This is a genomic window from Lentzea roselyniae, from assembly GCF_039537795.1.
Lineage (GTDB): Bacteria > Actinomycetota > Actinomycetes > Mycobacteriales > Pseudonocardiaceae > Lentzea > Lentzea atacamensis.
On record NZ_BAABBE010000021.1, the window covers coordinates 1 to 57,671 of the forward strand.

Genomic DNA, 57,671 nt, shown 5'->3' on the forward strand with positions numbered 1-57,671 from the left:
CGTGTCGCTCAGCGCCTGCTGGCCATGGCCGCCGGCATCTGGCACAACTGGGAGGCGGGCGTGACCAGCAAACGCTCACTGACCGCGTTCGATCACTGACACCAACTTCACGGAATCAACCATCTAGAGTCCGAGCTCTTCCTCGGTCATCGCGTCGATCTCCAGGTAGATCTCCGCGACCTGGGCCAGCCGTCCTGGCACCGGCTCGTCGGCCTGCATCCTGGCCGCCATCGCGCCCACGGTCAGCGTCGTGAACAGCGTCCGCACCGTCACGTCCGACGTGTCCAGCGCCTCCCGCAGGCGGCCGACGATCATCGTCGCCAGCACCGAGTCGCCGCCCAGCGCGAAGAACGCGTCGTCGAGCCCGACCCGTTCGACGCCGAGCACCTCGGCCCAGATCTTCGCCAGCACCTGCTCCAGCGCGGAAACCGGTGCGACGTAGGTGTCCGCCTCGGCCGCCCAGTGTGCGGCGACGGCCTTGCGGTCGACCTTTCCGTTGGCGGTCAACGGCATCGCGTCCAGCACGATGACACGCGTCGGAACCATGTGCGGCGGCAGCAGGGTGCGGACGAACTCGCGGACCTCCTCGCCGTCCACCTCGCCCGCGACGGCAGCGACGAGCTGCGTGCCCGCCACGCCCGCCACTCCTCGCCGGACACCGGGGAACTCGGCCAGCGCCGCCTCGACCTCACCCAGTTCGATGCGCATGCCGCGCACCTTCACCTGGTGGTCGCGGCGGCCCAGGAACTCCAGCGTGCCGTCCGGCCAGTACCGCGCCAGGTCGCCCGTGCGGTACCAGCGACGGTCCTCCCAGGTGACGAACCTGTCCGCGGTGCGCTCCGGGTCGGCGCGGTAGCCGTGGGCCACGCCGTCGCCACCGATCCACAGCTCGCCAGTGACCCAGTCCGGGCAGTCGCGGCCGCGCACGTCCACGACCCGGCAGGCGACGTTGCGCAGCGGCGTGCCGTAGGGCACCGAACGCCACGACGGCGCCACCTCCCGCACCTCGCACACCGTCGAGTGGATCGCCGTCTCTGTGGTACCGCCGAGGCCCGCGAACCGGCAGGAGGGCGACTGCTCGAACACCCGGCCGGGCAGGTCCTTGCCCACCCAGTCGCCGCCCAGCAGCACCGTGCGCAGACCGGAGAGCTCACCGGGCCGTGCGGTCACGAGCAGCATGTCGAGCAACGCCGGCACGCAGTTCACCAGCGTCACGCCGCGTGTGGCGGCCAGCTCCACCCACTGGCGGGCTTCCTTGCGGTCGTCCTCCTCGACCAGCACGACAGCGCCGCCGGCGGAAAGCAGGCCGAACACGTCGTAGACGGAGAGGTCGAACTCCAGCGCCGACACGGCGAGGCAGCGGTCGGACGGGCCGATGCCGAAGCGCTCGTTCAGGTCGTCGATGGTGTTCATCGCGGCTCGGTGCGGCACCTCGACGCCCTTCGGCTCACCGGTGGAGCCGGACGTGAAGAGCACGTACGCGATGTTCTCCTCGGGCACCGTCACCGGTGACGCCAGCGGCTCGGCCGTCGAGTCCCACGACGTCAGCACGTGGTCGACGCCCGCGGTGCGCTTGATCCGCTCGGCTCGCGCGGGAGGCTGGTCGACGCCGATCGGCACGTACCCGGCGCCCGCAGCCAGCACACCGATGGCGGTGGCGACCAGCTCCGGGCCCTTGCGCTGGCTCACGCCGACCAGGTCTCCCGGCCGGACTCCGTCAGCCACCAGCGATCCCGCGATGCGCAGCGCCCTGTCGGCCAGCTCGCCGTAGGTCAGCACACCGTCGCGGCCCCACAGCAACGCCGGCGCGTCCGGCGTCTCCCGTGCCAGCGCGAAGAACCCGTCGTGCAGCAGCTTGCCGCTGCGCGGGCCCTCGGTCGCGTTGGCCGCGGCACGGACCTGGAGCTGGGACTCGGGCAACGCGCCCCCAGCCGGACGCTCCCACACGTCGTCGCGTTGCCCGAGGTTCGTGACGAGGTCGCGGAACGCCGCGAACATCGCGTCGATCACGCCCTCGGGGAAGGCGTGCTCGCGCACGTCCCAGTTGATCAGCAGGCCTTCGTTGACCTCGGTGACCTGTGCGTCCAGCAGCACCTGCGGGCCCTGCGACACGATCCACACAGCCTCGCCGAAGCAGCGGCGGACGCGGGCGTCGAAGAGCTCGCCGAGGTTCAGCGCGCTGGTGAACACGATCGGTGCCAGCACCTGCTCGCCGTGGTGGCGGGACAGGTCGCGCAGCACCTCGACACCCGAGTAGGCCGCGTGCGCCGCGTCCTCGTGCATCCGCGCCTGCAACGCCCGTGCGTGTGTCACGAACGACGCTTCCTCGCTCAGGTCGACCTCCAGCAGCACGGAGCTGGTGAAGTCGCCGACGAGCTTGTCCACGTCGGGGTGATCGCTCTGCCGGTCGAACATCGGCAGGTTCATCAGGAACCGCGGCTGAGCGCTCCACGCCGACAGCGTCTCGGCGAACGCGGCCGCCACCACCATCGCCGGGGTGAGGCCGTGCTCGTGTGCGCGGGCGGCGAGGCGCTTGCGGTCCTCCGGTGCGAGCCAGTGGTGGCGCCGGGTCACGCGGGAGGCGTCCGCGCGCTCGGACTCGGGCACCAGCGGCAGGTCCGGCGCGGTCGGCAGCTCGGGAATCCGGTGCTGCCACCACTCCCGCGCGGCGTCCTGCTCGGCCTTGCGGCTCAGCTCGCGCTCGGCGAGGTAACGCGGGTAGCTGTAGTTGATCGGCGCGGGCACGTGGTCGGGCTCGTCGTAGAACCGCGCCAGGTCGGCGAGCAGCACGCGGTAGCTCAGCGCGTCCGCGGCCAGCATGTCGACGTCGACGTGCAACCGGGCCCTGCCACCGGGCAGACGGCTCAGCGCCACGTGGAAGACCTCACCGTTCGCGACGTCCAGGCGCGCGTGTGACGAGGCGTCCCGCAGCTCCTCGAGCCGTTGCGCCACCACGTCTTCGTCCAACGAACGGAGGTCGTGCACGGTCAACGGGTCCTGGCGGCGGTCGGGCAGGATGCGCTGCTTGCCGTTGTCACCGAACTCCGCGCGCAACATGCCGTGCCGGGCGACGAGCTTGCGCACCGCCGTCGTGAGCCGCACCGGCTCCAGGTCCGGCCCGTCGAACTCGACGTAGAGGTGCGCGGCGACCGAGCCGAGCGTGGCCTCCTCGTCGCGGCCGATCCAGTACGCGTGCTGCATCAACGCGAGCGGGAACGGCGCGCTCTCGTCGACCTCGACCGTCACCTCCGGCTCCGGCGCCACGCCCGCGGCGTCAGCGAGGATCTTCCGCCAGTCCGCGAGCGTCGGGTTCTTCGCCAGCAGCGCGAACGGCACCTTCACACCGCTGCGCCGCCACTTGTTCGCCACCTGCATGAGCTGGATGGAGTCGAGGCCCCACTCGATCAGGCTGTCGTTCTCCGACAGCCCGGCCGCCTCCGGCCCCAACAGGTCGGTGACCTCGCGCAGGAGTTCCCCCGCTGTCGGCTGCTGACTCACCACGTGCCCAGCTCCACTTCGAACTCGTCGATGTCTTCTGCGGAAACGTCCACAAAGGACGTGTCGATCGCCGTCGGCGCGCTGCCTGCCAGTTCCGCGCGGAACTTCCCGACCAGCCCCGGCTCGTCAGGGCCCGTCACCTCCACGCGCAACGTGTCGCCGACGGCGACGGCGTTCACCTCCAACGCCCAGTGCGGTTTCTTCGGCGGTACCCGCAGCGCCGGTGCCTCCGGTGCCACGGTCCACGGCGAGCCCGTGCCCTCGCGCAGGCGGCCGTGGTAGTTGACGACGACCGTGGGTTCGCGCAGGCCCGCGAACGGCCGGACCAGGCCGTAGCCGAGCCCGTGGTCGGGCAGCGCGTCCAGCTGCTCGGCGATGTCGCGCAACCTGATACCCGGCCGCAGCCGCACCGGGTGGATCGTCGTGAACCAGCCGACCGTCGCGGACAGGTCGCAGCCGGGCGAGATCTGCTCCTCCCGGCCGTGGCCCTCGACCGCCACCACGACGTCACCACTGCGTCCGCGCCAGGTCTCCAACGCCCGTGCGAGCGCCGCCAGCAGCAGCTCCCGGACGCCCGTGGAGTCGGGCAGCGGCACGGTGAACTCGGTGACGAGCTGTTCGCCACCCAGCGGCAGCACTGTGTCCGCGCCGTCGAGCACATCGCGCCACAGGCCGGTCTCGCCGCCGCGCTGCTGTTCGGCGAGCAGCTGCGACCAGCGCCGGAACGACGTGCCGGTGCGTGTGAGCTCCCGGCCCGCCCACGCCTCGGCGAGGTCGTCCATCAGGATCCGCCACGACACCCCGTCGACCACCAGGTGGTCGGCGACGATCAGCACGCGGTCCTCGAACCGCACGACCTGGATCATCCGGTCGGCGGTGAGGCGTTCGCGTGCCGCGGTCAGCTCGGTGTCCAGGTCGTTCGTGGCACGGCGGACGACCTCGGCCGCGTCGAACGAGTTCGCGGGCACCTCCAGGGTCGTGCCGTCCCACCGGGAACGCAGCACGTCGTGCCGGTCCAGCACGGCCTGCACGGTCCGCACCAGCCCGTCGTGCGTCAGGCCGTCCGGCGCGACCAGCAGCATCGCCTGTGCGAGACCGCCACGGGTCCAGCGCATGATCGGCGTCGGCTCGACCCGGCCCACCGGCTCGTCGGAGATCGCGAGTGCGGGCGCCGAGATCAGCGTGGCCAGCGCGGCCGGGGTGCGGTGCTCGAACACCTGCCTCGGGGTGATCACCACCCCTGCCTTGCGAGCCCGGCTGACGAGCTGAACGGACAGGATGCTGTCGCCACCGAGCGTGAAGAAGCTGTCCTGTGCGCCGACCTCCGGCAGTCCGAGCACCTCGGCGAACAGCGCGCACAGCACGGCTTCCCGCTCGTCGGCGGGTTTGGCGTTCCCGGCGAGCGCGGCGAAGTCCGGCGCGGGCAACGCGTTGCGGTCGAGCTTGCCGCTCGGCGTGAGCGGCAGCTCGGCCAGCGGCACCAGCGCGGCCGGGACCATGTGGTCGGGCAGCTCGCGGGCCAGTTCGGCACGGATGGCGTCCGGCGTCGCGTCACCGACGACGTAACCGACGAGCCGGTCGTCCCGCACGACCACGACGGCCTGCCGCACGCCGGCGACCTTCGCGGCCGCCACCTCGATCTCACCGAGCTCGACGCGGAAGCCGCGGATCTTGACCTGGTCGTCGGTGCGGCCCAGGTACTCCAGCGCGTTTCCGCGCCACTTGACCAGGTCGCCGGTGCGGTAGAGCCGTTCGCCGGTGCCGAACGGGCTGGCGACGAACCGCGAGGCGGTGAGGCCCGGCCGGTTCAGATAGCCCTCGGCGAGCTGGACGCCCGCGAGGTAGAGCTCTCCCGGCACGCCGGGCGGGACCAGGCGCAGGTGCCGGTCGAGCACGTAGACCTGCGTGTTCCAGACGGGCTGGCCGATCGGCACGGTGCCGTCGCCGACACCTTCCGCCGTGTCCCAGTACGTGACGTCGACGGCTGCTTCGGTTGGGCCGTAGAGGTTGTGCACGTGCGGCAACGCGCGACCGAGGTCGGACGGCAACGCCTCACCACTGCAGATGACCCGCTTCAACGACTCCGGCCGCGCACCGGACTCGACGAACGCGCGCAGCATCGACGGTACGAAGTGGACGGTCGTGATGTTCTCGCGGTCGATGAGCTCGGCGAGGTAGGCGGGGTCCTTGTGGCCTTCCGGCTTGGCCACCACGAGGGTGGCGCCGGTGATGAGCGGCCAGAAGAACTCCCACACCGAGACGTCGAACGACGAGGGCGTCTTCTGCAGAACGCGATCCTCAGCGGTCAGGCCGTACTCGTCCTGCATCCACAGCAACCGGTTCACGATGGCCCGGTGCGACACCACCACGCCCTTGGGACGCCCGGTTGAACCGGACGTGTAGATCACATACGCCGCGTCACCCGGCCTGGGTGCCACCACTTCAGCACTCGGGCCGTCCAGCAGCCCCGGCTCCAGCACCACCACGGGCTGGGCGTCCTCGACCATCATCGCGAGGCGATCGGCCGGGTACGACGGGTCGAGCGGCAGATAAGCCGCGCCCGCCCGTTGCACGGCGTACAGCGCGACGATCAGCTCCAGCGAACGGTCCAGCCGCACACCCACGATCGAACCGGGACGAACACCCCGTGCTGCCAGACGTCCAGCCAGTTCGGAAACGCGGGCGTCCAGCTCGGCATAGGTCAGCGACGACCCCTCGAACACCACCGCGGTCGCGTCCGGCGTACGGGCGACCTGCTGAGAGAACAGGTCCACCAGCGTCGTGTCCGGCACCTGGTGGTCGGTGGTGCGTCCGAGCAGCGCCTCCCGCTCACCGGACGTGAGCACGGACGCCCTCGACAGCGCCTGGTCGGGATGGGCGACGAGCTGGCCGAGCAGACGGGTGAACCGCGCCACCAGGTCATCCACAGTGGACCTGTCGAACCTGCCCTCGCTGTAGACCAGCCAGCCGTCGAGTCCTCCGTCGCCGGAGTGCTCGAACAGGTGGAACGACAGGTCGAGCCGCGCGGTGTAGAAGTCGACGTGCTCCTCGCGCAGCGACGCCGCACCGAAAGGGACGGGTCCGCCGGACGCCCGCTGGAACGCGAGCATCACCTGGAACAGCGGGTGCCTGCCGAACTGCCGCGCCGGGTTGAGCGCCTCCACGATACGTTCGAACGGCAGATCCTGGTGCGCGTACGCCTCCAGGTCCGTGCGCCGCACCCGGTCCAGCACCTGCCGGAACGTCGGGTCACCGCTGAGGTCGGTGCGCAGCACCAGGTTGTTCACGAAGAACCCGACGAGACCGTCGAGCGCGGCGTCCGTCCTGCCCGCGACCGGCACGCCGAGCGGGATGTCGTCGCCGGCGCCGACCAGGCCGAGCAGTGCCGCGACCGCCGCCTGCACGGCCATGAACACCGTGCCGCCGGACTGCCGGGCGAGGTTCGCCAGAGCGCGATGGGTCCGCGCGTCGATGCGGAACGCCACGGCGTCACCCGCGTACGTCGCCTCGGCGGGACGCGGCCGGTCCGCGGGAAGGTCGATCTCCTCCGGCAGTTCGGCGAGCTGCCGCGTCCAGTAGGCGAGTTGAGCGGCGGCGAGGCTCTTCGGGTCCGCGTCGTTGCCGAGCAGTTCCCGTTGCCACAGCGCGTAGTCCGCGTACTGCACGGGCAGCGGCGTCCACGTGGGCGTACGGCCGCGCGACCGCTCGTGGTAGGCCGTCGTCAAGTCCGCGACGAGGCGCTCGGCAGACCAGCCGTCGCTCGCGATGTGGTGTGTCAGCAGCGAAAGCACGTGCGCGTTGTCGCCGGCTCGGTACAGCGTGGCCTCGAACGGCGGTTCGCGGTCGAGCTCGAACGCCCGTGCGGCCGCTTCGCGAGGTGCACCCTCTCCGAACTTCAGCGACGGCAGGACGTCCAGCACCTGCTGGTACGGCTTGCCCTCGAACTCGGGGTAGATGGTGCGCAGCACCTCGTGCCGCCGTACGACGTCCGCGAGTGCGAGGTTGAGCGCGTCGGTGTCCAGCCGGCCGTCGATGCGCACCGCGAACGGCACGTTGTAGGTCGCGCTCGGCCCCTCCAGCCGGTACAGGAACCACAACCGCTGCTGTGCCGACGACAGGGGGATCCGCCGCGGCCTCGGCATCGGGGTGAGCGCGGGCCGCCTGCGGCCGTGGGAGTCCAGCAGTGCCGCGAGTCCCGCGACCGTCGGCGCCTCGAAGACCTCACCGATCGCGATCTCCGCGCCGAGGTCGGAACGCAGCCGGCCGACGAGCCGGGTGGCGAGCAGCGAGTGCCCGCCTAGCGCGAAGAAGTCGTCGTGCCTGCCGACCCGCTCGACGCCGAGCAGCTCGGCGAAGAGCGCGGCGACCGCCTGCTCACTCGGCGTGGCCGGCTCTTCGGACACGGCGGTGAGCTCGGGCTCCGGCAGTGCCCTGCGGTCGAGCTTTCCGCTGGGCGACAACGGGAGCTGGTCGATCTCGACGATCACCGACGGCACCAGGTGCTCGGGCATCGCGGCGGCGAGCTTGGGCCGGATCGCCGTCACGTCCGCACCCTCGCGCAGCACGACGTAGCCGACGAGCTGCTGGCGTTCGGTCCGCGTCACCACGCCCGCGCTCACGACCTCCGGCAACGCCGTCAGCGCCGCCTCGATCTCGCCCAGCTCGACGCGGAAGCCGCGGATCTTGACCTGGTCGTCGGTGCGGCCCAGGTACTCCAGGGCGTGCCCGGTCCACCTGACGAGGTCACCGGTGCGGTAGAGCCGTAGTCCCGCGCCGAACGGGCTGGCGACGAACCGTGAGGCGGTCAGGCCAGGCCGGTTGAGGTACCCCTCGGCCAGCTGCACGCCACCGAGGTACAGCTCGCCCGCGACACCGGGCGCGACCGGCTTGAGGAACCGGTCGAGCACGTAGGTCTGGGTGTTCCAGACCGGCAGGCCGATCGGCACGGTGCCGGTGCCGACCCCGGCGGAGGCCGGCCAGTAGGTGACGTCGACGGCTGCTTCCGTTGGGCCGTAGAGGTTGTGCACGTGGGGCAGTGCGCGTCCGAGGTCGGACGGCAGCGCCTCGCCGCTGCAGATCACGCGCTTGAGGGACTGGGGCCGGGCGCCGGACTCGACGAACGCGCGCAGCATCGAAGGTACGAAGTGGACGGTCGTGACGTTCTCGCGGTCGATGAGCTCCGCGAGATAGGCGGGATCCTTGTGGCCTTCCGGTTTCGCGACCACGAGGGTGGCGCCGGTGATGAGCGGCCAGAAGAACTCCCACACCGAGACGTCGAACGACGAAGGCGTCTTCTGCAGAACGCGATCCTCAGCGGTCAGGCCGTACTCGTCCTGCATCCACCGCAGCCGGTTCACGATCGCGCGGTGCGACACCACGACGCCCTTGGGACGGCCGGTGGACCCGGAGGTGTAGATCACGTAGGCCGCGTCACCCGGTGCGGGCGCTACTACCTCGGCGGCCGGACCGTCGAGCAGACCCGGCTCGAGCACCACGACGGGCTGGGCGTCTTCGATCATCATCGCCAGCCGGTCGGCCGGGTACGACGGATCCAGCGGCAGGTAAGCGGCACCGGCCCGCTGCGCGCCGAGGAGCGCGATGATCAGGTCCAGTGAGCGGTCCAGGTGCACACCGACGATCGAACCGGGCCGAACCCCCTGAGCGGCCAGGCGTCCGGCCAGCTCGGAGACCCGCGCGTCCAGTTCGGCGTACGTCAGCGAGGAGCCCTCGAAGACGACGGCGGTGGCGTCGGGGGTGCGGGCGGCCTGCTGCGAGAACAGCTCCACCAGCGTCGTGTCCGGCACCTCGACCTCGGCGCCGAGCAGCTGCGACCGTTCGTCCTCTGCGAGGAAGTCCAGGGCGCTCAACCTGGTCGACGGGTCCGCGAGCGCTGTCGTGAGCAGGTTCTCCAGGTGTGCCAGGAACCTGCCGACGGTCGCGTGGGTGAACAGCTCGGTGGAGAACGTGGCCTCGACGCGCATCTGCCCGCCGGTGACGAACGCCTCCAGCGCCAGGTCGAACTGGGTCGTGTCGTTGTGCACGGTCTCCCAGCCGGCCTGCACGCCCGGCAGGTCGAAGCCCTGCAGACCCTGTACCAGGAACAGCAGCATCACGTCGAACAGCACCGAGCGGCCGGGCACCCGCGGCGGCCGCAGGCGTTCGACGAGCAGGTCGAACGGCAGGTCCTGGTGCGCGTAGCCGTCGGTGCACACCTTCTGCACGCGCTGCACCAGCTCGGCGAACGACGGGTCGCCGGTCAGGTCGGCGCGCAGCACCAGCGTGTTGCCGAAGTTGCCGATCAGCTTCTCGACCTCGCCCGCGTCCCGGTTCATCGAGGCCGAGCCGATCGGCACGTCGGTCGCGCCGGTGTACCGGCCGAGCAGTGCCGCGTAGGCCGCGAACACCACCATGAACGGCGTGACGCCACGGGTCTGCGCGAACTCGCTGACCAGTTCGGTCACGCTCGGATCGAACGTGCGGAAGATCCGGTCGCCCCGGTCCGACCGCACGGCGGGCCTGGGCAGGTCCGTCGGCAGCGGCAGGTTCTCCGGCATCGGGTCCAGCGCGCGCCGCCAGTGTTCGATCTCGCGGTCGAGCTTGGAGCCGAGCGTCTTGCGCTGCCACACCGCGAAGTCCGCGTACTGGATGGGCAACGGGTCGAGCTCGGCCGGACGGCCCGTCGTGTCCTCGCGGTACAGCGCCGAGAGGTCGCGGGAGAGCGTGTTGAACGTGAAGCCGTCCCACGCGATGTGGTGCACGGTCAGCACCAGCACGTTGTCGTCCTCGCCGCGCCGCAGCAGCCGCAGCCGCAACGGGTGCTCGCGCCGCAGGTCGAAGACGTGCCCGGACTCCTCGCGGGCGATCCGCGCGACGGCGCCGTCCCGCTCGACGGGGTCGAGTCCGCGCAGATCGGAGTCCGGCATGGTCACCACGGCGAACTTGTCCACGACCTGGCGGGGTTCGCCGTCGGCGCCCTCGGTGTAGCGGGTGCGCAGGATTTCGTGGCGTTCCACCAGCCGCTGGAACGACCGGTGCAGCGCCGCCGTGTCGAGCGGGCCGCGCAGGTCGATCGCGAGACACACGTTGTAGGCGGGGCTGTTCGGCGCGATCTGCTGCAGGAACCACATCCGCGACTGCGCGTACGACAACGGGAGGTCGTCGTCGCTGTCACGCTTGGGGATCTGCGCCGTGTTCGCGAGACCGGCCTCGGCCAGCCTGCGGCGCATCAGCTCGCGCTTGCGGGCGGCAAGGTCACTCACCAGGGGTCTCCTTCGAGATCAGCGTCAACGCGGCGAACCACTCACGCGAAAGCTCGCGGATGCGGTCCTCGGTGAAGAGCGCGGCCGGCCACTGCCAGTCGGCCTCCAGGACCGACCCGCGCACCAGCACGTTGAGCACCAGGCAGTACGGGGCGGGTGCGGCGTCGTCGGCCCCGCCACCCATCGCGCCCACCTCGGGCGCACCGGTCCACGGCTCGCCTTCGCGTTCGCCGATGGTCAGCCTGCCGAGGTAGTTGAACTCCAGCTGAGGCTCCGGGAGCCGCGCCAGCTCGGCCGCCGTGTCCGGGTTGAGGTAGCGCAGCAGGCCGTGGCCGATGCCCTTGTCCGGCACCGCGAGCTGCTCGCTGACCTGCCGCAGTCCCTTGTGGACGTCCGAGGCGAGATCGCCGGGATCGACGCGCACCGGGTAGACGCTGGTGAACCAGCCGACCGTGCCGGACAGGTCGGCGCCGGGCACGACCTGTTCCTCACGCCCGTGGCCTTCCAGCGCCAGCAGCAGGGACGTGTCGGACGTGTCCCGCCAACGGGAGACCGCGTGCGCCAGGCCGGCCAGCAGGACGTCGTCGACGGTGACGCCGTGCCGCGCGGGCACCCTCGTCAGCAACGCTTCGGTGGTCTCCTCGTCGAGGAACGTGCGCGTGGCGCGAATCGTGGCGCGGGTGTCGACCGCCGGGTCGAGCCTGCGCGTGCCGAGCAACGGATCCGGGCCGGAGAGCATCTGGCGCCACAGCGGCAGTTCCGGCGTCCTCGCCCGTGCGGCCTCCTGAAGTCCGGTGGCCCACTCGCGGAACGACGTGCCGAGCGGTGGCAGCTCCTCGCCGTTCCACAGACCGGCGAGCTCGGGCACCAGCACACCCCACGAAGCGCCGTCGACGACGAGGTGGTGCAGCAGCACGAGCAGCCGGCCCTGACGGTCGCCGGTGTCGAACCACACGAACCGCGCCATGTCACCGGTCGCGGGGCGCAGCTCGGCCAGCTCCTCCTCCATCACCGCCGGCAGCAGCTGTGCGATGTCCTGGTAGGACGAGGAGGTCGCGTCGATCCGGCGCACGACAGGCTGCACCGAACCACGCGGCGGAACGGTGAAACCGCCGTCGAACCGCGCGCGCAGCACGTCGTGCCGGTCGAGCAGCGCCCCCACCAGCTCCACCAGCCGCGGCTCGGTCAGCTCAGCGGGCGTGCAGAGCAGGCGGGCCTGGCTGAGCCGGTCGTACGGGCCGTTGTCGCGCAGCCAGTGCAGCATCGGCGTCAGCGGCACCTCCCCGACGCCGTCCGACTGTCCGGAGTGGACGGCGTCGCGGACGACAGCCGCCAGCGCGGCCACGGTCCGCTGCTCGAACACGTCACGCGGGCTGAACGAGAGTCCGGCACCACGTGCCTTGCTCACCAGCCGCATCGACACGATGGAATCGCCGCCCAGGGCGAAGAAGCTGTCGTCGGCCCCGACCACGGGCAGGCCGAGGACCTCGGCGAAGAGCTCCGCGATCTGCTTCTCCCGCTCGGTGACGGGCGGCCGGGACGCCGCCGCCGTCCAGTCCGGCGCGGGCAGTGCCTTCACGTCGAGCTTGTCGTTGCGGGTCAACGGGAACGAGTCGACGCGCACGATCGCCGCCGGCACCATGTGCTCCGGCAGACGCGCGGCCACCTGCTCGCGCAGCCCGTCGGTGCCGCTCGCCACGACGTACGCCACGAGCTGCTTCACCCCCGGCACGTCCTCGCGGGCGATGACGACGGCGCGCTGGACGCGTTCGTCGCGCAGCAGCACCGCTTCGATCTCACCGGGTTCGATGCGGAACCCGCGGATCTTCACCTGGTCGTCGACGCGGCCGAGCAGTTCGATCAGGCCCTCGCCGTTCCACCGCGCCACGTCACCGGTGCGGTACATGCGGGTGCCGGGCGCGCCGAACGGGTCGGCGACGAACCGCTCGGCGGTCGTGCCAGGACGTTTGAGGTAGCCGCGGGCAAGGCCCTCGCCCGCGATGTACAGCTCGCCCTCGACGCCCGGCGGGCACGGCCGCAGGTCGCGGTCGAGGACGTAGGCGTGCGCGTTGCCGACCGGTGAGCCGATGCACGGGTTCTCGGTGCGGTCGAAGTCGCACGCCGCCGAGTCGACGGTGCATTCCGTCGGGCCGTAGAGGTTGTAGATCGCGAGGTCCGGCTCCGCGCGCAGCGACCGCCACAACGGCAGCGGAACCGCCTCGCCGCCGACACCGAGCACCTTCAGCGCACCGCGCCAGCCCGGTTCCGACGCGACCTGCGCGAGCAACGACGGCGACAGCTCGACGAACTCGATCTCGTGGTCCGCCAGGAACTTCCGCAGCAGGTCGGCGTCGCGCCGGGTGTCGGCGGGCACCAGGTGCAGCTCGTGCCCGGCGAACATCCACAGCATCGGCTGCCACGAGGCGTCGAACGCCATCGGCCACGCGTGTGCGACCCGCAGCGGGCGGCCGACGCGCGCCTGAGCGGGGTCGAAGAGATCGGTGCGGTGACTGATCAGCAGGTTCGCGATCGCCCGGTGCGGCACCACGACCGCCTTGGGCGTGCCGGTGGACCCGGAGGTGTAGATCACGTACGCGGGGTGCTCCGGCCGGGCGATCGGCTCCAGGTCGTCACCCGGCACGTCGGTGACGTCGGGCAGGCTGGTCAGCACGATCGCGGGTTCGGCGTCGCGCAGCATGAAGTCGACGCGCTCGGCCGGCCACTCCGGGTCGAGCGGCAGGTACGCGGCGCCCGCCTTGAACGCCGCCGCGAGCGCCACCAGCACGTCCGGACCCGGAGGCAGGAGCAGCGCGACGATCTTCTCCGGCCCGGCACCCGCCTCGATCAGCCTGCGGGCCACCCGGTTCGCGAGCTCGTTCCACTCGCGGAACGTCAGCCTGCGCTCGCCCGCGACGATCGCGACCGCGTCCGGCGTGCGGCGGGCCTGCTCGGCCAGCACCTCCGCGAGAGTGCCGCCGGTGTCGAGCACCTTGCCGGTGCCCCACTCGCGGAGAGCGGCGATCTCGTTGTCGCTCAACAGCTCCACGTGCCGCACGTCGATGTCCGGCTGGTCGGCGAACACCTCGGCGGCGCGCCGGAACCGCTCGGCGAGCGTGTGCGCCCACGCCTCGTCGAAAACACCCGGCCGGTACTCGAAGACGACCGTGAGCCGTTCCTCGGCGCCGACGGCGAGGGTGAGCGGGTAGTGCGTGGAGTCGTCGACCTCGACCTGGCTGATCGTGATGCCCGCGGCGCGTTCCTGTTCGGCCACGGCGTCGGTGTCGACCGGGTAGCTCTCGAACACCACCAGCGTGTCGAACAGGTCGCCCTGCCCGACGGCGCGCTGGACCTCGGTCAGGCCGATGTGCTGGTGCTCCATCAACGCGCCCTGCTCGTCCTGCACGGACCTCAGCACGTCGAGCACGGTGCCTCGGGTGCGCACGCGCACAGGCACGGTGTTGATGAACAGACCGATCATGCTGTCGACACCGGGCAGGTCGGCCGGCCGGCCGGACACCGTCGCGCCGAACACGACGTCCTTGCGGTTCGTCGCCTGCGCGAGCAGCAGTCCCCACAGGCCCTGGACGACGGTGTTGACGGTGAGGCTGTGCTCGCGGGCGCGGGCGTAGATCCGCGCGGTCAGGTCCTCCGGCAGCTCCAGCCGCACCTTGCCCGGCCGGACGGGAACCTTCGGTGCCGCCGGGGCGAGCAGCGTCGGGCCCTCGACGTCGCCGATCGCGTCGAGCCACGCGGTGACGGACGTGTCGCGGTCCTGCGCGGCGAGCCACGCCAGGTAGTCGCGGTACGGCCGCGGCGCGGGCGGCGTGGCGCCCCGGTACAGCTCGAGGAGCTCCCGCACCAGCAGCGGCAGCGACCAGCCGTCGAGCAGCACGTGGTGGTTGCTGATCACCAGGCGGAAGTCCCGCTCGGCCAGCTCGACGAGCGTCATCCGCAGCAACGGCGGCTCGTCGAGCGTGAACCTGGTGGTCCGGTCGCGCTCGAGGAACTCGGCGAGCTCGGTGGTCGTGAGCTCGTGCTCGGCCCACGGCAGCTCGACGTCGCGCAGGACGACCTGGACGGGCTCGTCCACGTCCTCGTGCACCAGCGCGACCCGGAGGTTGGCGTGCCGGTCCAGCAACGCCTGCGCCGCCTCGTGCAGCCGGCCGGCGTCGACGTCACCGCTGAGGCCGAGGACGAACTGCGCGGTGTAGACGTCGTCCGCCGACTCGTCGTACAGGGCGTGGAACAACATGCCCTGCTGCAACGGCGACAGCGGCAGCACGTCCTCGATGGGGTCGCTCACTTCTTCCGCCATTTCGCTGCGATCTTGTCCAGCTGCTTCTGCTGCAAAGACACCAGTGGCACGTCCGACGGGGTCAGCGCGGACACCTCACCCCCGCGCGTCTCGGCGACGAGCGCCTCCAGCGCCGTCCGCCAGGCCTGGGCGATCCGGTCCACTTCGGACCTGGTCCTGGCACCGGTCCACGACCAGGTCGCCTTGACGACCGGACCGTCCGCCCGGTCCTCGGTGACGACGTTGATCTCGAGCGGCCGGTGCTGGGTGCCGGGCTCCGGCAACCGCTCGCTCGCGGGCACCCAGAAGCCCTCCGCGGTCGCGAGGTCGAAGCGGCCGAGGTAGTTGAAGCCGATCACCGGGTCCGTCTCCCCGTGCAGGAGTCCGTGGCCGATGCCGTTGTTCGGCACCGCCCGCAGCTTTTCCTTGACCTGCTTGAGGGTGTCGCCCGGCGTGGCGGCTGGCGTCAGCGCGACCGGGTAGACCGTGGTGAACCAGCCGATGGTGCGGGAGAGGTCGGCGCCGGGCACGAGGTGCTCCTCGCGGCCGTGGCCTTCCAGCGCGACGGTCTCGGCCTTGCCCAGCGCGGTCGCGAGCGCGGCCAGCAGCACGTCCTGCACACCCGCGCGGAACGCACCGGGCACCTCACGCAGCATCGCGGCCGCCAGGTCGCCGTCGATCTCGTCGGTGCGCGACCCCGCGATCGGGCCAGGACGCACCGGCTCGGTGGCGGCGAAGGCCTGCTGCTGCCACCACTGCGCCTCGGTTTCGGACGGCGTGGGCAGGTTCCTGGCCCACCAGCGGAACGAGGTCGGCACCGGGTCGAGCTTGACCGGGTTGCCCTCGGTCCGGGAGGTGAAGGCCTGCTCCAGGTCACCTGCCAGGACTCGCCACGACACGCTGTCCACGGCGAGGTGGTGGATCACGAGCAGCAGCCGGCCCGGCGTTGTCGGTCCGAGGTCGAACCACACCGCTCGCAGGAGTGCGCCCGCCGCCGGGTCCAGCTCGGCTGAGACGCGCTCGAACTCCTGGTGCACCAACGGTTCCAGGGCGCCGTCCACCCGCACGTGGCTGAACACACCCTCGGGTGCGGAGGCGGGCACGGTGAGCACGCCGTCGGCGAACCGGGCGCGCAGCATGTCGTGGTGTGACAGCAAAGCGTTCACGGCATCGGCGAACGGTTCCGGCCCTTCGGCGGGAGGCACGCGCAACAACGCGGACTGAGCCATCTTCTCGTCGCCGGAGGTCGCCCACCAGCGGATGATCGGCGTCAGCGGTACCTCGCCCACACCGTTCGCGCGCTCCTCGTCGTGCGCGGCAGGCGGTTCGCCGACCACGCGGGCGAGCGCCGCGGCGTTCTGGAACTCGAAGACCTGGCGCGGCGAGATCCGCAGCCCGGCGGCGCGAGCCCTGCCCACGAACTGGATGGACAGGATGCTGTCGCCACCGAGAGAGAAGAAGTTGTCGTCCGGGCTGACCCGTTCGATCTTCAGCACGTCGGCCATGAGACCGCACAGCAGCTTCTCCGCCGCAGTCTCCGCCTCCCGGCCGGTGGTCGTCTCCGCGGGAGGTTCCGGCAGCGCCTTGCGGTTCACCTTGCCCGAGGGCATCAGCGGGAACTCGTCGAGGAACATGAACCGCTGCGGGACCATGTGGTCCGGCAGGCGGGTGCGCAGCCAGTCGTCCAGACCGTCCACTTCGGACCCGATGTAGTACCCCACGAGACGCTTGTCGCGCAGCAGCACCACCGCCCGGCGCACGCCCGCGTGCTGTTCGAGAACGGCCTCGATCTCCTCCAGCTCGACCCGCATGCCGCGGATCTTGATCTGGTTGTCGGCACGGCCGAGGAACTCCAGCGTGCCGTCCGGGCACCAGCGCGCGAGGTCACCGGTGCGGTACAGGCGGGAACCGGGCGGCCCGAACGGATCCGCGACGAACGCCGCGGCCGTGCGGCGCGGGTCGTTGATGTAACCGCGGCCCAGGTACACGCCACCCGCGTACAGCTCGCCGGGCACACCGACGGGCACCCGCCGCAGGTTCGTGTCGAGCACGTGCAGCTGCGTGTTGCCGTTCGGGCGGCCGATCGACACCGCACCACGCACGGCGCTCGGCTCGCGGTACACGACGTGGCTGACGCCGATCGTCGCCTCGGCCGGACCGTAACCGTGGTACATCACCGCGTCGCTGACCGCGCGGAACCGGGCGAACAGCTCCGGCGTGAGCACCTCGCCGCCGCACCAGACGTGGCGCAGCGACCGCCCGCGCCGCTGGAAGTCCGGCAGGGCGATCAGCAGGTCGAGGATCGACGACGGCAGGTAGGTGTAGGTGACGTCGTGCCGCTCGATGATCCCGAGCAGGTAGTCGATGTCACGCTCACCGCCGGGTTCGGCGATGACGAGCTTGGCGCCGGTGGTGAGCGGCAGGAACACCTCGTTGATGGAGATGTCGAACCCGAGCGGCGCCTTGAACAACCCGCCGTCACCCGGCCCGAAGCCGAGCAGTTCCCGCTGCCACAGCAGCCGGTGCGTGATGGCCCGGTGCCTGATCATCGCGCCCTTGGGCGTGCCGGTGGACCCGGACGTGTAGATCACGTACGCGAGGCTCTCCGGCTCGATCTCCACGCCGAGGTTCACCGGATCCTCTGCGTCGAGGTCGACGTGCAGCACGGGGATGCCCAGGCCGCGCACCGGTCCGTCGTGCTCCGGTCCGCTCAGCACGGCGGCGAGCTTCGCGCTGGCGGCCACCTCGGCGATCCGCTGCGCCGGCCACGAGGGCTCCAGCGGCACGAACGCGCCACCGGCCTTCTCGACGGCGAGCAACCCGACGACGAGCTCGAGCGACCGCTCCCAGTGCATGCCGACCGTGCGCTCCGGCCCGACCCCGGCTTCCTGGAGCCTGCGGGCGAGGTGGTTGGCCCTGGCGTTGAGCTCGGCGTAGGTCAGCGACCGCTCGTGGAACTCGACGGCCACGGCCTGCGGAGTGCGGGCCACCTGCTCCTCGACCAGCGCGGTGAGGGTGGTCACCCGCCGTTCCTCGGCCGTGTCGTTGAACCCGTCGAGCACCGCGCGTTCGGTGTCGTCGAGCAGGTCGACGGTGTTGATCCGCTGCTCCGGCTTGGCGACGAGGGTCGTCAGCACCTGGACCAGCCTGCGCGCCAACTGGTCCACAGTGGACTGGTCGAACCGGTCGGCCGAGTAGGTGATCAGGCAGTCGTCGTCCCCGAAGTGGAACGCCAGGTCGAACTTCGCCCCGGTGACCCCGGTGGCGATCGGCTCGACGACGAGGTCCGCGAGGGAGAGGTCGGCCGCGCCGTCGTCCCGGCGCGACACCATGACCTGGAAGAGCGGGTGCCTGCCCGGCGACCGCGGCGGGCTGAGCGCGTCGACGACCTGCTCGAACGGCAGGTCCTGGTGCGAGAACGCGTCGAGGTCGGCGTCGCGCACCCGTGCCAGCAGCTCGCGGAACGCCGGGTTGCCGGACAGGTCGGTGCGCAGCACGAGCGTGTTGACGAAGTAGCCGACGACGTCGTCGAGGGCGGCGTCGGTGCGGCCGGCGACCGGGGTGCCCAGCGGGATGTCGTCACCTGCGCCCATCGCCGCGAGCAGGACGGCGGTGGCGGCCTGGCCGATCATCAGCTCGGTGACGCCGAGCTTGCGGCCCAGCGCGCGCAGGCGGCCGGCGAGCCCTTCCGGGAACTCGACGGTGACGCTGCCCGCCTTGCGGGTCGTCTCGCGCGAACGTGGGCGGTCGGCCGGGAGTGCGATCTCCTCGGGCAGACCTTCCAGCTTCTTCGCCCAGTGGGCACGCTCGTGGTCGGTGGCGAGTTCCTGCTGCCACAGTGCGAAATCCGCGTACTGAACCGGGAGGGGCGCCCACTGCGGAGCTTCGCCTTCCCGTCGCGCCGCGTAGGCGGTGGCCAGGTCCCGGAACAGCGGACGGGCCGACCACTCGTCGGCCGCGGAGTGGTGCACGACCAGGGCGAGGACGTGTTCGGCGGGGCCGATGGTGAGCAGTTCGGCGCGGAACGGGATTTCCTCGTCGAGCCGGAACGGCCGGTTCACCGCCGCTGCGACGAACTCCTTCTCGTCGGCACCGGAGCGCCTGATCGCCTTGATGACAGGGGCTTCCCGCACGTGCTGGCCTTCGTCGGACAGCAACGTTCGCAGCGACTCGTGCCGAGCCGCGACGTCAGTGAGTGCGGCGTCCAGGGCGTCGGCGTCGAGCCATCCCGTCAGCCGCGCCGCGAACGGGAGGTTGTACGTGGCGTCCGGGCCCTCCAGCCGATGCAGGAACCACAGGCTGCGCTGCGAGGCGGACATCGGCACGACCGCGCGCCGTTCCCGTGCCACCAGCTCGGGCCGCGTGTTGCCACCGTCCAGCAACCGCGCCAGCCGGGCGACCGTGGGTGCGTCGAACACCGCACGGATCCGCAGGTCGGCGTTCAGCGTGCGGCGGATCCGGCTCACCAGCCTGGTCGCGAGCAGCGAGTGCCCGCCCAGCGCGAAGAAGTCGTCGTCCCTGCCGACCCGCTCGACGCCGAGCACGTCGGCGAAGAGCCCCGCCAGCACCTGCTCGCGCGGATCACGCGCCGCCTCACCGGCGGACTCCGCGACTTCAGGTGACGGCAGCGCACTGCGGTCGAGCTTCCCGTTCGGCGTCAACGGCATCTCGTCCAGCACGATGATCGCCGACGGCACCAGCTGCTCCGGCAGCCGGTCCAGCAACGCACGCCGCGCCGCGGCGGGATCGAGTCCGTCGCCGGTCACGTAACCGATGAGCTGCTGGCGTTCGGCGAACACCCGAGCCGCCGCCGCGCGAACCCCCGGCAGCGCCGTCAGGGCGGCCTCGACCTCACCCAGCTCGACGCGGAAGCCGCGAACCTTGACCTGGTCGTCCGACCGGCCGAGGTGCTCGAGGGCCACGCCGTTCCAGCGCACCACGTCGCCGGTGCGGTAAAGCCGTTGTCCCGCAACGAACGGGCTGGCGACGAACCGCGCCGCGGTGAGGCCTGGCCGGTCGAGGTAGCCGTCGGCCAGCTGGGCGCCGCCGACGTACAGCTCGCCCGGGACACCGGGCGGCACCGGTCGCAGGTACCGGTCGAGCACGTGGATCTGGGTGTTCCAGACCGGACGGCCGATGGGCACCGTGGCCGTCCCCGCTCCTCCGCTCGCGTCCCAGCGAGTCACCTGCACGGTGGTTTCGGTGGGGCCGTAGACGTTGTGGACGTGGGGCGCCGCGCCGGCCAGGTCGGACGGCAGCGCTTCACCCCCGCAGACGATCCGGCGCAGGGATGCCGGCGGCGCGCCGGCGTCCAGGAACACCCGCAACGCGGAGGGCACGAACTGTGCCGTCGTGACCCGTTCCCGCTCGATCAGCTCCGCGAGGTAGGAGGGATCCTTGTGCCCCTGCGGTTTCGCGACGACGAGGGTGGCGCCGCTGACGAGCGGCAGGAACAGCTCCCACACCGACGCGTCGAAGCTCGACGGGGTCTTCTGCAGCACCCGGTCGTCCGGGGTGATCCCGTACTCGGCGCGCATCCACAGCAGCTGGTTCACGATCGCGCAGTGCGACACCACGACACCCTTGGGGCGGCCGGTGGAGCCGGACGTGTAGATCACGTAGGCCGAGTCACCCGGCGCGGGCGTCACGATTTCGGCGGTGGGACCGTCGAGCAGGCCCGGTTCGAGCACCACGACCGGCCGGGCGTCTTCGATCATCATCGCGAGGCGGTCGGCCGGGTAGGACGGGTCGAGCGGCAGATAGGCCGCACCCGCGCGTTGTGCGCCGAGCAGTGCGACGATCAGTTCGAGCGAGCGGTCGAGGTGCACACCGACGATCGAGCCGGGACGGACGCCCCTGGCGGCGAGTTGTCCCGCCAGCTCGTCCGCCCGTGCGTCCAGTTCGGCGTAGGTCAGCGAGGAGTCCTCGAAGACGACGGCGGTGGCGTCCGGAGTACGGGCGGCCTGCTGCGAGAACAGCTCCACCAGGGTCGTGTCCGGCACGGGGTGCGCGGTCGAGTTCGGGACCGTGATCGTGGCGTGGAACTCCGCGGGAGACAACGGTTCCAGGTGAGCGACGAGCAGGTCGGGCGTGGCCGCGAACCGCTCCAGCACATCCAGCAGACGCGCGGCGACGCGGTCGGCGGCGGTGAAGCGGGCCGGGTCGTGGGCGAGGCGCAGCGACAGCGACTCGCCGGGGACGACCAGCAGGGCCAGCGGGTAGTGGGAGGCGTCGTGCGACTCGATCGCGGTCAGCAGCGAGTCCTCGAAGTCGGTACCGGGATAGCTCTCGAAGACCAAGAGCGTGTCGAACAGCGTCGACTGGCCCGCCGCACGCTGGATGTCGGCGAGGCCGAGGTGCTGGTGGTCGAGCAGGGCGGCCTGTTCGGCCTGCACGCGCGTGGCCAGTTCGGCGAGGGTTTCGCTGGGGGAGAGGCGAATGCGGGCCGGCACGGTGTTGATCAGCATGCCGACGATGGACTCGACGCCGGCCACGTCGGGGTGGCGGCCGGAGACCGTGGCGCCGAAGACGACGTCGTCACGGCCGGTCTGCTCGCCCAGCACGAGAGCCCACGCCGCCTGCACGACGGAGTTCACGGTGAGGCCGCGGTCACGCGCGGTGCGGGTGAGCGCTGCCGTCGTCGGGGCGGGCAGGGTGGCTTCGACGAAGGTGGGCAACCCGGAGGGTGCCTCGCGGGTGGCGACGAGCGTGGGGCCGTCCAGTCCCGCGAGCGCGTCCGCCCACGCGCGCGAGGCGGCCTGAGTGTCCTGTTTGGACAGCCAGCTCAGATGGTCGCGGAACGGCCGCACGGGCGGCAGCTCCCCGCCCGAGTACAGGGTCAGCAGCTCGCGCACGAGCACGGGCGCGGACCAGCCGTCCCACAGCAGGTGGTGCGCCGAGATGATCAGCACCGGGCCGGTTGCGGTGCGCGCCAGCGTGAAGCGCACCAGCGGTGGCCGGCCGAGGTCGAACGGCGCCGTGCGGTCCGCTTCCAGCAGACGCCGCAACGCCTCGGGGTCCGCGCAGTCGGCCTCGTGCCACGGCAGGTCGACCGATCGGTAGACGACCTGCACGAACTGGCCGGAGGACTGGGTGCGGAACGAGGCTCGTAAGGTCGTGTGGCGCCGCATCAGCCGGTCGGCGGCCGTGCGCAACCGGTCGGCGTCGACGTCGCCGGACAGGTGCAGCACGGTTTGCACGGTGTAGACGTCGACGCCCTCGCCGAGCAGGGCGTGGAACACCATGCCCTGCTGGAGAGGCGTCAGCGGTAGGACGTCCTCGACGTTCGACGCCACGCTTCAGCGCTCGCCGCGGACGAGGCTCAACGGACGCATGTCCGTCCAGTTCGCCTCGATGTACGCGAGGCAGGCCTCGCGGGTGTCCTCGCCGAACACGACTCGCCAGCCCTCGGGGACCTCGGCGAACGTCGGCCAGAGTGAGAACTGACCCTCATCGTTGACCAGTGCGTGGAAACGCCCGTTGTCGTCGTCGAAGGGGTTCGTCACAGCAAGCCTCCAGTTCGGGGGGTTAACTGAGGCTTACCTTAGTAAGGCGTGTCTAACAGTGTCCAGCCGCGAAGAACTCCAGTACTGCGGCGTTGACCACGTCTGGACGCTCCAGATAGCCGTAATGGCCGCACCGCTCCAGTTCCACATACCGGGCACCGGGAATCGCGTCCGCGACCTCGCGGGACAGGTGTGGCGGCAGGCGGAGATCGTCGGCGAAACCGACCACCAGGCACGGCACCCGGATGTCGGCGTAGGCAGCCAGCCGGCTCGATCCCGGCGCGAAGTCCAGGTCCAGCTGTGCCCGCAGCCCCGGCGTCCACAGGATCGGCGACATCTCGAAGACGTCGAGCCAGTCGGAGACCGCCGCGTCGTCGTTCAACGTGTGCGGGGAGAGGTTGCGCAGGGCGCGGTCGATCGCTTCCTGACGCGGCGGCAGCACGACGCCGGAGTCGAGCATCTCCTTCTCCGCCAGGCCCATCGCCGCGCGCATCACGTCCGACCGCCCGCGCGTGGCCATCAGCACGGCCTGCGAAACGAGGTCGGGCCGAGCCAGCGCCAGCTCCGTCACGACTTGAGCGCCCATCGAGGTGCCCACGAGCCGGCACCGGCCGAGACCCAGGTGCTCGATGAGCCCGGCCGTGTCGGCGACCAGGTCGTCGACGGTGAAACCGGGTTCGGCCGGCGAGATTCCGCGGTTGTCGAACGTGATCACGCGGTACCCGGCCTCGACGAGGGCGGGCACCTGGTGCAGGTGCCACACCCTGCCGGTCGCGCCCGCGCCCATGACGAGCACCACGGGTTCGCCGGAACCCGTGTCGTCGTAGGAGAGTTTCACGCCGGGGAGGTCTGCGAACACGCCTCACCTCGCAGGTTCGCCCGGCGCAGGCCGGGCATCGTCAGCGCGACCAGGACGACGCCCGCGACGCACACAAGACCGCCGGCCACGATTCCCATCGCCGGGCCGAGGTAGCGCGCGGCCAGGCCGGCCTCCGTGCCGCCGACCGCGGGCCCGCTGGTCGCCTGGGCGAGCCACAGGCTGCTCACCCTGCCCTGCAGGCGATCCGGCGTGTGGTGCTGCAACAGCGCGCGGCGCAGGATCTCGGACGTCGTGTCGGCCGCGCCCGCGACCACCAGGAACGCGAGGCCGAGCCACAGGTGGCCGGACAGGCCGAACGCGGTGATGGCGAGGCCCCACAGCAGCACGGCCGCGATCAGCGCGCGGCCGCTGTGCCGGAACGTGTTCACCCAGCCGCTGAACAGACCACCGATGAACGCGCCCACCGCGGGCGCGGTGTGCAGCAGTCCCACCGCTTCGGGACCGCCGCCGAACACCTCGGCCGCCATCTGCGGGAACAGCGCGTACGGCATCGCGAAGACCATCGCCCACAGGTCGATGATCAGCAGGCCGCGCACGATCTCGTTGCTGCGTACGAACTTCCACCCCTCCGCGATGGAGCGCAGCGGGTGTTCCTTCTCCTCGTCGACGCCTTCCGGCCGCAGCGCGGGCAGCTTCCGGAACAGCGCGACACCCACCAGATAGCCGAGCGCGTCGATCGCGAAGCACGCGGCCACTCCGGGCCCGGATGCGATCAGACCGGCGACCGACGGGCCGAGCATCGCGCCGAACTGGCTCGCCAGCGTCAGCAGCGCACCCGCCGCCGCGAGGTGCTCCGGTCTCACGGTGGACGGGATGGCGGCCATCAGCGCCGATCCGCCGACGCCCGCGACCGCGCCGACGATCACAGCGGCGACGTAGACGAACCACAACATCGGCGACGGGATCGACGCGTTGAGCGCGAGAGCGAAGAGCATCGCCGCGACGATCACGCGCGAACCGACGATGATCCTGCGCCGCTCGCCGCGGTCGGCGAGCACCCCGCCGGCCAGCAGGCCGACCAGCAGTGCGGCTCCGAACGCCAGTCCCACCAGGCCGACCTGTACGGACGAGCCGGTGATCTGGTAGACGTGCACGTTGATCGCGACGTTCGTCAGCGCTGTGGTCAGCACGGTCACCGTCTGCGCGGCGAACACCAGGCGGTATGCCGGGTCCTCGCGCAGTGGTGTGACGTCGACGACGAGTTCACCGAGGCGCACGGCACCATCCCTCCGATATGTCGGCTAGCCTAACCTAACTTTCTCGCCGTGACTTCAGGGAGTCGAGATGCTGGACGGCTGCGTGCCTTGGCCTGGTGAACTGGCCGAGAGGTACCGGGCGGAGGGGTACTGGGCCGAGCAGACGCTGGACGTGCTGTTGCGTGACGGCGCTCAAGGTCACCCGGACCGGACCGCGCTCGTCGCCGCTGACGGCACCCGTTTCACGTGGGCCGAGCTCGACGCGTGGGCGGACCGGATCGCCGCCGGGCTCGTCGCCGCCGGTCTGGTGCCCCAGGACCGCGTGCTGGTGCAGCTGCCGAACGTGCCGGAGTTCGTCGCGCTGTTCTTCGGTCTGATGCGCGCTCAGGTGCTGCCCGTGCTCGCGCTGCCCGCGCACCGCGAAAGCGAGATCGTGCCGCTCTGCGAGCTGAGCGGGGCGGTCGCGTACTTCGTCGCAGAGGACGACGGCGCGGGCTACGACTACCGCGAGCTCGCGAGGACCGTGACCAAGGCGGTGCCCTCGGTCCGTCAGGTGTTCGTGGCCGGCGACCCGGCCGAGTTCGCCCCGCTGCCCGCGGCCGACCCGGTCGAGCTGCCCGCGGCGGACCCGTTCGCGCCGGCGCTGTTCCTGCTGTCGGGCGGTACGACCGGTACGCCGAAGCTGATTCCCCGCACGCACACCGACTACCTCTACAACGCGCGCGCGAGTGCGGAGGTCTCCGGCTTCACCGCGGACACCGTGTACCTGGTGGCGTTGCCCGCGGCGCACAACTTCGCGCTCGCCTCACCCGGCCTGCTGGGCGCGATGTCCACCGGCGGCACCGTCGTGCTGGCGCCGGATCCCAGCGCGGACACCGCGTTCGAGCTGATCGAACGCGAACGCGTGACGGTGACCGCGGTCGTGCCGCCCATCGCGTTGCTGTGGATGGACGTCGTCGACTTCATGGACGCCGATCTGTCCACTTTGGAACTGCTCCAGGTCGGCGGTGCGAAGTTCAACCCCGAGCCGGCCGCGCGCGTGCGCGAGACGCTGGGCTGCGACTTGCAGCAGGTGTTCGGCATGGCCGAGGGCCTGCTCAACTTCACGCGGCTCGACGACACCGATGAGCTGAAGATCACCACCCAGGGCGCCCCGCTGTGCCCGGCCGACGAGCTGCTGATCGTCGACGAGGAGGGCGAACCGGTCGCACCCGGCGAGAGCGGCGAGCTGCTCACCCGTGGTCCGTACACGCTGCGTGGCTACTACCGCGCCGCCGAGCACAACGCGCGCGCGTTCACCGCGGACGGCTTCTACCGGTCCGGCGACGTGGTGCGGCAGCTGCCGTCCGGGCACCTGATCGTCGAGGGCAGGCGCAAGGACCAGATCAACCGCGGTGGCGAGAAGATCCCCGCCGAGGAGCTGGAGAACCACCTGCTCGCGCATCCCGCCGTGCACGACGCCGCCGTCGTCGGCATGCCGGACGAGGTGATGGGCGAACGCACGTGCGCGTTCATCGTGGTCAAGGGTGAGGCCCCCACCCTGCGCGAGGTGACGGCGTTCCTGCGGGAACGCGGTGTCGCCGCGTACAAGCTGCCGGACCGGCTCGAGGTGCTCGAGGAGTTCCCGCAGACGAAGGTCGGCAAGGTGTCCAAGGTCGCGCTGGTGCGGTTGCTCACCGGTGAGAACGGGTGAGCGTCAGGGCGCCTGCGGTGTCCCGCGGCGCGGGACTGGTGCTCGGCGTGGTCGCACTCGGGTTCGTCGCGCTGCTGTCGCTCGCGGTGGGCTCTCGGTCGATCCCGTTGTCGACGGTGCTGGACGTGCTGGCCTCCCGGGACGGCTCCGACTCGGCGTTCGTCGTGTGGGAGCTGCGGATCCCGCGCACGCTGATCGGCATAGCGGCCGGTGCGGCGCTCGGCGTGGCCGGCGCGCTGATGCAGGCGTTGACCCGCAACCCCTTGGCAGATCCCGGCCTGCTCGGTGTGAACGCGGGCGCTTCCGCCGCCGCCGCGTTGTCGATCAGCGTGCTGGGGCTGACGGATCTGCGGGCGTTCGTCTGGTTCGCGTTCGCGGGTGCCGCTCTGGCCGGCACGGTGCTGTACGTGATCGCGGGCAGGACGGGCGCGTCACCGGTGCGGCTCGCGCTGGCGGGTGCGGCGGTGTCGGCAGCGCTGACCGGGTTCACCCAGGCGGTGATCCTGCTGGACCAGAACGCGCTGGACCAGATGCGGTTCTGGACCGTGGGCGCGTTGGAACGCGCGGACCTGGGCACGCTGACGGACGTTGCGCCGTTCCTGGTGGTGGGGCTGGTTCTGGCGCTCCTGCTGGCGCGGCCGTTGAACGTGCTGTCGCTCGGTGAGGAGATGGGCCGGTCGCTGGGAGCGAATCTCGGCCGGACCCAGTTGCTGACGCTGATCGCGGTGACGTTGCTGGCCGGCGCGGCGACTGCGGCCGTGGGCCCGTTGGTGTTCGTCGGTCTCGTTGCGCCGCACATGGTCCGGGTGATCACCGGGCCTGACGAGCGGTGGGTGGTGGCGTACTGCGCGGTGTTCGCGCCGGCGCTGTTGCTGCTGGCCGACGTGCTCGGGCGGGTGATGGCGCGGGAGGAGATCGACGTGGGTGTGGTGACGGCGTTGCTGGGCGGGCCGGTGTTCCTGATCCTGTTGCGGCGCAACAAGGCGGTCCGCGCATGACGCTGCTCGCCTCGGCTCCCGTCGTCCAGAACCTGCACCCTCGCTCGCAGGCGCGACGGCGTTCACTCGTCGTCTCTCTCGGTGTCGTCGCGGCGATCGTGGTCGTCGGCGTGATCGCGCTCGGCACCGGTGCGATTCCGGTGGCGCCGCTCGACGTGGTGCGCACGTTGCTCGGCAACGGCAGCCGCATCACCAACTACGCGGTGCTCGACCTGCGGCTGCCCCGCGTGCTGATCGCGATCGCGGTCGGCGCGGCGCTCGGCATGAGCGGCGCGGTGTTCCAGAGCCTGTCGCGCAACCCGTTGGGCAGCCCGGACATCATCGGCTTCAACTACGGTGCCGCGACCGGCGGCCTGCTCGTCATCCTGGTCGTCGGCGGCAGTCCGGGCGCGGTGTCGGCGGGCGCGCTGATGGGTGGCCTGGCGACGGCGCTGCTCGTGTACCTGCTGGCGTGGCAGCGCGGTGTGCTCGGGATGCGGCTGGTGCTGACCGGGATCGGCGTCAGCGCGATCCTGCAGGCGGTCAACTTCTACCTGATCGTCAACGCGGGTGTCGCCGACGTGGCGCGCGCGACGGTGTGGCTCACCGGCAGCCTGAACAACCTCGGCTGGACCCAGCTGTGGCCCGTCGTGATCGCGCTCGTGGTGCTGGTGCCCGCGCTGCTGTTCGGCGTGCGGTGGCTGGAGATGCTGGAGATGGGCGACGAGGTGGCGCAGAGTCTCGGCGTTCCGGTCGAAGGCGCGCGCGTGTACCTGCTCATCACCGGCACGGCGGCGTGTGCGGTGGCGACGGCGGCGGCCGGGCCGATCGCGTTCGTGGCGCTGGTCGCGCCGCAACTGGCGAAGCGGCTCATCCGGTCGTCCGGCGCAGGATTGCTGCCCGCGGCCTGGATGGGCGCTTTCCTCGTGCTGGCAGCGGATTTCACCGCGCAACGGATCGGCGGCGCGTTGCCCGTCGGTGTCGCGACCGGTGCGTTGGGCGGTGTCTACCTCGCCTGGCTGCTGTGGCGAAAGTCGTGACACGGCATCGCCCCCGCTTTCAGGGCGGGGGCGATGCGCGTCAGGTCAGGCGGGCACCACGAACGGTGCGACCGAGCCCAGCTTCTCGCAGGTCTCCTCGAACTCGCGGTCCGGCGTCGAGTCGACCACGATGCCCGCTCCAGCGCGCAGCCACGCGTGGTCGCCCTCCTGGTACACCGCGCGCAGCACGAGTGCGGCGTCCAGCGAGCCGTTGGCGTCGATCGCGACGACCGCGCCCGAGTAGAGGCCGCGGCTGCCGTCCATGCGGGCGATCGCGTCCAGCGACTCGCGCTTCGGGATGCCCGACGCGGTCACCGCCGGGAACACCGCCTCCAGCGCGTCCCACGCCGACCGGCCCTCGCTGAGCTCGCCGTTGACGAGCGAGGCGAGGTGCTGCACGGAACCCCGCTCCTTGATCCCCATGAAGTCGCCGACGTGCACGGTCTCCGGCTTGCAGATGCGGCGCAGCTCCTCCTGCGCCGTGCGCACCGAAACCGCGTGCTCGAAGATCTCCTTCGGGTCGTTCTCGAGCTCGTAGCGCGCCGCCGCGTCGATCTCGGCGCCCCGGCCGAAGGCGCGGGTGCCCGCCAGCGGCTGCGTGACGACGTGGCCCGCGTCGTCGACCGACACGACGATCTCGGGGCTGAAGCCGGCGGCCTCGGCACCGTCCAGGCGCAGCACGAACGACCGCGCCGGGGTGTTGCCCCGGCGGCCGAGCTCGTAGGTGGACACGATGTCGACGGGGAAGGGGATGTGCACCGACCGCGACAGGATGACCTTCTGGTACTGGCCCTGCCGGATCTCCTTGACCGCCTGCGCGACCCGCTCGCGGTAGTTGGCGCTGTCCGCCGTGATGTCGACCGCGGAGGCCTGCCCGGTGTCCAGCTCGACGTCGGCGATCAGCAGGTCACGCACGCGCGCCCGCTCGGCGGTGTCGACACCGCGCACCACGGCCGCGCCTTCGTCCAGCGTCACCTCGACCCGCGGCACGATCAGCCGGACCACCTCGCCGTCGGGCGCCGCGGCACCGCGCAGGGCCAGACCCGGTACCAGCGAGGCGAAGCCGAAGTTGACCCGGCCGTACGCGCGCCAGCCGGTGACCGGCAGTTCCGCGAGCGCCTCGCGCAGCGCCTGACCCGGCGAGCCCGACCAGGACCGCTCGGTCACCTCACCGCCGGCCTCGACCCGCACCCGCTGAGCGTCCAGCGTCACCGTGGCCAGGGCGCCGCCGGCGAACGTCCAGGTGCCCGCGCGCTCGTAGACCACGTAGTCGTCGAATCCGGACCGCGCCAGCCGAGTTACCAGGTCCAGCGGATCAGCCGACCCTGTCGCGATCTCTTCACGGTCGTACTCGGTCACACCCAACTCCTCGTCTTCGGCGCCGGATCTCGGCATGGTCGGCCGGGGGCAGGCCCAAACCAAGGTGATCCTAACCTAAGTAAGGAGACCCTCTACAGGTCCGAATGACCGGACAGAGCCAGATAGATCACACCTCGGCGGACGTGAGATGGTCGGTTCGCCACCTGGCCATGCTGTGGGAAGGTCTGTGTTGAACGGCAGTGGGTACATGAGCTCGCCGTGGCGCTTTGTTCTGCTGCTGCTGGCGCTGGTCTTCATGCTGGTCGGCTTCGTGATGATCGCGGGTGCGATCGCCGACCGGGAGGCTGTCGTCTCCAGCGTCGTGACCGGCACGCCGGCGTTGGTGCTGGGCGGGTTCGGCGCGTGCCGCAGCTTGATCATGGGTGTGAGGTACTCGCCCGACGGAATCGAAGTGCGCCAGCTCGAATGCACCCGCCGCTTCTCGTGGGGTGACGTGGAAGCTGTCCACACCCGGCTCACTCCTGGCGACATCCTGGTCTTCCTCGGGCAGGCCGACATCGTTCTGCTGCTCAAGTCGGGCGACGAGGAGTGGCTCAGCCCGTTGGCGGTCTACAGCTTTTCCTCCACCGTTCCGAAGAGCGTCGAAGCGAAGGCTGACGCGTTGCGCGCCGCCCTCGACCTGTATCGCCCACGAGTAGACCGTCCGGGTGACGCAGGTAACACTGCGTAGTAGGCGTCGCGATGCACGGCCATGGCCGCACTCAAGCTCTGGCGACAACTGCCGAAGAACGCCCGTGGCGGCGTGATGATCATGGTCGTGTTCCTGCTGGTGTTGTCCGCGATCAACGCGTGCACCACGCGGGAGCCAACCGGTCTTGCGACCTCCGCGACGTCGACCACGACGACCACGACCAGCACGACGACGACCACGACCCCGCCGCCGGTGACCGTGGCGTCGATCGTGGACGGGCGCACTGTGGTCCTGTCGAACGGCACCAACGTGCAGATCGCCGGACTCTCCCAGCCCGGTGAGTGCTGGGCCGCGCCGGCGGTCGAGTTCGCGACGAAGACGTTGGTGGGCAAGCCGGTCACCGCTGTGGGCTCGCGACTGCTGCTGGTCGATGGCGCGGACTACGCGGTTCTCGCGGTGAGTCAGGGCGCTGCTCGGGCGGAAGCCGCGGCGGACGCGGCGATTCAGCAGGCGCAAGCGGTCGCCAGGCAGGCGACGCTCGGGTTCTGGGGTCCGTCGTGCGGTGGGCTCGATGTGAAGCCCGCGCCGCAACCTGTTGTGCCGCAACCGCAACCGCAACCGCAACCGCAACCACAGCCGGAGCCCGAGCCCGCACCGCCGGCGGCCGCGTACTACGCCAACTGCGCGGCGGCGAAGGCGGCCGGCGCGGCACCGCTCTACGCCGGACAGCCCGGTTACCGGCCGGCGCTCGACCGCGACAAGGACGGCGTCGCGTGCGAATAGAGCCCAGTCCTCGAGTTTGAGAAATTCCTGACCGGGCGGAAACCTTTCGCGCGACGGCGGCAACCACGGGGCAGCACCGCAGACGATCAGACCCCAGGAGTGCTGCAATGAGTGAGTCCGTGCGCCGCGGCCGTCGCGTCGCCCCGCAGACACGCAAGCGCGCCGGCAGGCGTGGGACGGTGATCGCCGCCGCCGCGCTGAGCGCCTCGGTGGTCGCCGGCGCCTGCGTCGGGCTGGTGCTGAACGACTCGGACGCGGTGGCCGTCGACGCCGGTGCCTACTACGAGTTCGTCTCCGCGCAGACCGGCAACGCGCTGGACGTGGCCGGATCGGAGAGCGCGGACGGCGTCCGGATCCAGCAGGAGCAGCGCACCGGCGACTCGGCGAGCCAGCAGTGGCGTGTGCGGCCGGTGGGTGACGGCTACCACCAGCTGGTCAACCACAACAGCTCCAAGGTGCTGGGTGTGCGGGACGCGTCGTCCGCCAACGTCGAACAGCAGTCGGACACCGGTGCACCCACGCAGCAGTGGAAGATCAGCGAGGCCGGCGACGGCGAGGTGAAGATCGTCTCGCGCAGCAGCGGGATGGTGCTCGGCGTGAACGAGGGCGCTGACGGCCAGGCGGTCGTGCAGACCGCCGACGGGGACGGCGCCGCCAAGCGGTGGAAGCTCGCCAAGGCCACCAAGCCCGCAGCGCCCAGGCCTCCCGCGGTGATCGCCGCTCAGCAGAAGCCCACCCAGACCTCCAGCGCGCCGGCCACGTCGTCTCCGGTTGCGGCGGGCTCCGGCCGGTACTCCTGGCGCAACGTGCAGATCGCCGGCGGCGGCTTCGTCACCGGCTTCGTCTTCAACCCCAGCCGCAAGGGTCTGCTGTACGCACGCACCGACATGGGCGGCGCCTACCGCTGGGACGGCGGAGCCGGGCAGTGGATCCCGCTGACCGACTGGGTCGCGGACTGGAACATGCTCGGCATCGAAAGCATCGCGACCGACCCGGTCGAGCCGGGACGTCTGTACCTCGCGACCGGCACCTACACCAACGAGTGGGCCGGCAACGGCGCGATCCTGCGTTCCACCGACCAGGGCGCCACGTTCCAGCGCACCGAGCTGCCGTTCAAGCTGGGCAGCAACGAGGACGGCCGCTCCATGGGCGAGCGGCTCGCGATCGACCCCGCGAACCACGGCACGGTGTACCTGGGCACCCGCAAGAACGGGTTGTGGCGCAGCACGGACTTCGGCGCGACGTGGAGCCAGGTTCCGAGCTTCCCCGTCAAGGACGGCGGCAGCAGCGGAGTCGGCCTGTCCTTCGTGACCTTCGGGCCCGCGGGCAGCAAGACGATCTACGTGGGTGTCGCCGACAAGACCACCTCGCTGTACCGCTCCACGGACGGCGGTGACACCTGGCAGGCCGTCGCGGGCCAGCCCACCGGGCACCTGCCGCACCACGGCGTGCTGTCCGGGGACGGCTCGCTGTACCTGACCTACACCGACGTTCCCGGCCCGAACGGCGTGAAGGCCGGTTCGGTGTGGAAGTACACCCCTGCCAGCGGCGCCTGGAAGGACATCTCACCCATGCCGGGCACCGGTTTCGGCTACGCCGGTCTCGCGGTGGACCCGCAGCGCCCCGCTACGGTGATGGTCACGACCCTCGACCGCTGGTGGCCGTCGGACGAGCTGTTCCGCTCCACCGACGGCGGCAACACCTGGAAGGCGCTCGGGGCCACGTCCGTGCGCGATGCCTCCGGGGCACCGTACGTCGGCACCGGCATCGGCCACTGGATGGGCGCGCTGGCGATCGACCCCTTCGACTCCGGCCACGCCCTGTACGGCACCGGTGCGGGACTGTGGGCGAGCAAGGACGTGACCGCGGCCGACAGCGGGCGGCCCACGCACTGGAGCATCCCCGTCAAGGGACTGGAGGAAACCGCGGTGCTCGGTCTCGTCACGCCACCCGGCGGCAAGCTGATCAGCGCGCTCGGTGACATCGGCGGCTTCCGCCACGACGACGTGACCAAGGTGCCGGCCGGTGCGTCGTCCGGGCCTCTGTTCCGGAACACGACCGGCATCGACTTCGCCCAGGCCAAGCCGAACGTCGTGGTGCGCGTCGGCTACAGCCACGAGGAGCGCGGCGCTTACTCCACCGACGGCGGTGTCACCTGGGCACCCTTCACCGGGTCTCCGGTGAACGCCGCGGGCGGCGGCACCGTGGCGATCTCGGCCGACGCCGGCACCGTCGTGTGGACCGCGTCGGGGCAGCTGCCCCATGTCTCCACCGACCTGGGCAAGACCTGGAAGGCGTCCTCCGGCCTGCCGTCGGGCACGACGGTGGTGGCCGACCGCGCCACCGCGGGCACCTTCTACGCGCTCAGCCGCGGCACCCTGTTCGCCAGCACCGACGGCGGCAAGACCTTCAACGCCCGTGCCACCGGTCTCGCCACCGGAAGCCTCAAGGCCGCACCGGGCAACGCGGGTGACCTGTGGATCACGTACGGCGGCGGGCTGCTGCGCTCCACGGACGGCGGCACGACCTTCACGAAGCTGAACGGCGTGCAGAGCGCCAGTGCCGTGGGATTCGGCAAGGCCGCTCCCGGCGCCCGCTACCACGCCCTCTACCTCATCGGCACGGTGAAGGACGTCACGGGGATCTTCCGCTCGATCGACGGTGGCGCCTCGTGGACCAGGATCAACGACGACCGCAACCAGTTCGGCGGGACCGTCGGCGGTGTGATCACCGGGGATCCCGAGCTGTTCGGACGGGTCTACGTGGGTACCAACGGCCGTGGGGTGCTGTACGGCGACCAGTCCTGAGCCACCGGCTGCAGGTAAGTTGCCGCCCCGGCGGGGCGCGGCGGTGAGAGGGCTATCGAGAAACATGCTCGTCGACGACAGATCGGCGGAGTTCCACCACTTCTTCGAGCGTCACCACGCCGAACTGGCCCGGTTCGCGTGGCTGCTGATCGGTGAGGCGGAGGCCGCCGACGACCTGGCCGCGGACGCCCTGGTCGCGCTGTGGCAACGCTGGGACCGGATGCGCCAGGCCGAACAGCCGCTGGCCTACGCCCGCGGCGTGGTCGCCAACCTGGCCAAGGAGAGGATCCGCAGCGCGACCCGCGAACGGCGCCGGACAGCGCTGTTCTGGTCACGCGCTCCGCAGCAGGTGCAGGGTCCGGACGTCGCCGCGGTGGTCGACGTCCGGGCCGCACTGGACCGGCTGCCGTTCCGGAAGCGGGCGTGCGTCGTCCTCCGGCACGCCTTCGACCTGTCCGAAAAGGAAACCGCACTGGCGCTGGGAATCTCGGTCGGCGCGGTGAAGAGCCAGACCTCGAAGGGGATGGCGGAGCTGGAACGCGTGCTCGGTGCGAGAGCGGCCGGGAACGCGATCGCGGGGAGGGCGAGCCGATGAACGAGCAGATCAGCAGGCAGCTGCGGGAGTCCGCCGAGGCTCATCGGCCGGACCGCGCCCGGATGCTGGCCCGCGTCGAGCGCGGCATGGCCACGACCACTCGCCCGTCGTCCGGCCGGGCGAGGTCCTGGTCCAAGGTGACGTTCGCCGGTGCGACCGCGGCCGGCATCCTGGCGGCCGCGGGTCTGGCCGTCGCCGTGGTCGGGACCTCACCGCCGCCCCAGGACACGATGCTGCCCGGCGTCTCGAACACGAGCTCCGCACCGGCCACCACGAGTTCCGTGGTTCGCCCGCCCGCGGCGAACCAGCCGGACCCGCCGGCAACGACGCGGGTGCCGGAGGTGCCGGACTCCACCGGCAGCAGGCCGACCGACGGACCGTTGTCGTCGAAGGGCACCGTTGATCCGAACAGCCACACCTTCTGGAGCCAGGACACGCTCGTCATCGGCACCACGCAGCGGCTGACCGCGCTCACCGTGCAGGTTCGCATCGCGCAGACGGGCGGTGTGCAGAGCAGTGGCCATTGGCAGACCATGCCCGCCGACGACTTCACGATCACAGTGGGAGAGGCCGACGGCGAGCTCGTCTACCGCTGGGACCTCAAGCCGGGGCGCACGGTGCCGGCCGGGCAACACGCCTTCGCCGTGCAGTTCAACCAGACCCGCGGTGCGCGTGACGCCAAGGACGATCGGTACGGCGTGATGGCGGGCAGCCACGCCGTGTGGGGAGGTTTCGAACGCGGCTGACCACGACCACCCTGCGGCGCTAGGATGAGACCGCGATGGGGGCTGATCATGGTTTCGGTGACCTGGTGCCGCGTGGCACCGGGCCGAGGGCGACGGTCTACGCGGGCATCCGCGCCGCTACCGGTGAAGCGGTGGCGCTCAAGGTGTTCCGCGCCAAGCTGCCCCGCCGCACCCGCGCCGAGGTCGAGCGCGAGCTCGCCCGTGTCGCGCGGCTGAACGTCCCGGCGGTGCTGGTCGCGGACGGGCTGGAGGACGTCGGCGACCGGACCGCGCTGCGGATGGAGCTGTGCACGCAGTCGCTGACCGATGTCGTGGAGCAGGAAGGGCCACTGCCGATCGCGGACGTCATCGCGCTCGGCAGCACGCTCGCCGAGGCGCTCGCGGTCGCGCACGAGGCGGGTGTCGTCCACGGTGGTGTCACGCCCGGCAACGTCCTGTTCCGGCCGTCGGGTGAGCCCGTGCTCGCGGACTTCGGCGTCACGCTGCGCCTGGTGTTCCCGCACGAGGGTGGCGACGGGGTCGACTTCCTCGCACCCGAGACCCTGGAGCACGGCACCGCGGACGAACGTTCCGACCTCTACGGCCTGGGTGCCGTTCTGCACCTGGCGTTGTCGGGGCTGTCACCGCATCCCGCGCGGCTCGGTGAACATCCGGACGACCGCAAGCTCCGCGTGCTCGGCTCGACCGTGCCGCGGCCGGACCGGGCCGACCTGCCCGACGAGCTGGCCGAGCTGGTGAGGGCGTTGCTCGCCAAGGATCCGGCGATCCGGCCCAGCAGCATGCGTGACGTGGCGACGTGGCTCGGGCGCCTCTCGGCGGCCGACCGGCCTGCCGCGCCACAACGCCCGCCGGTGCCGGGTGGCGCCCCCGTGTTCATCTCCGCGCCGGACACGACCACCAGGAAACATCCCGCGGTGCCGGTGCTCGCCGGCGCGGCCGGGTTGCTCGTCGTTGTGACGGTGGGTGTGCTGCTGATGCGCAGCGATCCCCAGGTGCGCGGTGAGGGGCCCGTGTCCGCGTCCCCGACTTCGGCGAAGACGGTCGTGCTGCAGCTCGCCGAGCCCGTCGACAACGTCAGCCACGTCGACCTGCGGTGGGAGAGCCCGGAACAGCTGGAGTTCGCGGTGGTGGTCGCAGGGGAGGGCGAGAAGCCCAAGGTCGTGCGCGTCCAGCAGAACCGGTCGCTGAAGGTCGAGGTGGACCCGACCCGCAAGTACTGCTTCCTGGTTCAGGGCACCGACGGCAACCACGTGTACGAGAGCAAGCCGAAGCCGGTGCGGAACGCCACCTGCAAGCGCTAGGCCCTCAACGTCCGCGGGTCGACCGCGGCACGCAGCCGTGCAACAAGACCCCGTGCCCGCAGACCGCGCCGGACCGCGTGCACGGCGGCCCAGGCGTCGTCACGGACCTGCTCGCCCGGCGTCGTGCCCGACCACATCGCGATGTCCACTGTGGACGCGAGCCTGCGCACGCCGTCCGCTGCGCCCGGCAGACCCGCGCCGGCCGCGGCTGCCGCCATCTCCAACGGGGTCATGCCCACCGTGAGCGGTACTCCGTGCTCGCGCAGCCGATCGCGCGCCTCGAGCCACGCGCCGTGCACGGCACCGGTTCCCGCCCTGCGCCGTCGCCTGCGGGCCCTGACCCACTTCGTCACCGGTACCCCGGCGAGCCACCCGAGCAGGAGCACCGCGACCGGAATCAGCGTGGCAGCGAAGGGGAATGACCGGTCCTGCGCATCCGCCTCGGCCTGCCGCGACGAGCCGGGAGCCACCGGCGGGTCCAGCGGGACCGGCGGCAGCTTCTCCCGCGCGTTCTGCGTCGCGGCGGTCAGGCCGTTGTTCTTGCCCCCACCGCCCTTCGCCGCACCGGCCGGGTCCAGCGGTACCCAGCCGACGCCGGCGACCGCCACCTCGGGCCACGCGAGTACGTCGTCGTTGTAGACGACGTACTCGCCGCCGGACTTCCGTTCCGGGGTGCGATAACCGACGACGAGCCTGGCCGGGATGCCGAGCATCCTCGCCAGCACCACGTACGCGCCGGCGAACTGTTCGCCCGTGCCTTCCTTGGTGTCCAGCAGGAACCGGCGCAGCTGCGGCCAGCTGTGCCCGCCGGCGCCGTCCACCCGCCGGTAGTTCTCCCGCAGGAACCGCTCGAGCTGCAGCGCCGACGTGAAGCTCGACCGGACGCCGTTGACGGCCCCGGTGGCGAGCTCGGCGACACCGGGTGGCGGTGTGCCGACGCCGTCCAGGCCACCCAGTCCGGGGTCGATCGCGAAACCGTCGAGCGATCCGCCGATCTCCGGCTCCCACCAGCTCAGCCCGTAGGCCGTGTCCGTCCTCAGTGGACTCTGAACGAGCAGGCTGCCCTCGGTTTCCTCCACCAGCGGGTCGGCTCCGCTCACGGCGGCAGGCCAGGTCTGGCTCGGCAGCCACCTGGTTCCCGCCTCGCGCAGGCTGATCACCGCGTCCCGGCGACGCACCGGGACGTCGAGGGCGGGAGGTGCGAGCTCGGTGCCGAGCCTGCGGTACCGGCTGCCGGCCGCCCAGGTGACGCCGTCGTAGGTGTCGAGCACGACGATCGGCCACCGGTCGGGCACGCACTCGTCGCACGCCGGCCGCACGCTGAACACCGGAGCGTCCGGATGGGCGCGCCGCTGGGCGACGTCGTCGAGCGGACTGGTCATCCGGGCGGACACCGGCGCGAGCTGCTCCTGCTTGAGCGAGTAGGCCGGGCCTGGCATCGGCACGAGCAGGCCGATCACGACCACGACCGCGGTGACGACCAGTGGAGCGGGCAGGAACGCTTGCGCGGACTGGTGTTCTTCCGACGGCCGGCTCACCGCGAACAGCCCTGCGGCGACGGCGACGTACGAGAGCGCCGCCACCACGGCGGCGGGTCCGGTGAGTGCGCCGAACAGCTGGCTCAGCGCTACGACGAGGAAGCTGGGCGCCAGTGCGAGCGCCGGTTTCTTCAGGCGCAGCAGGATTTCCACGCCGAAGACGGACGCCAGCAGCACGAGCAGCGGCACGAACAGCACCAGCTTCGCGTCGGGCCGGGCCGGCCAGGTCGACTGCAGGGTGAGCTGCCAGGACTCGGTGACGCCCTCGCCGAGCTGGGCGAGCGTCGTACCGGTGGGGAGCCCGAGGACGGTGGTCGGGAACAGCAGCACTTCCACGACGGCCAGCAGCCCGGCGAGCGTGACGACGAGCGGACGCCACGCGACGAGCGACTCGCACAGCAGTGCTGCGGCGCCGGTGACCACGGCGACCACCGCGATGACCGGGAGCAGTGCGCCGGCACCGAAAACAGGCGCGAAACACAGCCCGGCCACGGCGGCGGCGAGGACGGTGAGCGCGACGGGCAGTCGTTTCTTCACGTCCGCACCTCGTTCCACAGCCCCACAACTCCGGCGGCGTCGGCAGCGGTCAGCACGCGCGCACCCGGCACGTGGGCCGCGTACCCGTCCGGCGCGAGAGCGAGCAGGAAGATCGCGGAGTACCGGGAACGCTGCCCGGACAGCTCAGAGGAGTCCGCGGCCCCGGACGTCACCACGGCCAGGCTGCCGCCCTGATGCCGGACTGCCGGCAACAGGGCTCCCGTCCCGTCGCTCTGACGCATCAGGCAGAGCTGGTCGAGCAACTGCCGTGCCGCCAGCGGTCCACCCGCCGTGGCGAGGTCCGTGCCGCACGACGTCAGCAGCCTGGCGTGGTGGCCGGCGAGCGCGGCGGACCTCAGCAGCGAGGCCGCGACGTCCACCGCCTCCTCGAAAGCGAACGGCGGCATGGCGGACGCGCGGGTGTCGAGCACGGCGGTGAGCCGGGGCTGGTCCGGGTCGGCGGACTCCTTGACCATCAACCGGCCGGTGCGCGCGGTCGCCTTCCAGTGGATGTCGCGGACCTCGTCGCCCGGCTGGTACTCGCGCAGCTCGCGAAGGTCGAGTGAGCCGCGCAGGTGTTCGTTCGACCGGCCCTCGTGGTGGTGGCGGGGGAATCCGCCGGTCCGCGCCAACGCGGGATACGAGCGCGGGTGCACCCACAGCGTCACCGTGTCGCCGACGGTCACGCTGTTGTGCGCCAAGCCGAACGGGTCCGTGCGGCGCAACGTGAGCGGGCCGACCGGCATCCTGCCGCGCACCGGCGTCGGCAGGTGGTAGTCGTACGGCCGCGAGGTGCCCGGTGCCAGGCCGTGCACCTGAACCGTGCGGTGGAAGCCGCCGGCGGTGTCCCTGGCGAGGAAACCGCGCTGCCACCGCGCGGAAGTGTTGCGCACCTTGAGCTTTCCCAGCGCCTGCGAGCCCCTCTCGACCCGGTCCGGGTACACCTCGCGCGTCACCTCGACGCCCACGCGCCGGAACGTCACGGCCACCGCGGCCACCACCGCGACCAGTCCCGCGAGCGCCAGCAGCAGGAACAACGGGTAGCGCCCCCAGAACCCGGCCGCGCCCAACCCCAGCGACACCACCAGCACGACGGTGCCTCGCCCGGTCAGCCGCATGACCTAGTGACCCGCGCCGCTCATCATCGGCGCCGGGGTGGTCGCCAGCACCTCCGCCACGACATCCGCGGTGGACCGCTGCTTCAGCTCGGCCTCCGCGGTCAGCACGAGCCGGTGCGCGAGAGCGGGCACCGCGACGTACTTGATGTCGTCCGCGGTGACGAACGAGCGGCCCGCGGTGGCCGCCAGCGCCTGTGCCGCCCGCACCAGGGCGATGCTGCCGCGCGGGCTCGCACCGAACCGCACCGACGCGTGGATCCGCGTCGCGGCGCAGATGCGGGCCGCGTACTCGCAGATCGCCCCGTCGACGAACAGGCCGCGCACCTCGTTGATCGCCTCCACCAGCGCGGCGATCTCGACCACGGGCTGCAGGCGGTCGGCGTTCATGCCGGTGCAGTTGTTCATGATGATCGACACCTCGTCGGCGATCTCGGGGTAGCCGACCGACAGCCGCAGCAGGAACCGGTCGAGCTGCGCCTCCGGCAGCCGGTAGGTGCCCTCCATCTCGATCGGGTTCTGCGTCGCCACCACCAGGAACGGCGAGGGCACCTGGTGCGTCACGCCGTCGACGGTGACCTGGCGTTCCGACATCACCTCGAGCATCGCGGACTGCGTCTTCGGCGTGCCGCGGTTGATCTCGTCCGCCACGACGACGTTCGCGAAGACCGCGCCGGGGTGGAAGGTGAACTTCTCGTCCTTCTGGTGGTAGACGGTCACTCCGGTGATGTCGCCGGGCAGCAGGTCTGGGGTGAACTGGATCCGGCTCCAGCTACCGCCGATGCTGCGCGCTAGGCACCGCGCGAGCGTGGTCTTGCCCAGTCCCGGCACGTCCTCGACGAGCAGGTGTCCCTCGGCCAGCAGCGCGACGATCGCCAGCCGCACGACGTCCGGCTTGCCCCTGACCACCAGCTGGACGTTGTTGGAAATCGCGGAGAACACCGCGGCCGCACGCATCTGGTTCACTCGGTCCACTCCAGACGATTCGATTGCACCCCGTCCGCCGTGACCCAGACGGTGTCACCGGCGCCGTGGTAGTAGAAGGCGTTGAACTCCGCACGACCCTGCTCGTTGGTCGTGATGCCGTGACCGGGGTTGGAATAGCCGGCGCGCGTCGAATGCGGATCCACGCTGTACCTGGTCCCGGGCTCGAAACCGGTCATGACGATGTGCATGTAGTAGCAGTTCGGCTCCTTGCAGTCGGGTGCGCGCGGGCCCTTGGTCAGGCTGATGCTTTTGGTGCTCGGCGGCGGCACCTGGCGTGCCGTCGCCGGCGCGCCCCGGCCCGCGCTGTTCTGCGCGACCACGGTGACCGTGAACGGGTGGTCCTTGCCCGACCAGATGCCCTTGACGACGTAGGACAGCGTGCCGCCCGCCACCGAGGCCGAGCCGGAACGGCCGCCCTCGCTCTGCCACGAGATGTGGTAGGCGGTGACCGGTGCGCCGTTGGCCGGCGCGGCACCCCACGTCACGGTCGCGTCGACCTGCTTGGTCGTGATGGCGATGGCCAGGTTCTGCGGCATGCCGGGCGGCGTCACCGGGATCGGTGGCGGTGTCTGCTGCGGCGGGTTGGCACGCGCGGGCGGCGGCACAGGCCTGTTCGTGTTCGGCGGCGGCACCGGACGGTCGGCGGGCTTGTCTGCGGACGGCACGGTGGGCGGCACAGTGGGCACAGCGGGGGGCACCACGGGAGGCTGCACCGGCTGCTTCGGCTCCTCCGGCTTCGCGCCGATGACGGGCACCGGCTGGAGTGAACCGTCCTTGTCCACCACGACGACGTGCTTGCCCTCGCCGCCGTCGACGTACACGCGCGCGTCCTCGCCGCGGACGAGCTCGGGCCTGCCCTTCTCCTGGGGAATCGGCGTGGAGTGCTTCTCGCGCCCGCCGTTGTCGTACGTGCGCACGGACTTGCTCTTGTGGTCGAGCAGCACGACGGCCTCACCGCTGACCGCCGGAGCGTCGTACTCGCCGGCCGGAAGCGGCACGGTCGCGGCGGGCGGGCGCTGCTCGGCGAGCGCGCCCTTCTCGTCGACGCGGGCTTCCACGAGGTGCATGCGGTTCCCCGCCGGGTCGAGCAGGGCCACCTTGCCCGCGGCGTCCGCGGTGGCGATCCGGGCGTCCGCCGGCGCGTCGACACCGAGCTTGATCGCGGGACCGAGCCCCTTCGCCTCGACGACGCTCATCGTGTCGGCGGTGGTGTCCACGAACACGACCTTCCCGCCGCTGACGGTGAGGCCGCCCGCGTGACCGGCCGGCGCGGCGGCGGTGCAGCTGACGCTCGTCGCGTCGCGCACGACCGTGCAGATCGCCCCGGAGTCCGTGCGGTGCAACCACACCGTGCCGTCACCGGTCGCGACGGGTGGTCCGACCGGGCCTCCTGCGGACATGACCTTCGGCTCCAGGCCGAGCCGCACGATCTGGCCGCTCTGCCGGAAGACCGAGTAGGCCCCGCCCGCGGTTTCGATCGGCACCGACCGCTCGCCCTTGACGGGCGCCGGCACCGTCGCCTCCACGGAGAGCGTCGACTTGCCGAAGATCGTCACGTCGTCGTCGCCGACCACGTAGCCGTGGGTGCCGTCCTGCACGACCTGGCTGCCGGGGGTGACACCGGGAACGGACACCTGGGTGTCCGGCTTCTTGGTCGCACCGTCCACGCGGACCACGAGCCCTTGTTCCGGGTTCGCGATCCAGTGGCCCGACGGGATGAACTCGAGGCCGGGAACGTTTTTCGCGGCACCCGTCAACGCCAGCGTCACGGTCGCGACGGCGGCGATGACCAGGCCCAGCAACGGCCAGCGGGAGTGCTTGCGTTCACTCACACAGCGAAGGGTAACGACGCCGGTACAGAAAACATTCGGGATCGGTACATTTACCGGCGCCCGGCGGGGAGCGCGATCTCGAAGATCGCTCCGCCGGTCTCGGACCGGTAGATCCCGAGCGTGCCGCCGTGCGCGTGCACGATCCGTTGCACGAGGTAGAGGCCCAGCCCCGTTGATCCGCCGCTGCTGGTGAACCGCTGCAGCGCGCGTTGTGCAGCGACCGTGTCAAGCCCGGGTCCCTCGTCGGCGACCACCACCCTCCCGCTGGCCACGCTCACGTGCACGACCGGGTCGCTGCCGGGCAGGTGGCCGTGCTGGACGGCGTTGCCGATCAGGTTCTCGACCGCGCGCCCGATCAGGTCCGGGTCGGCGTCGACCCTGGTCGGCACGGCCGTGAAGGTGATGCGGGCGCCGTCGGCGGGAATGTCCTCGACAACGGCGGAGACGAGCTGGTCGAGCTGCACCGACTGGATGGCGAGCTGCTGCACGCCGGCCTCGAACTTCGCGTGCATCAGCTGGGTGCTCACGATCCCGCCCATCCGCTTGGCCAGCCGCATGATGCGCGGCAGCACCTTGCCCATGCTGCCCGGATTGCGCATCGCGGTGTCCGCGAGCGCCCGCAGCCCGGTGACCGGACGTTTCAGGTCGTGCGCGATGCCGTTGAGCATCTCCTCGTGCTGTTCGAGCGCGATCGCCGCCGGTCTGATCGCGAGTCCGGACAGGAAGTGGCCGGTGCCGCCGAGCGCGCCGATGAGGATCACGCTGCCCAGCGCCACGAGCAGCACCCGCCGGTCGTGCCGGTCCTTCTCCTGCTGCGCGTCGATGTGCGCGACGACTGCGCCGACGTACGGCCCGTCCGCGCTGATGAACGGTTGCGCGTAGACCCGGACGAGCTTGCCGTTCGTCGCATGCACATAAGCGCTCTGCGGCACACGCTCGCGCACCGCGTCGTTGGCGAGTTCGCTCAGCACAGCCAGATCGACGTCCACACAGGACATACCGCTCACATACGGGTCGAACCGCCCTTCGCCGGCGGGCAGCACCGCGAACTGCGGGCACTCGACCGTGATCGAGTCGCCGAAGAGCCCGCGCGTGTCGAGGTCGCCGCCCTTGAACTCGAGGTGCCGCACCACCAGCGGGGGAACCCGGCGCAGGTCGGCGTCGAGCGCCTGCTCGCCCTTCTGCTCGTCCAGGTCGAGCAGCAGCCACCCGACCAGCAGCACCCCGGTCGCGTTCAACGCCGTGAACAACCCGGTGAGCAACCACCTCAGACCGCGCAGGCGGGCCGCGGCACCGGTGGTCACCGCTGGGCCTCCAGCCGGAAACCGACGCCGCGCACGGTGTGGATCAGCTCCGGTTCGAGCAGCTTCTGGCGCAGCCGTTTCACGACCTTGTCGACGACGTTGGACATCGGGTCCGTGCTGGTGTCCCAGCAGTGCTCGATCAGCTCCGACCTGGTCACGGTCGTGCCCGCCCGTGCGATCAGGTGCTCGAGCACGGCGAACTCCTTGTGGCTGAGCGTGAGGAGCACCCCGCGCCGGCGCGTCTCCCGCCGCGCGCAGTCGACCTCGAGGTCCGCGTGGCGCAGCACGGACGGGCGAGCACGGCCGGCCCGGCGGCACATCGCCTGGACGCGAGCGGTCACCACGGCCATGTCACACGGCTTGACCACGTAGTCGTCACCACCGTGGTCGAATCCGGCGACCCGGTCGGTGACGCTGTCCAGCTGGGTCAGGAACAGCACGGGGGTGGCCCAGCCCTCCTTGCGCCTGCGGTGGACGTACGTGATCGAGTCGCCGTCGGGCAGCAGCCGGTCGAACACGACGCAGTCGTAGTCGTTGCTGTTCAGGAACCTGTCCGCGCCGGCGATCTCCGCGGCGGCGTCGACGTCGAAGCCCGCGGCCTCCAGCTCCACCACGAGAGCGATGCGTGTGTCCTCGTAGTCCTCGACGAGCAGCACGCGCGGAGGGCCCCCTCCCGCCGGTCGTGTCATCGAATCCCTCAGGTGGTCACGGAGATGGTTGACCTGCTGCACCCTAACGCCTTGCTCGTCCACGCCGGGTGATCCGCTAGCGTCGATCACTGTGCGCGTGCTGGTGACCGAAGATGACGAGGACACACGTTTCGCCGTGGAAACCTCGCTGCGTGGCGCGGGTTTCGCCGTCGACGTCGCCACCGACCTGCCGGAGGCTGACGAAGCGCTGTTCGTGAACACCTACGACTGCGTCATCTTCGACCGGATCCTGCCCTCCGGGGACGCGCTGCACTACGTGAAGCAACGCCGCCAGGACGGCTGCGGGGTGCCCGTGCTGTTCCTGACCGGCATCGACAACTCGGTCGAGGGTCTGCCCTACGGCGACGACTACCTGGTCAAACCGTTCGCGATGCCGGAGCTGATCGCACGGGTGCGCAGCCTGTGCCGCCTGACCAGTGTCGCGCCACCGCCGGTGCTGCGCCACCGCGACCTGGAACTGGACCTCGGCCGGCGCACCGCCGTCCGTGAGGGCCGGGCGCTGAACCTGACGGTCAAGGAGTTCGCGGTGCTGGCCCGCCTCGTGGCCGCGGGCGGGCAACCGGTGCGCCGCGACGACCTCATCGCGGCGGCGTGGGACGCCGAGGTGAGGCCTGCGTCGAACGTGCTCGACGTCGTGATCGCGGCGCTGCGGCAGAAACTCGGCACTCCTCCTCTCGTGCAGACCGTGCGTGGCGTCGGTTACCGCTGCGGCTGAGCTCAGACGGCCGTGAGCTCGCGCAACGCCGGTGTCACGTGGTGGGCGTGATCGCGCATCAGGCAGGCGGCGAACTGCCGATGAGTCCATTGTGGACGCGTTCGGAAGAGCGCGGTGGCCGCACGGACCGCGGTGGGCACACCTCCGGTGCGGCGGACCACCTCCTGCACGACGTCGTCGGTGGACGCCTCGGCGCCGGAACGGAACAGGGCGGCGGTCTGCGCCGCGGCCAATGGCGCCAGCGTCAGCGGCGTGATCGCGTCCAGGTGCAGCACGGGGGTGCGCGTGGTGATCAGGACCATGCAGCCGGCACTGCCGGGCAACAGCGGGCGGACCTGGTCGCTGCTCGCCGCGTCGTCCAGGACCAGCAGCACGCGCCGGCCGGCCAGCTCGGCACGCCAGGCCGCCGCTCGTTCGACGACGTCGTCCGGAATGTCGCGCACTCCAGCGGCCCGCAGCAGCCGCGCCAGCAGCAGGCCGGCGTCGAGCGGCGCACCGTCGGGGGAGCGGAGGTCGACGAACAGCTGGCCGTCCGGGAACTCCCCGGCGATCCGATGGGCGACGTGCACAGCGAGCGCGGTCTTGCCGACGCCCGGCGTCCCGTCGATCACGACCACCGGCACGGTGGTCGTGGCGGACCGGCCCAGCTCGGTCAGCCTCGCCACCTCGCGGGAGCGGCCGGTGAAGTCCGGCACGGCCCTGGGCAGGTCGCAGCGGACGCGCCGGGTTCCCGGTTCCACCAGTGCCTGCCGGTGAGCCTCGACGAGTGCCGGACCGGGGTCGACCCCCAGCTCGTCGGCGAGCACGCGCCGAGCGTCCTCGTACGTCGCCAGCGCCTCGCTGCGGCGGCCCGCCCGCACGAGGGTCAGCACCAGCCGTGCCCACGGTCCTTCGCGCAGCGGGTCCGCGGCGGTCAGCTCGCGCAGCAGCGCGATCGCCTCGCGGTGGCGCCGCACGGCGGTCAACGCGTCGGCCAGCGTCTCGCGGACCTCCCAGCGCAGCTCCTCGAGCTCCGCGACCACCGGTGCCACGACGTCGTCCGGCAGCTCGGCGAACGGCCTGCCGCGCCACAGCCGTGCCGCGGTTTCCAGGTGGCGCACCGCTTCCGCAGCGTCACCTCGTGCCATGGCGGATCGGCCGGCAGCGGTGTGCCGCCGGAAACACTCGGCATCCACCTCGCCCGGTGCCACGCACAACCGGTACGCGCCCGCCCGTGCCTCGATTCGCGGCCCGCTGTCCGGCAGGTCACGGCGGAGCTGCCAGACGTAGCTCTTGATGTTCGACAGCGCCGATCGCGGAGGGACCTGATCCGGCCAGATCACCTCGGTCAGCCGGTTGCAGTCCACCCACTCGCCCGCGTTCAGCAGCAGCGTGGCGAGCAGCGCGGCGGGTTTGCGCGCGACCCGCACGCCCGTCTCCAGTGGCCCCAGTACGCGGAACAGCATCTCCGTACCCCCAGTCGTTCCTGCCAGCACGGTTCGTACTGTCACAGGACGACTATGAGGATTTGATGACACCGTCAGGCCTTGCAGGTCGCTCCGCGGATCGGCTTGGGCGGGCTCTCCAGGACCCGCGCGCCGTCGGTGGCTTGGACGAGGAAGCAGTACCTGCCCACACCCTCCACCGGGACGCGCATCGACCGGCTGCGGGCCATGAGCACCTGCGGTTGCTTGTTCTCGGCCGCCACGACGACGGCGAACGTGAAGCCGTCCGGGGCCTGCCAGGCCAGGTCGACGTGCGTCCCGCCGTCGACAGGGTCGGTCAGCGTGAGCGTGGCGGGTGCGGACGAGCTCGTAGTCGTTGTGGTCGTGGGCGCCGCTGACGGCGGGTTGGCCTGCTGGTGGTGGACGAAGACCGGCACGGTGACGAGTGCGGTGGCGGTGGCGACGACCCCGATCACCGTCCGGGCGCGGAACCGGGTGCGCTTCGCGGGCTCTGCGGCTTCAGGTTCGGGCTCTGGTTCTGGTTCTGGTCCTGGCTGCGGCTCCTGCATTGCGGTCAGTTGCCTGACCACGACGTCGGCCGTCGACGGGCGGTCCGCGGGCTCCTCGGCGAGCAGCCGCCGCACCAGTTTCACCAGGTCCGCCGGGCAGTCCTGCCACTGCGCGTCCCCGCCCGGCGGGGAACCCGTCAGGGCCAGGTGCAGCACACCACCGATCCCGTACAGGTCGGCGGCTTCGTCCATCGTGCCGTCACGCCGGGTTTCCGGTGCGGTGTACTCGGTTCCGGCCGGCGGGAACGCGCGGCGCAACGCCGTGCCGAAGTCCGCCACCACCGGTGCGCCGGACGGGTGGAACAGCACGTTGTGCGGTGTCAGGCCACCGTGGACGACACCGGCGCGGTGTGCAGCGGCGACGGCCGTGGCGACCGCGTGGCCGATCGCCAGCGCGTCGGGCACGAGCAGTTTCCCGCTCGCCGCAACGAGTCCCGCGAGCGACACCGGGCACAGCTCCATCTGCAACGCCGGATTGCCGTCTCCCAGCCACACCACCTCGTCGACCGGCAGGATCGGTGCCTCGTCGAGCAACGGGGCCAGCGCTGCCTGCTCGCGTTCGAATGCGTCGAGCACCTGCTCTCCCAGCGGCGGATACGCCTTCAGCGCCAGGTACATTCCACCGTAGACGGTGGCCACGGGACCCGTGCCGATGACCTCGAAGTCGTCTCCGCCGGTCATCGCGTCATCCCCGCTGCGCGGGCGGCCTTGCGGGACGCAGCCGCGGCCTCGAGCGGCCGGCCGGCGTGGGTCAGCACCTCGACCAGGCGCAGCCAGGTGCGTTCCCGTTTCGGGTCCTCCGCGGTGAGCGCCTGCAGCAACGACACCGAGCCGGCGGTGTGGTCCATCGCCATCATGGCGTCCACGAGGTGGTCCAGCGCGGCCCACCGCAGTCGCGTCAGCCGATCCGCTTCCGCCCGGCTGTGGTAGGTGTTCAGCGACGCGAACGGCCTGCCTCGCCACAGGTCGGCCGCGGCGCGGAAGCAGCGGGCCGCAGTCTCCGGATCGGTGGGCAGCACGGCGCGTCCGTCGTGGACCAGCTGCTCGAACACCATGCTGTCCAGCTCGCCCTCGCCGACGTTGAGCCGGTACCTGCCGCGCAGGCTCTCGATCCGCGCCGACGTCTCGCCGAACAGCGGTGTGCGCCTGCACAGCTCGTGCACGTGCGGCCACAACTCGCCGGCGGGAGACGCCGAGATCCGGTCGGGCCACACGGCCTCGGCGAGGCTCTCGACGGTCGTCCAAGTGTTGGGGCGCAACAACAACGCGGTCAGGACGTGTTCCGGCGCCCCGGCCGGGATGTCGGCCCTGCTGTCGTCCACGTGGACGACTTCGAGCGGCCCCAGTACGCGGAACAGCATTTCCGTCACCTCCGTCACCTCTTGGGACCTGACGGTAGGAAGGGGGTGTCCAATCGCGGTTCATTTCCGTTGCCCTGCGGAGCACTGGTTCTGCACCGGCCGGTGTGACTGTCCTCGCCAGGCGTCTAGCGAAGCGAGGAGTCATGGAAGAGTCAGGAAACGGCGGCAACCTGAAGCGGGCGGCGCTGTACGGTGTCGCGGGGCTGATGACGGCCGCGATCGGTGCGTCGACTGTCAACGTGCTCGCGGCGGAGGACAAGAAGCCGGACCAGCGGCCGGCGGCGCAGTCGGCGCCGGCCACTCCCTCGAAGCCGGCGGAGCCCACCCCGCCGCCGCCCCCGGCACCGAAGCCGCTGCCCGTTCTGCAGACGGAGGCCGCGCCGCCCGCGCCGGAGCTGCCAGCACCGGTGGCTGCGCAGCCTGCCGCTCCGCCCGTTGCACAGCCGGTTGCGCAGCCCGTCGCGAAGCCCGTTGTGAAGGCCGTGGTGCCGGTCGTGAAGCGACAGGTCGTGGCCGCTGTCGAGGACGCGGAGCCGCCCGCGCCGGCCATCGCCCACGCCAGCGTGCAGGCGAGCGGTGCGGGCAAGGCGGAGGTCACCCTGCACGTGCCGGCCGCGAAGCCCGTCAAGAAGCCCTCACCGACCGACGAAGCGCTGAAGAAGGCGAAGTCCGAGGCGACGGAGGCGAAGAAGAAGGTCAAGCAGTCCGAGAAGGAGCTGGCTGAGGCGAAGAAGGACTACGACAAGAAGAAGGGCGAGATCAAGAAGATCCAGAAGCAGAAGAACGAGGAGAAGAAGACCAAGAAGCCCAAGCCGGTCGAGCCCGTGCTGACGGTGAAGACCTCACCGGACATGGAGAAGCGGCTGAAGGTGCACACCAGCAAGCAGAAGTCCGGCAAGAAGGTGACCATCTCCGTGTCGTCGTCGGCGCACAGCGGGTGAGCGGCATGCCGACGAAGCGACTGTCGTTCGACGAGTACGGATCCTCCACGGCGGAGGACGAGTTCACCGACGACACCGAGCCGTCCTACGACTCGTACTACGTCGTTCTGCCGGAGGAGGTCTGGCAGTCCGAAGTGGACTCCTCGTTCGATGACGACGAGGCCGACGATGACGAGTCCGACGAGTCCGACGAGGTCGTGGACGTGGACGTGGACGTGGACTACGACGACTACGACTACGAGCCGCCGCGACGTGAGCCGATGAGCAGCGCGAAGGCGGGCAACATCGCCGGCATCTCCGTTGCCCTGGTGACGGGAGCGATCCCGGCGGTGTTCGTCGACCTGCTGCCGGCCGCACTGGCGGGAGGCCTCGCGGCCGGCCTGTTCGGCGGGCTGATGGGGCGTTCTCTCGGAATCGAGCTGCAGCAGCGCAGGGTGCGCCGGAGGGAGATCGAGCGTGAATTCTAAGAGCATGCGCAGGGCAGCCCTGTACGCCGCTTCGGGTGGTCTGCTGACGCTGGCGGTGGGTGCCCTCGGTGCCCAGGAGGCGGAGGCCGCGTCGAAGTCGAAGCCTTCCGCGGCGCGCCAAGCCGCGCCGAAGGCCAAGCCGAAGCCCGCGCCCAAGCCGAAACCGAAGTCGAAGCCTGCGGCGAAGTCGAAGCCCGCAGCCAAGCCCAAGCCTGCAGCCAAGCCCAAGCCCGCGGCGAAGTCGAAGCCCGCGACCAAGCCCAAGCCCAAGCCTGCGGCCAAGCCCAAGGCTCCCGCCAACTCCAAGCCTGCGACCAGGCCCAAGCCTGCGGCGAAACCCAAGGCTCCGGCCAACTCCAGGCCCGCGGCGAAGCCCAAGCCCAAGGCTCCGGCCAACTCCAAGCCCACGGTGAAACCCAAGCCCCAGGCACAGAAGCCGAAGCCGGCGCCGAAGCCCAGGGTCGTGCCGAAGCCCAACGCGGCCAAGCCCAAGCCGGTGGCGAAGCCGCCGCTGAAGTCGACCCCCAAACCCAACGTCACGCCGAAGCCACCGCTGAAGCAGGCCCCGAAGCCCAGGGTCGTCCCGAAGCCGCCTCAGCTGGGGACGCCCGGCAAAGCCGGACCCAAGTCCGGGCCCTCGCCGAGGCTCACTGCGCCCAACAAGCCGAAATCGTTGCCGCCCAGGCAGAACCGGGCACGTCCGCCGATGCCCGACGATCTGGCCCGCACGGCGCCCGGCCGACAGGCCTACGCGGAGTCCCAACGCCCCAGCGGCCAAAAGCCCACGGTCAAACCCAAGCCTCCCAAACTCGTCCCCCAAACCGGCAAGCGAATCATCGCCGACCGGATCCCGGCCGGGGTCCGGCCGGCCAAGCCGAACCAGCCACGTACGTCGACCGCGAACGACCTCGCGCGCACCGCACCCGGACGTGCCGCTTACGCCGAGTCTCAGCGTGGTGGGGCGCCGGGAAGTGCGGCCAGGCGTGAGGCTCAGCAGCGGGCCGCGCAGGATCTTGCGCGCACTGCACCGGGCCGCGCCGCGTATGCGGAGTCCCAGCGTGGCGGCGCGCCGGGGACCGCAGCCAAGCGTGCGGCTCAACAGCGGGTCGAACCCCAGCGGCGCGGTGACCAGAAGCCCGCGCCCAGGCCGATGTCGCAGTCGTTGCGGCTGGCTGAGGCGGGTGCGGAGCGTCAGGCTCTGACCGAACGTCAGATGCGTGCGCAACGGCAGGCCGCTGAAGCCCTTGCCCGCACCGCACCGGGCCGTGCTGCGTATGCGGAGTCCCAGCGTGGTGGCGCGCCGGGGACAGGACTGAAGCGTCAGCTCGACGCCGCGCGGGAGAAGGCGAACCGGTTGGCGGTGGCGCCGGGGGCGGCGGCGACTGGTGGTGCCGCGCTCGTGCGACGTGGGCAGCTGGCCGCGGCGGCGCAGGCCGAGGTGCGGAGGTTGGAGCAGCAGCAGGCCGGGAACGCGCAAAGGCAGCGCGGCGTGCGGCCTGGTTTCACCGCCGCACCCAACCCCCTCGTGAAGCCCAACCCCCTGGTGAAGCCTGGCGGTGAACGGCGGGGCCTCGCTGCCGGAGCTGCTGCGAACCTGCGGATCACGCCGGCGTCGTACGGCCGGTCCAGCCAGTCGACTCCCGAGATCGGCTTCGACTGGTTGTGCGGCAACGCGTGCGACGTTCCCCTCCGCTGGCTGAAGGACCGCAGCCCTGGCGCGGTGGTGAAGGAGCCCAACAGCGACCTCGTGCGCATTCCGCCGGACAAGGGCAGTTTCGGTGGGTGGAAGGGGCACGCCAACTGGAAGGACGTGACCTTCATCGAGTCACCGCTGAACGCGAAGCGCCACGGCAGGGAACGGCAACCCTTCATGCGCACCACTGTCGGCGCGGACTTCGAGGCCACCGGGGGCGTGGACGCCGCCAAGGGCCTCCAGTTCGGCGCGAAGGGCTTCGCGGGGCTGCGGACGTCGGGGCCCGAGACGACCGGCCGGCTCGGGCCCGCCGAGCTCTCGGGGAGCGCCAACGTGCCGATCGGTGTCAGCGCGGAGGTGAGCGGGGGGATCGGTCCGAACGGCGGCTCGATCGACGCCGAGACGCGGGTCGGGGCCGCGGTGGAACTGCCCAAGCTCAGCAAGAAGGTGGGTCCGGCGGAGGTTTCCGTCCAGCCCGAGGTGTGGACCGGCATCGGCTTCGGTGGCGGGTTCGGCGTGGAGAAGGGCCAGGACGGCAAGTGGCACGTGAAGGGCAAGGGAGGTGCCGCGCTGGGTGGAGGTGTCGCGCTGGGCTTCGACGTCGCCCTCGACCCGACCGAACTGCTGGGCTAGGCCCGGGACGGCCGCACGGGACACCGTGCGGCCGTCAGCCCGGGTCGACACCGGTCAGCTCGCGGCTCTTCGACAACAGTGCCGCGGCGCTCGCCGGATCGGTCATGTGCGCCTGCGGCTTTTCGAGGTGAGGCTCGCCTCGCAGGCCGAACTGCCGCGGACCCCAGAGCTGCCCGCCGCGGACGCCGGGGTCCAGTGCGGCTCTTGCAGCGCGTCCAGGAAGGAGCTGCCTTCCGGGCGCTCGCGAGCGCGGCGGTCAGGGCGGCCTCGCGCTCGCCGCTGTCGTCGAGGATGAGCGCTTCCTTGCCCGCCGGGAAGTGCGCGAACAGCGTCGCCACCGCGGTATCCGCGGCCTCGGCGATCTCCGCCACCGTCACCTTGCCGTAGCCCCGCTCCAGGAAGAGCTTCAGCGCGGCCTCCGACAACGCCGCACGTGTGGCTGCCTTCTCGCGCTCGCGCCTGCCGGGCGTCGTGATCGACGATAGCCGTAACGCCTTCATGTTCGTAACGAGTACAAAACTGAAGTCATTGCGACTTTATGGGTGTGAGCGTCACGTTCCCCGCTCTCGGGACGACCCAGTTGATGTCACCCCTGGGGAGAAAGGTCGGCGTCAATGAGTCAGGCCGGTACGCACGTGCACGAGCGAAGCGACGACATGCCGCCGGTGGTGGCCGATGTCGACCGGATCGCGGCGCACGCCGATCCCGTCGTCCGCAACCTGCAGATCACCCACTGCTACCACCGGTTGTCGCGGGCGATGGCCGCTGTCACCGGTGGGGCCGCGAACTGGTGCACCTTTGCGGTGTGGGCGTCCAAGCAGGTGGGGCGGACCATCCGGCAGGAGGACCTGGCGCGCACGGTGGAGCGGCTGCTGAAGTCCTCGCCCGAGGTGGCCGCCGGGGTCGACCTGGTGGCGCGAGCCCTGCGGCGGACCGTTCCGCACGAGATGGTGCGCCGGGCCGTGGTGACGGTCGCGCGGCTCGACGATGTGAGTGCCGCGTCGGCGCGGGGCAACCTCAAGGTCTTCGAGGAGATCGCGCGTGAGTTCGCCCGTTTCCTCACCGAGTTCACCGGTCCAGGCGCCGAAGAGCGGACGATCGCGGAGTTCTGCGACTCGCTGCGGGCCGGTGAGCCGCCGGAGGGGCAGCGCTATCTGCGGCAGGCCTTCACCCGCTACCACCGCGCGATGACCACCGGCGACCCGAAGCAGCGGGCCGAACTGCTGCTCCTCGCGAACATCGAGGTCGGCCTGCACGAGCAGACGCGGTTGCAACCGGAGATCGCCGCCGCGCTGGAGGCACCGGTGGTCGACCCCCGCGAGCTCGAACGCCGTCTGCTCGACCTGCTCCTGCCGGGCAACCGGATGGTCAAATGGCTGCGCAGGACGCTGCTGACCGTGCTCGGCAGGAGGAGTGCTGTGCGCATCGCCAGCGAGCAGCTGGCCGACCGGGTGCGCGTGCTGGTGCGCCGGGCGGTCACCGAGCACCTGATGACCCTGGCGCTGCCGGGCGGTGAGCTGCTCGATCTGGGCGAGGACCTGCCCGCGACGTTCCCGCCGCTGCTCGCGGAGCTGTCCGACCCGGAACTGCTGGCGCTGCTCGAGATCGTCGACCCGACGGCGGACAGCGTGCTCGGCACGGCCGCGCGCGACTGGGCAGACCTGCCGGACCGCATGCACTACATCGCGGACATGTTCCGTTGCCACGCCCTGCGCGGCGACCTGCTCGACCCACCGTTCACCGCGGAGCAGGTCGAGGCCCTGACCGCGGGACGCAGGCCAGGCGGAGCGCTCTGAGCCGTGTGGAAGGCGTTGCGTGCCAAGTGGTACGCCGAAGTTCTGCTGCTCGTCGCGGGCTATCTCGCGTTCGGGCTCGCCAGGGCGGCGGTCGACAGGGGTGAGCCGGCCGCGACGATCAACTCGCTGCGGGTGCAGCGCCTGGAGCAGGTGCTGCACCTCGCGATCGAACGCCCGCTCAACCAGGCGATCGTCGCGCACCCGCCGGCGATCTGGCTGACCGGCTGCTTCTACCGCCTCAGCGTCCTCGCGGTGCCGGCCGTCCTGATCTGGCTCCACCTCGCTCGGCGAGATCGGTACGACGGCCTGCGGAACGTGCTGATCGTGATGATGCTTCTGGACGTGCTGCTGGTGTGGCTCTATCCGCAGGCACCACCGCGGTTCACCCTGCCCGGCATCGTGGACTACATGGCCACGTACGACATCCTCGGCGGTGCCGCGTCACGTGTTCCGCGTCCGGGCATGAACCTGTTGGCCGCCATGCCGAGCATGCACGTCGCGTGGACGACGTGGTGTGCCTGTGCCGTGTGGTCGGCACTGCGCCATCGCGCTCGATGGCTGGCCTGGCTGTACCCCGTTCTCACGTCGTTCGTCGTGCTGGTCACCGGCCACCACTACGTTCTGGACGTGGTGGCCGGTGTCGCACTCGTGGCGGTCGCGATCGGGCTCAGCCGGGCAGGATCTCGATGTGTCCGTCGGTTCCGTTCACGCGGATCCGTTGCCCGTCCTGAATCAGGCGCGTGGCGTTCGCCGCGCCCACAACAGCCGGCAGGCCGTACTCCCTCGCCACCACCGCACCGTGGGTCATCTGACCACCGACCTCCGTCACCAGGCCCGTGATCGCGACGAACAGGGGTGACCAGCTGGGGTCCGTGTACGCCGTGACCAGGATGTCGCCCGGTTCGAGATCGGCCTGCGCCAGGTCCAGGACGACGCGGGCCCGCCCCTCGACGATCCCGGCGGACACCGGGAGGCCGACCAGTGCACCGGCCGGCGAGTCGCGCCGGTACGTGCCGGCGATGGCCTCGCCGTCCGACGTGAGCACTCGGGGTGGCGTCAGCGTCTCGTACGACCTGAAGGCCTCCTTGCGCTGACGGATCAGCTCGTCGTCAACCTTGTTGGCCTGCACGACTTCCTGAAGTTCCTGGAACCTCAGGAAGAAGATGTCCTCCTTCTCGCCGAGCACACCCGCGCGCACCAGACGCTCGGCCTCTTCGAGCAGGGCCTGCTTGTAGACGAAGTAGCGGCTGACCATGCCGTACTTCGGGTACTCGCGGTAGCCGACGAACGTGCGGAGGCGGTCGATCATCCGCTTGGTCTCGCCCGCCTTCTGCTCGCCGTCCGGCAGGGAACGCAGGCGCTCCAGCAGTTCCTGCTCCTTCTTCCACGCCTCCTGCCGCCCCTGCTCGAAGCGGCGTTCGCCCTCACCCTGCTCGAAGTTCCTGACGTTGGTGAGGATCAGGGGCAGGAGCGTGGCGGGGTGTTCGCTCCAGCGCGGCCTCGTGATGTCGATCTCGCCCACGCAGCGCATGCCGTACCTGTCGAGGTAGGCCTGGATCGCGTCACGTGCTTCCCGGCCGCCGGGAACCTCGACCAGGTCGTCCAAAAAGGACTCATCTTTGGTGTCGTGCAGGAAGGCGACGACTTCCGGGTGCGGGCGGATCGCGTCCGCGACGTCGAGCAGCGCCAAGCCCATCTCCGACGTGACGTTGTGCGGCGCGGACTGGGAGAGCGTGTCGGCCGCGTTCTTCTCGCCCAGCCAGTCGTGCAGCTTTTCGTTGAGCCACCACGTGGCCTGCATCCCCGCCGTGATCACCTGGTGGCTGCGCGGGTCGAACAGGATCCGCCGCAGCTCCTGGAAGTCCGCCAGGATGAAGTCGAGCAGCTCCGTTCCGGACTTGGCCCGGATGTCGCGCCGGGCTGCGGCGACGGACTCCTCGCTGTGCGCGATCAGTTCGGTGACGACGGCCGGATCGGTTTCGATCGTGGCCGGCACGACGCCGGGGATCTCCTGGCTGGGAACGCCTTCCGGGAGCGACGGGACGAAGCCGTCGCGATCGAGGACGGTCTGCAGGGCGTCACCCATCAGCGGATCGGACTTTCCCGCGATCTCGAGAAGACCGGCGCGGCTCGCCGGTGCGGCGAGCATCTGCGTGACGTCGACGAACAGGCGGCCGCCGGCCTCGGCCATGGGACGGGGAGTCGTCAGCTGCCACACGGAAAGGCCGAGCGGCTTCATCGCGTCGGTCATCATCTGCTGGTGGCCGACGGAAACGTAGACCCGATCGGTCTCGTCGTCGGCCTCCGGGACGGGGAACAACGTCGTGATCGGGCGGCTCTGGACGATGTGGAAGTCGTCGCCGGCCAGGCACCACTCGATGTCCTGAGGGCGGCCGAAACGCGCCTCGATCCGCCGGCCCAGCTTCTCCAGTCGCACGACCTGGTCGTCCGTCAGCGCCGATTGCTCGGTGGCGATCGCTTTGCTCGTGATCTCGCCGTCGCGAACCCGGTAGATGTCCGGGTTCACCTGACCGGAGACCAGTGCCTCGCCGAGACCGAAGACGGCCTCCACACAGGTGACCTTCCGGTTCGACGTGACGGGGTCTGCGGTGAACAGCACGCCGGCCGCGTGCGGGAACACCATCTGCTGCACGACCACGGCCATGCTCACCTCGCGCTGACCGTAACCGTTGCGCAGGCGGTAGGTCACGGCCCGCTCGGTGAACAGTGAGGCCCAGCACCGGCTGACGTGCCGCAGCACCTCCGCCGGGCCCACGACGTTCAGGTACGTGTCCTGCTGCCCCGCGAACGATGCCCCCGGCAGGTCCTCCGCCGTCGCACTCGACCGGACGGCACAGGCGGTGCGCTCGCCGAGCAGGGCGAGTGCACCGGTGATCTCCGCGGCCAGGTCGTCGGGGATGACGATCTCTTCGACGGCCTGCCGGATCTCGGCGCTGCGCGTGCGGATCGCCTCCCGGTCGTCCGGGCCCAGGTGCGCCAGCTGATCCAGCTGTGCGCCGATCGACGGCGCCTCTCCCACGATTCGCCGGAAGGCGTCCGTCGTCACGCAAAAGCCCGGCGGCACACGGATTTCGCCGATCCGCGAAAGCTCTCCCAGGTGCGCGCCCTTGCCGCCCACGACTGCGAGCTGCGACTGGTCGATCTCCTGGAGATCGAGCACATGGCTGCTCATCCGTTCACTTCCCCCGATCGCGAACAATGTCGCTGGTTGTGGCTACGGCCGCAGAGTGTGCGGCACGACAGGGGCCTTGCCGCAAGGCCCCCTCTGCGCTATACGTTGAAAGTGGCGAGGAGCGGGCTGAGCCCCCTCGCACGTTGACATCCTTCCTCTCCGGTGTCCTTCTCCGTGATCCACTTCTTCGGCTCAGGCCTTCGGCGTACCCGTCTCCTGGCACTGACTGACCGGTGACTTCTGGTGTCAGCGAGATGTCAGCGGCCGTCGA

At 71.0% G+C, this 57,671-nt stretch carries 33 protein-coding genes and 2 pseudogenes; 16 read left to right on the forward strand and 19 right to left on the reverse strand.

The features are described 5' to 3' along the window. Nucleotides 1-99, forward strand: a pseudogene (locus ABFX45_RS31150) (IS982 family transposase); the annotation flags it as partial. 24 nt (nt 100-123) lie between these two features. On the opposite strand, the gene ABFX45_RS31155 reads toward ABFX45_RS31150, so the two are convergent. The 7 genes from ABFX45_RS31155 to entS are packed head-to-tail and all read right to left on the reverse strand — an operon-like array spanning nt 124 to nt 24,653. Then, nucleotides 124-3,501, reverse strand: a complete 3,378-nt coding sequence (locus ABFX45_RS31155; protein WP_428834206.1) for an amino acid adenylation domain-containing protein — start codon at nt 3,499-3,501, stop codon at nt 124-126. Then, a complete protein-coding gene (locus ABFX45_RS31160; RefSeq protein WP_346133798.1) occupies nt 3,495-10,757 on the reverse strand; it encodes an amino acid adenylation domain-containing protein in 7,263 nt (2,420 codons plus the stop codon). The genes ABFX45_RS31155 and ABFX45_RS31160 overlap by 7 nt, the downstream gene beginning before the upstream one ends. Further along, complete coding sequence (locus ABFX45_RS31165; RefSeq protein ID WP_346133800.1) at nt 10,750-15,060, reverse strand: amino acid adenylation domain-containing protein; 4,311 nt, start codon at nt 15,058-15,060, stop codon at nt 10,750-10,752. Before ABFX45_RS31165 ends, ABFX45_RS31160 begins: the two co-directional genes overlap by 8 nt. Further along, complete coding sequence (locus tag ABFX45_RS31170; protein ID WP_346133802.1) at nt 15,057-22,346, reverse strand: amino acid adenylation domain-containing protein; 7,290 nt, start codon at nt 22,344-22,346, stop codon at nt 15,057-15,059. Before ABFX45_RS31170 ends, ABFX45_RS31165 begins: the two co-directional genes overlap by 4 nt. Nucleotides 22,347-22,349: 3 nt before the next feature. Further along, nucleotides 22,350-22,556, reverse strand: a complete 207-nt coding sequence (locus ABFX45_RS31175; RefSeq protein WP_109639892.1) for an MbtH family protein — start codon at nt 22,554-22,556, stop codon at nt 22,350-22,352. A 52-nt stretch (nt 22,557-22,608) separates the two neighbouring features. After that, entirely contained in the window at nt 22,609-23,415 is an 807-nt protein-coding gene (locus ABFX45_RS31180; protein ID WP_346133805.1) for an alpha/beta fold hydrolase, read from the reverse strand. Continuing rightward, complete coding sequence (gene entS / locus ABFX45_RS31185) at nt 23,391-24,653, reverse strand: enterobactin transporter EntS (RefSeq protein WP_346133807.1); 1,263 nt, start codon at nt 24,651-24,653, stop codon at nt 23,391-23,393. The genes ABFX45_RS31180 and entS overlap by 25 nt, the downstream gene beginning before the upstream one ends. 67 nt (nt 24,654-24,720) lie before the next feature. On the opposite strand from entS, the gene ABFX45_RS31190 reads away from it, so the two are divergent. Genes ABFX45_RS31190 through ABFX45_RS31200 form a run of 3 tightly spaced genes read left to right on the forward strand, consistent with a single transcriptional unit; the run spans nt 24,721 to nt 28,342 of the window. After that, nucleotides 24,721-26,325, forward strand: coding sequence for a (2,3-dihydroxybenzoyl)adenylate synthase (locus tag ABFX45_RS31190; RefSeq protein ID WP_346133809.1), 1,605 nt, complete (start codon nt 24,721-24,723; stop codon nt 26,323-26,325). Continuing rightward, complete coding sequence (locus ABFX45_RS31195) at nt 26,322-27,323, forward strand: FecCD family ABC transporter permease (protein ID WP_109639895.1); 1,002 nt, start codon at nt 26,322-26,324, stop codon at nt 27,321-27,323. Before ABFX45_RS31190 ends, ABFX45_RS31195 begins: the two co-directional genes overlap by 4 nt. Further along, nucleotides 27,320-28,342 (forward strand): FecCD family ABC transporter permease, encoded by a 1,023-nt coding sequence (locus ABFX45_RS31200; RefSeq protein WP_109639896.1) that lies wholly within the window; start codon nt 27,320-27,322, stop codon nt 28,340-28,342. The genes ABFX45_RS31195 and ABFX45_RS31200 overlap by 4 nt, the downstream gene beginning before the upstream one ends. Before the next feature lie 45 nt (nt 28,343-28,387). On the opposite strand, the gene ABFX45_RS31205 is transcribed toward ABFX45_RS31200, so the two are convergent. Continuing rightward, the gene (locus ABFX45_RS31205; protein WP_233440050.1) at nt 28,388-29,701 is read right to left on the reverse strand and encodes a salicylate synthase; all 1,314 of its coding nucleotides are present in this window, start codon (nt 29,699-29,701) and stop codon (nt 28,388-28,390) included. A 208-nt stretch (nt 29,702-29,909) separates the two neighbouring features. Between ABFX45_RS31205 and ABFX45_RS31210 the strand changes: the two genes are divergently transcribed. From ABFX45_RS31210 to ABFX45_RS31235, 6 genes are all read left to right on the forward strand, one after another. After that, complete coding sequence (locus ABFX45_RS31210) at nt 29,910-30,392, forward strand: hypothetical protein (protein ID WP_346133812.1); 483 nt, start codon at nt 29,910-29,912, stop codon at nt 30,390-30,392. A gap of 21 nt (nt 30,393-30,413) precedes the next feature. After that, the gene (locus tag ABFX45_RS31215) at nt 30,414-31,136 is read left to right on the forward strand and encodes an excalibur calcium-binding domain-containing protein (RefSeq protein ID WP_346133814.1); all 723 of its coding nucleotides are present in this window, start codon (nt 30,414-30,416) and stop codon (nt 31,134-31,136) included. A gap of 107 nt (nt 31,137-31,243) precedes the next feature. Further along, nucleotides 31,244-33,943 carry an RICIN domain-containing protein gene (locus ABFX45_RS31220; protein ID WP_346133816.1) on the forward strand — a complete coding sequence of 900 codons (2,700 nt, stop codon included), beginning with the start codon at nt 31,244-31,246 and terminating at the stop codon, nt 33,941-33,943. A gap of 64 nt (nt 33,944-34,007) precedes the next feature. Continuing rightward, a complete protein-coding gene (locus tag ABFX45_RS31225) occupies nt 34,008-34,538 on the forward strand; it encodes a SigE family RNA polymerase sigma factor (protein WP_109639899.1) in 531 nt (176 codons plus the stop codon). After that, complete coding sequence (locus ABFX45_RS31230; RefSeq protein WP_346133818.1) at nt 34,535-35,284, forward strand: hypothetical protein; 750 nt, start codon at nt 34,535-34,537, stop codon at nt 35,282-35,284. The genes ABFX45_RS31225 and ABFX45_RS31230 overlap by 4 nt, the downstream gene beginning before the upstream one ends. A 35-nt stretch (nt 35,285-35,319) precedes the next feature. After that, nucleotides 35,320-36,585 carry a serine/threonine-protein kinase gene (locus tag ABFX45_RS31235; protein ID WP_346133820.1) on the forward strand — a complete coding sequence of 422 codons (1,266 nt, stop codon included), beginning with the start codon at nt 35,320-35,322 and terminating at the stop codon, nt 36,583-36,585. On the opposite strand, the gene ABFX45_RS31240 is transcribed toward ABFX45_RS31235, so the two are convergent. Genes ABFX45_RS31240 through ABFX45_RS31265 form a run of 6 tightly spaced genes read right to left on the reverse strand, consistent with a single transcriptional unit; the run spans nt 36,582 to nt 44,587 of the window. Continuing rightward, nucleotides 36,582-38,660 carry a transglutaminase TgpA family protein gene (locus tag ABFX45_RS31240; protein ID WP_346133822.1) on the reverse strand — a complete coding sequence of 693 codons (2,079 nt, stop codon included), beginning with the start codon at nt 38,658-38,660 and terminating at the stop codon, nt 36,582-36,584. The genes ABFX45_RS31235 and ABFX45_RS31240 overlap by 4 nt on opposite strands. Continuing rightward, the gene (locus ABFX45_RS31245) at nt 38,657-39,778 is read right to left on the reverse strand and encodes a DUF58 domain-containing protein (protein ID WP_346133824.1); all 1,122 of its coding nucleotides are present in this window, start codon (nt 39,776-39,778) and stop codon (nt 38,657-38,659) included. Before ABFX45_RS31245 ends, ABFX45_RS31240 begins: the two co-directional genes overlap by 4 nt. Nucleotides 39,779-39,781: 3 nt before the next feature. Continuing rightward, on the reverse strand, nt 39,782-40,732 hold the full coding sequence (locus ABFX45_RS31250) for an AAA family ATPase (RefSeq protein ID WP_109640084.1): 951 nt from the start codon (nt 40,730-40,732) through the stop codon (nt 39,782-39,784). A gap of 5 nt (nt 40,733-40,737) precedes the next feature. Further along, nucleotides 40,738-42,594, reverse strand: a complete 1,857-nt coding sequence (locus tag ABFX45_RS31255; RefSeq protein WP_346133826.1) for a fibronectin type III domain-containing protein — start codon at nt 42,592-42,594, stop codon at nt 40,738-40,740. 50 nt (nt 42,595-42,644) lie between these two features. Next, nucleotides 42,645-43,898, reverse strand: coding sequence for a sensor histidine kinase (locus tag ABFX45_RS31260; RefSeq protein ID WP_346133828.1), 1,254 nt, complete (start codon nt 43,896-43,898; stop codon nt 42,645-42,647). Continuing rightward, nucleotides 43,895-44,587, reverse strand: coding sequence for a response regulator transcription factor (locus ABFX45_RS31265; protein WP_346133830.1), 693 nt, complete (start codon nt 44,585-44,587; stop codon nt 43,895-43,897). Before ABFX45_RS31265 ends, ABFX45_RS31260 begins: the two co-directional genes overlap by 4 nt. A gap of 91 nt (nt 44,588-44,678) precedes the next feature. Between ABFX45_RS31265 and ABFX45_RS31270 the strand changes: the two genes are divergently transcribed. Beyond that, nucleotides 44,679-45,323: a winged helix-turn-helix domain-containing protein gene (locus ABFX45_RS31270; protein ID WP_346133832.1), complete on the forward strand. Its 645-nt coding sequence runs from the start codon at nt 44,679-44,681 to the stop codon at nt 45,321-45,323. Nucleotides 45,324-45,325: 2 nt separating this feature from the next. Here ABFX45_RS31270 and ABFX45_RS31275 read toward each other — a convergent pair whose 3' ends face one another. The 3 genes from ABFX45_RS31275 to ABFX45_RS31285 are packed head-to-tail and all read right to left on the reverse strand — an operon-like array spanning nt 45,326 to nt 48,677. Continuing rightward, complete coding sequence (locus ABFX45_RS31275; protein WP_346133834.1) at nt 45,326-46,813, reverse strand: AfsR/SARP family transcriptional regulator; 1,488 nt, start codon at nt 46,811-46,813, stop codon at nt 45,326-45,328. 29 nt (nt 46,814-46,842) lie between these two features. Further along, a complete protein-coding gene (locus ABFX45_RS31280; protein ID WP_346133836.1) occupies nt 46,843-47,997 on the reverse strand; it encodes a protein kinase domain-containing protein in 1,155 nt (384 codons plus the stop codon). Further along, on the reverse strand, nt 47,994-48,677 hold the full coding sequence (locus tag ABFX45_RS31285; RefSeq protein WP_346133953.1) for an AfsR/SARP family transcriptional regulator: 684 nt from the start codon (nt 48,675-48,677) through the stop codon (nt 47,994-47,996). The genes ABFX45_RS31280 and ABFX45_RS31285 overlap by 4 nt, the downstream gene beginning before the upstream one ends. A 143-nt stretch (nt 48,678-48,820) precedes the next feature. Here ABFX45_RS31285 and ABFX45_RS31290 point away from each other — a divergent pair, with 143 nt between their 5' ends. Genes ABFX45_RS31290 through ABFX45_RS31300 form a run of 3 tightly spaced genes read left to right on the forward strand, consistent with a single transcriptional unit; the run spans nt 48,821 to nt 52,411 of the window. Continuing rightward, nucleotides 48,821-49,618, forward strand: a complete 798-nt coding sequence (locus ABFX45_RS31290) for a hypothetical protein (protein WP_346133838.1) — start codon at nt 48,821-48,823, stop codon at nt 49,616-49,618. 5 nt (nt 49,619-49,623) lie between these two features. Then, nucleotides 49,624-50,085: a hypothetical protein gene (locus ABFX45_RS31295; RefSeq protein ID WP_346133840.1), complete on the forward strand. Its 462-nt coding sequence runs from the start codon at nt 49,624-49,626 to the stop codon at nt 50,083-50,085. Beyond that, nucleotides 50,075-52,411: a hypothetical protein gene (locus ABFX45_RS31300; protein ID WP_346133842.1), complete on the forward strand. Its 2,337-nt coding sequence runs from the start codon at nt 50,075-50,077 to the stop codon at nt 52,409-52,411. Before ABFX45_RS31295 ends, ABFX45_RS31300 begins: the two co-directional genes overlap by 11 nt. On the opposite strand, the gene ABFX45_RS46575 is transcribed toward ABFX45_RS31300, so the two are convergent. Beyond that, nucleotides 52,408-52,911 (reverse strand): helix-turn-helix domain-containing protein, encoded by a 504-nt coding sequence (locus ABFX45_RS46575; RefSeq protein WP_428834207.1) that lies wholly within the window; start codon nt 52,909-52,911, stop codon nt 52,408-52,410. The two genes, ABFX45_RS31300 and ABFX45_RS46575, sit on opposite strands and share 4 nt — an antisense overlap. A 114-nt stretch (nt 52,912-53,025) precedes the next feature. Here ABFX45_RS46575 and ABFX45_RS31310 point away from each other — a divergent pair, with 114 nt between their 5' ends. Both ABFX45_RS31310 and ABFX45_RS31315 read left to right on the forward strand, forming a co-directional pair. After that, entirely contained in the window at nt 53,026-54,207 is a 1,182-nt protein-coding gene (locus tag ABFX45_RS31310) for a hypothetical protein (RefSeq protein ID WP_346133844.1), read from the forward strand. Between the two features lie 150 nt (nt 54,208-54,357). Beyond that, nucleotides 54,358-54,813, forward strand: a pseudogene (locus tag ABFX45_RS31315) (phosphatase PAP2 family protein); the annotation flags it as partial. 61 nt (nt 54,814-54,874) lie between these two features. On the opposite strand, the gene rph reads toward ABFX45_RS31315, so the two are convergent. Continuing rightward, a complete protein-coding gene (rph, locus tag ABFX45_RS31320) occupies nt 54,875-57,400 on the reverse strand; it encodes a rifamycin-inactivating phosphotransferase (protein ID WP_346133846.1) in 2,526 nt (841 codons plus the stop codon). Between the last annotated feature and the right edge of the window lie 271 nt (nt 57,401-57,671).

Excerpts from the sequence above, each read along its gene's own strand:
- ABFX45_RS31250 (WP_109640084.1), bottom strand. The coding sequence starts at position 40,732 with ATGCGTGCGGCCGCGGTGTTCTCCGCGATTTCCAACAACGTCCAGCTG.
- ABFX45_RS31265 (WP_346133830.1), bottom strand. The coding sequence starts at position 44,587 with ATGACACGACCGGCGGGAGGGGGCCCTCCGCGCGTGCTGCTCGTCGAG.
- ABFX45_RS31200 (WP_109639896.1), top strand. The coding sequence starts at position 27,320 with ATGACGCTGCTCGCCTCGGCTCCCGTCGTCCAGAACCTGCACCCTCGC.
- ABFX45_RS31215 (WP_346133814.1), top strand. The coding sequence starts at position 30,414 with ATGGCCGCACTCAAGCTCTGGCGACAACTGCCGAAGAACGCCCGTGGC.
- ABFX45_RS31190 (WP_346133809.1), top strand. The coding sequence starts at position 24,721 with ATGCTGGACGGCTGCGTGCCTTGGCCTGGTGAACTGGCCGAGAGGTAC.
- ABFX45_RS31235 (WP_346133820.1), top strand. The coding sequence starts at position 35,320 with ATGGGGGCTGATCATGGTTTCGGTGACCTGGTGCCGCGTGGCACCGGG.
- ABFX45_RS31310 (WP_346133844.1), top strand. The coding sequence starts at position 53,026 with ATGAGTCAGGCCGGTACGCACGTGCACGAGCGAAGCGACGACATGCCG.
- ABFX45_RS31220 (WP_346133816.1), top strand. The coding sequence starts at position 31,244 with ATGAGTGAGTCCGTGCGCCGCGGCCGTCGCGTCGCCCCGCAGACACGC.
- ABFX45_RS46575 (WP_428834207.1), bottom strand. The coding sequence starts at position 52,911 with ATGAAGGCGTTACGGCTATCGTCGATCACGACGCCCGGCAGGCGCGAG.
- rph (WP_346133846.1), bottom strand. The coding sequence starts at position 57,400 with ATGAGCAGCCATGTGCTCGATCTCCAGGAGATCGACCAGTCGCAGCTC.
- ABFX45_RS31210 (WP_346133812.1), top strand. The coding sequence starts at position 29,910 with ATGAGCTCGCCGTGGCGCTTTGTTCTGCTGCTGCTGGCGCTGGTCTTC.
- ABFX45_RS31225 (WP_109639899.1), top strand. The coding sequence starts at position 34,008 with ATGCTCGTCGACGACAGATCGGCGGAGTTCCACCACTTCTTCGAGCGT.
- ABFX45_RS31295 (WP_346133840.1), top strand. The coding sequence starts at position 49,624 with ATGCCGACGAAGCGACTGTCGTTCGACGAGTACGGATCCTCCACGGCG.
- ABFX45_RS31285 (WP_346133953.1), bottom strand. The coding sequence starts at position 48,677 with ATGCTGTTCCGCGTACTGGGGCCGCTCGAAGTCGTCCACGTGGACGAC.
- ABFX45_RS31230 (WP_346133818.1), top strand. The coding sequence starts at position 34,535 with ATGAACGAGCAGATCAGCAGGCAGCTGCGGGAGTCCGCCGAGGCTCAT.
- ABFX45_RS31290 (WP_346133838.1), top strand. The coding sequence starts at position 48,821 with ATGGAAGAGTCAGGAAACGGCGGCAACCTGAAGCGGGCGGCGCTGTAC.
- ABFX45_RS31245 (WP_346133824.1), bottom strand. The coding sequence starts at position 39,778 with ATGCGGCTGACCGGGCGAGGCACCGTCGTGCTGGTGGTGTCGCTGGGG.
- ABFX45_RS31280 (WP_346133836.1), bottom strand. The coding sequence starts at position 47,997 with ATGACCGGCGGAGACGACTTCGAGGTCATCGGCACGGGTCCCGTGGCC.